Source organism: Suttonella indologenes (assembly GCF_900460215.1).
GTDB lineage: Bacteria > Pseudomonadota > Gammaproteobacteria > Cardiobacteriales > Cardiobacteriaceae > Suttonella > Suttonella indologenes.
The window spans coordinates 1-56,754 of sequence record NZ_UHIA01000002.1 but is presented as its reverse complement, the minus strand read 5'-3'; the positions used below and the strand labels follow the sequence as shown (position 1 = coordinate 56,754).

Sequence of the window (56,754 nt, the reverse complement as noted above, 5' to 3'; positions counted from 1 at the left end):
ACAGATCTTGCAAGAACTGCACAACCGCGTCGGCCATACCTTGGTGTTGGGCACAACCCGGGTCGGAAAAACACGCCTGGCCGAACTGATTATCTCGCAAGACATTGCCCGTGGCGATGTGGTGATTGTCATAGACCCCAAAGGGGATGCCGATCTGATGCTGCGCTGTTACTCGGAGGCACTGCGTGCCGGTCGTGAAGACAAGTTCTATCTGTTCCACCTCGGCTATCCTTCTATTTCGGCGCAATACAACCCAGTCGGTTCGTTTATGCGTATCACCGAAGTGGCGACACGGATTGCCGCACAGATGCCGGGCGAAGGCCAGTCGGCCGCCTTCCGCGAATTTGTCTGGGGCTATGTCAACCAGATCGCCAAGGGCCTTGTAGCCGTGGGCAAGACTCCTACCTATCCGTTGATCAAGCAGTACAGCCAAAGCTTGGAGCCCCTGTATATTGAGTTTATGGACCAACTTTTGAGCTCGCGCATGACCGGCTATGAAAATACCCTCAAAGAATACCAACGTATACTCGCATTGCCGAAAGCCGAAGACCGGCGTGCCGCCGGCCTGATGGACGACATCAGCAAAATCAGCCGCGACCGCGATGCTTTGGCTCGCTATCTGATTTACAAACACAATCAGGGCAAGCTGCTGTTCACGGCAAATGAGCTCGATACCGCCCAATCTCTAACGAAAGCCTTTGTCACTGACCAACAATATTTAAGTAAGTTAGTGGCTTCTCTTGATCCGTTTTTAGAAAAAATGACGACCGGTGCAGTAGCTGATCTCATTTCCCCGGCCAACCTCGATCCGCAAAAGCCGGTGTTTGAATGGGGGAGCATTATCCAGTCCGGAGGAATTGTCTATGTAGGCCTCGATGCCCTCTCCGATCAGGAGGTCGCTCGCACTGTCGGTGCTTCCATGCTCTCTGATCTAACCTCGCAGTACGGACGCATTTACAAAGAGGGTCGCGACCAAGGTCTGCCCGATATTGGCAAAGCGCGGCGCATCCGACCGATTCGGGTCCATATCGACGAAGCTAATGAGCCGGCTGATAAAACCTTAATTCCCTCGCTGAACAAAGCCGGGGGGGCCGGCGTATCTGTAACTGCCTATACACAGACCTCCTCGGATTTCGAGGCACGCCTGGGAAGCAAAGCCTATGCCAACCAAATGTTCGGTAACTTTAATACTGTCATCATGTTTCGCGTACAGGATGAGGACACCAGCAACATGTTTGTACGCAAGCAGCGTCAAATAAAGGTCAATGATTTACTGGTCTTCTCCGGCACATCTGATTCCTCCGACCCTAATTCTTCGGTAGATTTCACGTCCTCAACACAATCTCGTATGCAGGAAGTCCAAGTACCGTTGTTGGCGGCTACCGACCTGCTGCAGTTACCCAAAGGGCAGTTCTTTATGCTTATGGACGGAAACAAATTATTTAAAGGACGCGTACCTTGGCTCTTGCCGGATCGCAATGACAAAGTTCCTGACGACATTCGTCTTGCTGCGGAAAAAATGCGCGAGCAATATCAAAGCCAGGTACCTCAATGGTATGGTTATGAAGAAGTTTTAAGTCCTGTGGATATATTCCCGGGCGATGACGACCCCCAAGCTAGCAACAACAAACTGACCGATAACATCCGTGAGGTCTGGGTCGATGATATGGATATGGATTTTACCCTAGGCAGCCGTCATGAAGATTTGTTGCATGATGAGGATCTTTGATGTCTAAGCAAAATACACAAAATAACCAACATACCAAACAGAACATCGGGATTTTCGGACTAATGTTCCTTCCCCTGACCCTAGGGCTAAAAATGCTGTTTTACCTCGTTTCTGCCGTATTAATCTCGGTATTGATCGAGTGGGGAGGAATGATTACCGGTATTTTTGACCATCAACATGCCGAAAGCGTCTTGATCATCGAGCTAGGATATTTGGGCGATAATTTGCCCACAACTATCACAGGACTCTCTGCCGAAGAATTAGGTACTCGAGTAGTGGATTTTTTCAAAGTATCTCTAGTCCCCACGAGTAGCAAACCTTTGGCTGCCGGTGGAGAATATTTCTTTGTAAGATGGGTCAATGACATCTTTGCCAATTGGCCTTATTACCGTAATGCCTTTGTATTTGTGCTGATGGTTATCGGTATCCGCTTCGTCATTATAGTCTTATCTAGCCTGTTATTCGTATTAGTTGGTGTTGCCGCAGCCGTGGATGGTCTTCATTTGCGCGAGCTGCGCAAATTAGGGGGAGGAATAGAGCATGCCGGCATCTACCACCGTGCTAAAGCTCTCTTACCCTATACCATTTGGTTTGCTCCCGTACTTTATTTGGCCTGGCCTGGGGCAATTAATCCTAATTTCATCCTGCTGCCCGGCATGACTCTGTTTTTCATGAGCGTGCTGATCAGCTTTGCGACGTTCAAAAAATATCTCTAGGAGGAAACATGCGAATACTATTGAAAAATTTGCTATTAATTGCTTGCTGCCTGAGTCAGACACAAGCTTTTGCTGACGAGCGTAGTGATATTGCCGCTTTACTTCGAGAATTGGAGTATCTACGCGAGCGAGTGGAAGCAATGGCACAGAAAAATAGTGAAAATACGGCAAAGATCCGCTTCAATTACCGCGCACTTTTAGAACAAATGCAGGTGACCGAAAATGGTATCCGCGCTTACCTCAATGCTCAGATCGATACTATTCATCTAACCCCACCTAAACCTGTTGACTCAAGCCTTTACGGTGTTAGGAGAAATTAATGGCAGAAAAGACTATTGCAGAAGTACGAGCATCTTTTGATGCTGCCGGAACCGGTGGTAATAGTGATGCTAAAGCCGGCGCCTATTCTGTCTTGTTTATTGCTGTCCTTATTGGCGTATTTTTGATCTTTCTAATATTTGCCAGTCTATCTAGCCTACGCATGGGAGAAAGAGACGAAGAACGCGGCATAAATTTCATGCGCGTAGCCGGCATCGGTCTGATGACACTATTTATTCTGTTGCTATTTATAGGTGTAGTAACAGTTACTACTTGATTTTTTAACTCAACAATGGAGATTACTATGTTGAAAACTACCCTGCTCCGTCAATATGACAGTCAGTACCTTGGTCGCCTATTCGTTATGGTTTGTCTAATAGGCTTTTTGCTTACATCCCCCGATGCCTATGCACAATTTGCATTACCCGCCGGAGATCTAAAAATCCCTGGTGTAGATACTTCTGATGGCAACTTCCTTAAAGCCTTTGCCACGATTATTTCTGCAATTATTGTCCTAATGGCTTTAGCTGGAGTGGGTATTGGTATGGCGGAAACCATATTCACTATGTTTTCTGCAGCCAATCAAGCTAGACGTGACGGCGAATGGGGTCCAACATTTAAAATTATCGGTATTATCATTATGGTATTAGTGTTTGCCCTAATGCTGTTTTACGTGATTAACACCTTTGTGTTAACTCCACTATCAAAAATTTTTGCTTAAGCGGCAAAAATAATATGACTTATAAACCAGATAAAACTCTGACACGGCTTGAAGAAGAACCTGAAAGTGGGTTCTTCGGCTGTACCTTTTCCGAGCTCAAGGTGGCTATGCGTAGCGGACTTATTGTTTTTATCATGGCAATGTTATGCTTGATATTACTTATTCACTGGACGCTAGCAACGGCCTTAGCAATTCTTCCGGGGGTATGGTGGTTTTTCCGCAAGGTAAAACAATTTACTCGGCTACGTGCCGACAAGCCGCTTTATTATCACCGACATGCTATGACATCTAAAAGCGCCCGTTTTATTCATCCGGCAAGGCGCTATCAACGAGAGAGAACCTCAGATGGCCATTAAAAACAAATTTTCAGAGACAAATCGTTACATTCGTTTTTTGCATCGTTGCATCATAGGATTAATTATTTTACTTGGACTTTTTTCATTTGCATTTGTTCGAATTCCTAAGTTTATTACCGTATATACGCCTCCTGATACCAGCAAGGCTTTCATGCACAAAGTAGCGGAAATTCCTTCTCATGCAGTCTACAGTTTTGCTCGTACCTTTTGGGAATCACTAAATTATTGTGAGAAAGATTGTGCAGATGAATATCCTCAGCGCCTTAGCAGCTACAGTCACTATTTAACTCGTCGCTGTCTGACAGATTTACAGCGACATTTCGATAACAATCGTGGTCTATATAGTTACCGTAACCGAGTTTTGCTACCTACTGAAAATGCTTTATTTAACGAGAGTAGTGTTAAAGCCTTATCTGCTGATAGTTGGTTAGTTAAACTGGAATACAACCTAAAAGATGAAGTCAGTGGCTCGTTAACTCGGTATAACCGGATTCTTTATCCTTTGATGGTAGTCAGATCTAATCGCCCTTTGGATCTAAATCCCTTAGGTCTTGAGGTGGACTGCTATTACGGTAATGGTCCTACTATTCTCGAACAATATGATATTTCGGAGAAAGCACGATGAAAAAATTACAGTTATTTCTACTTGCTGCTTTGTTGCCATTACAAAGCCTAGCGAGAGAAGTCGTTTTTGATGAGAAACCCTTGCCATTACGCTTACCAATAGGTAAGGAAACCATCATTAAATTTCCCCAGGCAGTAGCACATATCTCAGTTTTAAGTGAAGCAGCTGACCAATCCCTAAATTCATTCCTTACACCTGAAGGAGTAATTTATTTAACGCCTGATAACCCTTTTGAGAAAGCTAGAGTGGTAGTTGAACAGATAAACGGAAAATTGATTATGCTCGATATTACCGCTTCTGATCGTGGACCATTCGATGGCGATACCACTATTATCGAAAAAGTAGCTGAAGTCACTAAGCCAGCACCAAAAGCTATGGCAGCACCTGAGAAACCCAAAGAAAATCCTTATAAACCAGATTTTCTCAAAGATGGGGAACCTAAAACACTAACAGCATCACCTACGCCTTCTACTCCAGGCTATCATCAGATGGTTCAATTTGGTTTTCGCCATTTCGTAGGTCCTTCGCGGCTCATCGGTCCTGATTTGGGTTCCCTTGTTACCGTTAGTAAAGGGGAATTTAACAGTATCATACGGATTGATGGAGCAAGATTATCTCTTAAACCACTTAAGCAATGGGAAATACAAGGCCACTATCTCACAGTAATTCTTGTCAATAACCGTTCTCATAAACCTTATGAATTTGATCCTCGTGCTATCCGTGGCCGCTGGGTCTTTGCAGCCGCCTTGCATCCAAGATTAGATTCCTCTGGTAGTCAACGCGATCAGACCCTGTGGGCTTTAATCAGCATGCTCCCTTTTGAACAAGCTATCCACCGTTAGGAGGACATATGAAACTTGCCAAGTTCCTCTTATTTGCAATTGTTGTTGCTGCCGGATTCATTATTTACTTAGTTTTAAGACCAAGTAAAACTTATAACATACCAGAAAATAGAACCATTAATGGGCAGCAGCAAAATTTTTGGCGTGGAGATGATCCTACTTATGCAGAAGAAGTTCGTAAGAGTTCGGCTCTTACCTTAGAAACTCAGCGTCAACAACAAGTTATTCGTCAAGAATTGGAAGATGCTAAAAGCCGTCTCGAGAGTGAGAATGCCCGTTTGCACCAACAACTTGAAAACCTTCTTGGCCAGATGAGTCAATTGCGTAATGAAATTACTGGTAGTAGCCGTCAGAATGTAGAGCAGGCAAGCCAAGCTCTTGAAGAAAAAATCAGTGAACTGAACAATCTTACCGTCGAACTTCAAGAGCAAATTAAAGTAGGCGAAGCACATTATCAAGAATTACTGGATCGTTTTGAAAAAAATAGAAGTTCAACTGCAACAGAAAATAATGTTGCTCTTCAGACGACAATATCCCCATCTGTATCAGTGCCTCTACAAGAACCCACACCCACTACTAAAGAAGAACCTGTTGAAAAAAATTTTTATGCTGTAAAGGGCTCTATTACACCTTATGTCAGCCAAACCAATGGATCATCAAACACGGCACTTAACAACCGACAAGCAAGCAACTCCATTGAACAATGGATGAATAAAATAGTAGGGGGTAATGAAACAACCATTAGTGATGCTAACTCAAACCCTCGGTTGCTTCCACAAGCCCAAGTAAATCAGAAAAAAGAAGAATGGCCGACTGTTTTTCCAGTCTATACATTGCCGCCTAATACCGTACTACAAGCTAAACTTATCACACCAGTAATCGGGAGAGTACCGATCGGTGATAACACCATCGAAGACCCATTCTTTTTCAGATTACAGATCGGCTCGGAAAATTTGGCTGCCAATGGTCATCATATCCCCGGTATCAGCGGCATGATCGCCAGTGGCTATGCAACAGGTATACGAGAACAACAATGTGCTCGTGGTTATATTGATAGCCTCACTTTCATTTTTGTTGATGGTCGTATAGCAAATTTCGGCAAAAACGCTGAAGAAGGTAGTAGTCACAGTGAGTCATTAGGCTATCTTTCAGACGCATGGGGGAAACCTTGCATTCAAGGACAATACATCGACAATGCTTCCGGTTATCTTAAATCTCGTGGTGCTGCAGCTTTCCTAGAAGCTGCAGCTGAGGGATTATCCCAAGGACAAGTTAGCTATAGACAAAATAGCGATGGTAACTATACCGCGATGCTTGATGGAAATGTATGGCGTTTTGTGTTTGGTCGCGGCATTTCTGGAACGGCTACGGAATTTGCTGATTATGTACGAGAACGGACCGCAAATGCCTTCGATGTGGTATATGTAGAACAAGGACAGAATGTTCAAATTATGCTCAATGATATGGTACCTATCGACTACGATGCCAATGCCCGCAAGGTTAACTATTACAGTGAACCCAATCGTGCTTCCTACTATGACTAAACAAAGGAATATATATGAAACCATTTGCTAAACAGTCGTATTTTCTAATCACTCTCATAACTGCTGCTGCACTCAACGGCTGTACTTTAAAATCAGCAGATAAGGACAAGCTACTCCCAGATAGCGGACCAACAACTGCAGAATTAATAAAGGGGCATAGTGAAACCTTATCAAAAGTCTACTATGGAAATGATGAATACCACCATGGCCAAGCCATTTTAGCTGCATATTCTCCCAATAGCAGCCATAGTAGTAGGCACGTAAATGAACTTCAGCGCGATTTTCAACAGATACCTAATCCACAAATAGTGGCATATGTTTATCCGCACCTCAATGATGGAGAATTACCAATTCCCGGCTATTACACAATCTTCAATCTCTATGAGCGTAATCATTATGCGTTATCTAACGAGGGATATTATGAAATCCGCTAAAAGGAAAGCCAGTAACGTTGGTCAAGTAGGGACCTCCCCTATCAAAAAGGAAAAACCGACAGTCCATCCTTTGATAAATTTCTGGATGAGGCTTACTGGCGAATGGCCACTCTCCGGTCCACCCGAGCTTACCGAAGAACAATACAGGCATCTTTTTGACAGCGCACCGGCATTTGCTGACTATTTCCCAGTAGTCGATTATAGCGATGAAGATGAGTCATATCTCTTAGACGACGGTGTAAACGTGGCCAAAATCTGGCGTGTCAACACTCGTTACATGTATGCTGGTAGTAGTGAAAGTTTAGAGCGGTTTAATATAGCGATTACACAGGCGCTGGATGCTCTACCTGCTGAAGAAGAATTTCCCTATATTGCCCAATTTTTTGCTCTAAAAGAAGATAAAAACTCTATTATGGATGATTTAAGCCGAGCAGTGGCAGAACGCGGTTTATCTGAAGATCCTTATAGTCGTGCGATATTAGAAGCTAACCGAGTACATAGCGAATTAATCAGCCATCCAAAAGGAATTTTCCCCGATAGCAGGTTAGCTGGTAACGTGCAAGGCTGGCGTGTTGGCGAACAATCTGTTTATTTATGTATTTACCGTAAAGCTCCGCAAAAATTTTGGAAAAAGAACAATAAACGCAGTCCTGCCGATCAATTAGCTTACGACTTAGCAGCCTTCTACAGTGCACTTAGTAATGCAGGGTTATCACTGACACCTCTCCTGCCCCATGAGCTGGTCAATTGGCTTTCTCCATACTTTGGGGGAGAAGGAATTGATGCTAATACTCTGGAACAAATGCAAAAAACAGCTTCCTACGACCTGGGGCAGTTAGTGTTTAATCAACAACCGCAATATCATCGTAGTAATGATGAACGCGAACGTGGTATTTGGCGTTTTGGTGATCAATGGTTACGTTATTTAACCATAGGAGGTATTGATCAACCTCCACGAGATGGACTATTAACATTGGGTGTTCAGCATATCGAAGGCAATAACCCAACAATAGATGCTTCAATTTTCGAGGAGTTGCCAGTAGGAACAATGATGACCTGGACAGTAATACCACGCTCCGACTATCTGATGCAAAATGAGATTAAAGAAGTTTTATATATGTCTGAAGACGGCGCATCCAGAGAAGCTGTCTTTGCTACCGAGCAGGCTACAGAAGCCCTCGAAGAAATGATGCGTAATGGTCAACGGGTATTTTACGTACAAATGGGGCTTTACCTGCGGGCAGATTCGTTACAAGAATTAATTGATGTTGGTGAAACAGCAATTGCTAAAATTAAATCCGGTGGCTGCTTCCAGGTAATCAACCCTCGTTTTGATCTCATCAGTCAAGACAGCTTCATACGGGCACTACCAGGAGTCTACGATTTTGCACATGACCGTAATGCTGCTTTACGGGCTCGGAAGTGCTATACCTCTCACCTAGCATCTTTACTCCCATTTTACGGAAATAAAAGTGGTAGTAAGAATCCTTGTTACATCATGTACAGTCGTACAGGAGAACCATTTTACCTTAACCCTTTCCATTCATCCGATCGAGAAAAAGTCTCTCATGAGCTTTTTTTTGGTCCTTCAGGATCGGGAAAATCAGCTTCGATTTGTTATATGGCAATGCAGTCCATGGCTGTAAACAACCCACGAATGTTCTTATTTGACTACGGAAATTCCTTCAAATTATTAGGCGATTACATGGAACGTCATGGAAAAAAAGTTAAGCGCTTCGTCTTAAACGGCAATTCCAATGATGTTTTGGCACCATTTTTTGAAACTCAGAAAGCTCTAGCAGAAGTGAATAAAGCACGGGCTATCAATGAAGGCACTTGGATGAAAAATTCTGATTCAGATGCTGATGGTGATGAAGAAAGGGATTACTTAGCAGAAATGGAATATATTCTCCGTATTATGGTCACTGGTGGCAAAAATGATGTCAACTTATCACAATCGCAAATTGCCTGGATACGTGAGGCGCTCATCAGGGGTTTGAATAAATCGGTCGAACAAGGCGAACCTCATGCTCGTCCCGTCCATATGGAACAAGCAATGCGAGACATGGCTGATGAAGAAGCTAAACGAGAAGGAAGGCTCGAAAAAATCGCATTGGAACTACGAGAAATGGCTGATGCGATTAGTCTATGGACTGGTGGGCTTCACGGTATGTTGTTTAACCGCCATGCAAGCGGTTTCGGTGAAGAATATGATTTGACTATCGTAGAACTTGGGGCCTTAGGTAAGGAAGGCAAGCAAGACATGTTGGCTGTAGCCGGTTTATCCGCTATTTATACCATCACTGCCATGGCTGAAAAATTACAGGGTAGCGGCCGCGATATCGAAATTAAGATCGATGAGGCGCACCTGTGGGCTAAAATCCCGCTGTTAATGTCAGGACTGGTTGTCGCAGTCAAAGTCTTTCGCAAACTAGGCTGTTGGCTGATGGTCATCACTCAAGATATCAGCGATTTTGGTGGCGATGGGCAGAAAATATTGGGTAATGCAGAATTTTGGTGGTTGATGAAAATGAACGAAAAGGAGATCAATCAAGCCGAAAGTATTCTAAATCTCAGTTCTGAGACCAAGTACCTCATCAAGTTTCCTCGCAAGGAAGAACGCCGATTTGTGGAAGGTATCTCACTCTCTGCTCGTTTCCCCGATACCTTAATTCGCTATATCCCTCCCTCTCTTATGTTAGCCCTTGGGCAGACAGATTCAAAAGAAAAGCAGCAACGATATCAACTGATGAAAGAAAAAAATATTAGCGAACTGGATGCCGCTTTGTTGATTGCTGAAGAGATTGAGCTTTCCAGACGCCGCTTTCAAAAGGAAAAAATCTAATTCATTGAAAAATATGGAGAAATATCTGTGTATATAAATTTTAAGCAATATTTACTTATGGCCTGTGCAATCAGCCTTCTTAGCCCGTCAATAGCAGCTCCGAAAATTGATTTTGGAAAAATCGGCAATAGTGATAAAGGTTTCCGCCAATATTGGGAACTTGATGAGACAGAACACCAACGATATCAGAATTACATGGAAATTGCTGGTAAATACCGCCATCAACAATTGAGTCCTTTGCTAGTATTGTCAATGTTAGCTGAGACACCTGAAGACAAAGAATACTATGCCCGTCGTGCAGCAGAATACGAACAAGATATGGTAAAACGCGAAATCGAGGCAGCCCTAATGGTGTCTCAAGCCATGTCTGCAAATGATTTATCGAGCGAAATGCAGCAGTTTACCGACCGTCTAGCTGGTATAGACACACTCAATTATCTTCCACAGGCTTTGAAAGATAATCCCGATAATTGGGAATCTGGCGACCTTTTGCAACTGTACTTAGATAAAAAGTGTCTTAATGAAGATTGCCTGAAGCAGTTTTCTTCCACTTTGAAACAATTTGCCGACAAGTCTCCCGTAGAAATCATACTCAAATATGCACAATTGAATGAACTGGAAGGGATATCTTTTTTTGAGGAACTCGCTATTAATCCCTCACCATTAAAATTTAAGCGATTTGATCCAATAGAGCATCATTATCTACAAGATGAACATCATCTCAACCGTGCCTTACATGTACGCGAAAACCGGGTCATCGCCATTTTATCTGCCAACACCTCTGACCGATAAACACAGGAGAATTTTATGATCATCCGTAAACCTCTTTATATCGCTATTGTATCTGTTTGCTTTACCTTGCCCTTAAACCTCTCAGCTCAACAAGCCTCATCATCTGCACCAAACTATCGCGCTGTTGATGTTCCTGGAGGTGATGCTGGACGATATTATCAAAGTGGAGCGGCGGGAGATTTGGACAATATCGCTCCTAGTTCTTTCTCACAGCGATTCAGTGTTGGGATCCGTCCCCGTGTTGGCATATCGAATAGTTGCGGGAATTTAAATTTTTATCAGAACATCGAAGCAGAGCTTAAAAATCTCCAGTATAAACTGAAAAATACAATCAAAAATGCACAAGCAGCTCTTATGACTTCGGTATCGGGTGCAATCAGTTCATTTATGCAATACCAGCTAATGAAAATTAACCCTACCCTAGGTCAATTAACCACGAAGCAACTGGATGAATATATTGAACTGTTCAACATAAATGTGCGCAGTTGTCGAGATTATGAAAAAGATGTGGCCAACGGCAAAAACCCCTTAGGAGAGATCATCCAAATTGCGGTAGGCGAACAGTGGAAGCTAGGTATCGGCATGCACATGGAAGGCAAAGCCTCATTAGAAGAAATCGAAGATGAGATTATGGAAGAAGCAAGGAAAAATGGGGTTATCATGCCAGATGGAAAGTCCTACGGTGGTAATGGTCAAGAAGCAATAAACATGGTCAAAAGCCTAGTAGTCGCTGGTATGAATCTCAATTTAGCTCGTACCGATAAAGATGCTTGGAACAAAGATTTCACCATCAATGATAATACATTGCGCCAACACCCTATTCTTACAGAGTTTCCTAATGCCGATAGTCTTTACCGCTTTGCTGAGGATATTTATGGTGCCCTAGAAACTCGTATTGGCAGCGATCTAGCGAATCAAGAAGAAGTTATTAAAAGCGTTCCTGGACGTGGCTACGAAGTTAAATATACGGAATACCGCGATGAATTCCTAAAGGATCTCAAAAGCTATGAAAGTCGTACTTTGACGCGAGAAGAATTCGAGCGTAAAACTCGGCATATCATTCCTCCAGTAGAGATGGATGAACTACGCCGTCTGCCCCCCTATCAGAAAGCCGTCGAACTGGAATCACGTGCGCAACAGTATGCCATTAACCGTATGCGAAACAATCTCATCTATCTCAAGCAAGCCATCAAAACAGGGATGTATGCACCCGACTTGCAGCTTTCAGGTATGAAGGGACCTATGGAAGAATCATACAAAGTGCTCTATTACCGCATACTTGACGATATCAGAGAAATCGGCCAGCGTGCCTATCAGTTCTAAATTAAGGGGGACAAGGGCATGGACTCAAGAGAATCTGACAATCATTTCCCCAAAAAAAATTCTGAGGGAAACTTAACGGAAGTTGCCGATGAACGACTTGCATGGCGCTTGCATTCCTTGCCAGTAGAACCATCTGCATCCTCTTCCACTGATAGAGGCTCACAATTACCACAACAGCCACTTACGCTGGGTAAATGGAGAAGGCGATTTAAAGGGATTGGGTTGTCATTGATCTTACCTATCTGTCTCGGGATATTAGGATTCTTCATGCTTTTAATTTGGGGCGATGAAGGAGTCCAAGCCAGTCGTCAGTGGATTACTATGATTTGGTGGCCAGCGACCTTTATACGCCTCTTTATTTACCTTTTACTTTCGTGGCTTGTATTGCCTAAGTTGCTACAGTTTGCTAGAGCAGAAGCTCAATCCAGAATACGTCGGCATAGAGAGCAACTGTTTGCCTTAGGTTATGCCGATCTCCACCAGATTAACGAACTGGATGTCCAAGAACAGCGTATCAATCAGCTATCAATCCCAGCTTGGGCTGCATTTTGTTTTTTATTGCTGGTCGAGCTGACGTTTGCCCAAATACCTTATCTTTTGTTCTGAAGGGATGATTTCATGAATATTTCCAGTTATTTGGAAGCCTTTTTAACCGTCTACGGATGGTCAGTATTCCAAGTTATCTATTTTCTGATTGCCGTAACTGGCTTTTTCCTCTACCCACTACTCAAAGGTTTTCTCGCCCTATTGATTGAATTTCTCAGCTCAACGAGCAATCCATATGGTTTCGTCAAACAGGTGCTGATTACTCTAGTCCTAGTGATGATAGTTTTCTTAATTACCGTAGTACCAGTGATCCCCTTATCATTTGATCGGATGACCGTGGGTACCACCTGTGATAAGGCAACGCAGTCGGTTAATGACGCTAACAAATCAGGTAATGGAACCTATTTTGCCGTCACATCTGCCAGAGCTCCTATCATGCCTTGGATGGCTATGCGACTAGGACAAGGATTTAACAAAGTAATTTACAGCAGATTACCCTGTGCATTGGATATTAGCGACACCAACAATAAGGTACTTAATGCCAACGTTAGTGGCAGCGAAAATGGTGTACAGCTGATGCAGGAATATCGACAATTCCGCCAACAATGCATGGCTGCTGTTGAGCGTACTGTTAATAATATTCGTAATGGGTATTACGATAACGGTATGCAAAATGGTAAAGTCAAAACTTGGTTTGAGGATAAATTCAACGACGCTGTCGATGCCAAATTTAGAAGCGGAATAGCCAGAAATACTAGAGGTTTATTAGGCAAAGAGGCTAGTCAGAATGAGCAGTACAAACTGCTTTACTTCGATGACTCATCGTTCGTCTATGATATGTTCTTTTCGCCAAACTCTCCAATGATTACCGACAGTACTGTATCCACAGAATTAGGGGGGATTCCTGGAAGTTTCAGGGCAACTAGCGCTGTCATTGGTTTTAATGATGAGGCTCTACCAGACTGTGGCACTTGGTGGCGAGCTGGCAATGGGAGTACATTGCCGCTGAGGGAACGGTTAACACAGGCGCTCAGCGATGATGTCCTCCTCAGAGTTGCTTCGCATAGCGGGCCACAATCCTGTCGTCCACAGATGGTGGGAGGTTCCATGGGGAGTAGTGCTGGGGGACCCAATATCAGCCGTATGCCTGATCGCAATGCCTGCTTAGCCGAAATCAAAAACACCTTGGGTGCTTCAGACGACCAATTTACCACAGCTTTATTGGAATCCTTACAGGGAAATACAGTCACTGATAGTCCTATTTCTGCCGGAGAAAGTGTCGTAATGGGTCTTGCAGCTGCCGGAACAGGTGCTCTAACCGTCATTCAAAGCATATTTGGAATAGACCTTGGCGCCGGACAAATTATTGGTAGCGTAGTTGGATTTTATGCATCCATTTGGATTATGAAGATTATACTGACTTATCTCATACCAATGGTGATGATGACCATCTATATGTTCTGGGGCATATATATGGTCATCGGTGAATTACGCGGCACTACCATGATTAAAGGCTTGCTGCTCATTTTTTCCTTGACCAGTATTCCTGGTATTTGGCATATCATTGACCATTTAGATGATCGCTTACTAGAAGCTATGTATGGCGGCATAATAAACAGCAATCCTTTCAATGCCATTTTGCTTGATGTGAGCAGTGGTATGTTCTATCTGCTCTCTGTTTTTGTAGTCTTCTATCTTTACAGCATGGCTGGCATGGGAGATGCGAGTGGAGCTATTAAAGGTACATATGGCGAAAGCCGAAGTACTTCACACACCGCCAGTGGTAATGTAGCTCGAACAACGGGTGTCATGGGACAATTCGGAGGAAAAGGTATAGGTAATTGGTGGAGAAACAAAAGAGGAAACTCTAAATAATATTAGATAATTAGGGGGCTACCTAAGCCCCCCTAATTGTTATAAATATTTGCAACATGATTAACAAATCACTAGAGGTTAATCGCCATTTAAACCGTAATTATTGTAAGTATTATTAAATGTTTCACCACCACTTATATTCCCCCCTGAGAAACTACGGAGGATACGTTCATCTTCTAAAGCGGACTGTTTTAGTTCGGAAAAATTTTTATAAGAATCGATAGATTTAAACGTTTTTTCTTCATTTTCGAACTTAGCTATGCATTTAATTAAAGGCATAACTAGAACACCAAAACCTACCAACAATACCCCTGCACTTATTAGGTAAAGCATACACACCTCCAATTTCCCTAGCAGGATTATTACAATTTTCACTTTACGCCTTAAGCACTTATCTGTCAAGCACCCAAGTTTCCTAAATTATGGGGCAAACAGTTCCTTCAATATATCCAGCAAAGCTGACAACACATCAGCTGGACACTCGCCTAACTTCTGCACTAGACGGCTTTGATCGATGCAACGGATCTGCTCTGGTAGAATCAATCCTGATTTATCCTGAAATGTGATCGCTTGCCGAAAGGGTGTAGGCTTACTACCAGTCGTCATCGGCGCTATCAACACAGTTCGCAGATAATGTAGTTCGTCTGGCGATACAATCACGCAAGGGCGAGTTTTGCGGATTTCGTGTCCCTCAACAGGATCGAGGTTGACCAACCAGATTTCACCCCGTTTCACCATACCCATTCCTGTTCATCAAATTGATTTTCCACATATATAGCTAATAATGCATCATCATTTTCGGCAGCTACCACTTTAGCGGCATCTGCCCAACTCTCACGAACTTTATCAGGCAAGGAGAGTACAATTTTATTCTCGACAAGCCGAATTTCTAGCATGTCTTGCGCCCCAATCTGGCGTAAAAACTGTTTAGGCAAGATAATTGCCTGCGAACCACCAATTTTTTGCAAACTGCTAAGCATAACCACCCTTCTTTTATTTAAACAAAATTATAATATCATAAATTCTAGTACAGGTAACAATAACTTTGATAAATATTAGCGGGACTTGTCCTACTATCCAGCATTGTCTATACTCAAAAATGATAGTCGGCGGACTTTAAGCGCGAAAAGTCGGGTCTTGCAGGCATTGTGCATGCAATGGTCAGTCGTCTGAGACAACGGCGAAGCCTTAGGCTTGACGGCATCGTACCGCTTTGCGGTTTTACCAGGAAACTGGCTATACAGGGCATTAGCCCTATCCTCCCAAGGAGAATTTCTCCTTGGGAGGGATGCTCCTTGGTTTTTTAACTATTATTCAAGGAGTATTTATGACACAATTGTCAACGATAGTGGCGCTCGTCGGGAAATTGCCTGAAGAGCAGAGAGAGGCCATATCCGGTCTCATTGACCTCAAAACGGAGGGAGATATGCAGAAAGTCTTAGATAGACTCGATCTTATGGAACAAAAGTTCGAGACAAGATTCGATGCCATGGACCAAAAGTTCGAGGCTAAATTTGATGCGCTCAACAACAAAATAAACATTACCCAGTGGTTCATTGGGGGAATGATTGCGTTACTGGCTATCGTTAGCCGGATTGTTTAATCTCTCACCCATAACAAGCCTCCCCCATGGGAGGCTTCTTTTATTTGAATAGTATGAAAGTCCCCTATCTATTTAGTTTCTAGCACCCGATAAATCGTACCTCGCGAAACACCGTAACGTTTAGCCAGGGTATTGACTGAAATTTCCGGGTCTTTATGCAATATACGAATCTCTCGAATTTGCTGAATATTAAGTTTCGTAGGTCTACCTCCCTGACGTCCGCGAGCTCGCGCAGCTCTTAATCCCGCCAAGGTACGTTCAGAAATAAGGTTACGCTCAAATTCAGCTAAGGCTCCGAATACATGATAAATCAATTTTCCAGTCGCACTGGAAGTATCAAGTTGCTCGTGCAAACTGCGCAGGGCAATACCGCGAGCTTCTATACTCTGTACCAGTTCGATAAGGTCTTTAAGCGATCTTCCTAGTCGGTCAAGACGCCAAATTATCAAGGTATCTCCTTCCCGGGCATAATCAAGTGCCTGTTCCAAACCATCACGGCTGAAGTTGGCTCCCGAAAGAGTGTCAGTAAAAATTTTACTGCAACCAGCGTGCTCAAGAGCGTCGATTTGCAAATGCAGGTTTTGTTCGTTGGTTGATACCCTAGCATATCCTATCAGCATGATGTTTTGCCTCCGCCATAATAATCTGTTCCAAAACTCATCTTCCTCTCTAGGTTTTGAGATTTTGATTATTGTACGAGTTTTTGAACAGTTTTGCTGGCAGTTTTAATAGAGAGCTTGGGGTGAATAATTGTGTTCCAAAAACCTTCGTTTTTGAGACAGAAAAATTTTGGTTGTTTAGCTGTTAAATGTATCGTACGATACATAAATATCGTTACTAAGAATATCAACAAAATGGGAAAACCAACTTTAGACATGTACGCTTTTGTACAGGCAGCTTTCGATCATTTCAACAATGAACTATTCAACAGCCAATTACCGCAGCTGATGCTCAGTTTTCAACGAGAAAAAAGAGTTTTTGGCTATTTTGCTGAAAGTCGTTGGCTGGACGGAAGTGGGGGCAAGGTACATGAAATTGCTCTGAATCCGATGTATTTCATTACGCACAAACCTTTGGAGCTAATGCAAACCATCGTTCATGAAATGTGTCATCTCTGGCAACACGAATTTGGCACCCCTAGTAGAACAGGTTATCATAATAAGGAATGGGCCGACAAAATGGAGGCGATTGGTCTAATGCCAAGTAGTACAGGGCAACCAGGCGGAAAACGCGTCGGTCAACAAATGTCTGATTATCCCCTTCCCGGTGGTCGTTTCTATCAGGCATGTGTCTCATTCGCTGCTGCTGGGCATCAACTTCCCTTTGTTGATGCCTATTATGCTAAAGCAGTCAATAATGCTCAAATTCGTCAAATATCCGAAACTTTATCACTGGAACTTAACCAGGCTTTTAGTGAAAACAGCTCTACTAATGAATTGAACGAAGTAGCTTCTTTAATACAGCAAGCGCTTGCTACTCCATTTACCGAGCTGTTTGATTTATCAGCCAATGAAGAACTCAATCAAGCACAGCAACAAATGGCAGCAAAAAAAACTAAGGTCTGCTATCAATGTCCGGAGTGTGGTATTAAATTATGGGGTAAACCCAATTTATCAATTATTTGCGGAGAATGTCAGCTTGAGCTTATCAATGATTGATTTAGCGACATTCAGGTAAATCTTTCCAGCGAGTGGTGTATGCCGGGCTAAGATTACTATGTCGCATACGCCATGGTTGTTTGAGACCCTGGGCAGCCAAATAAATAGAGTGGCGTTGTTTATGGTTAATACTGTCAATAGTGCGCATTAGATTCATATCATTACGAATATGGCTACTGTTGAATAAGGATGCTTGACGTTGTCCGCAGGAAAAATCCTGCAAAATCACGCCAGCTTTGGCAAATGCCATGCCTTCTTGATAGATCTGCGGAAGCAACGATAAAGCAGCGGCAACAAGATCCCGTGTATCGGCGGTATAATCGTACAGATCGATACTGCGGTGAGCCGAGTATGGTTGATCAATATAACGGCTAGATTGGGCAAATACTGTAAGCAAGCGGCAGTATTGCCGCTCGTGACGCAGCTTTTCTGCGGCTCGAGCTGTATACTCGGCCACCGCTTCTGAAAGATCCTGAATGGAGGTTATTTTTTGACCAAAAGAACGGCTACAAATAATCTGTTGTTTCGGAGGTGCAACTTCTTCAATTCCTAAGCAACTGCGTCCATTTAGCTCCCATACCGTACGTTGTAAAACAACTGAAAATTTCTTTCTGATCAAATCAGAATCAGCATCTGCTAAATCTAGTGCCCGATGAATCCCCATATCCCGAAGACGCTTAGCTAATCGATGCCCTACCCCCCAAACCTCTTCTATCGGCACTAAAGACATCAATCGCCGCTGCCGCGCCGGATCAGAAAGATCAACCACTCCTCCGGTAGCTGGATACTCTTTAGCTGCATGATTGGCTAATTTAGCTAAAGTCTTGGTCGGCCCAAACCCGATCCCGCAGGTTAATCCAGTCCATTGACGAATAGTCGCGCGCCACGTTTTACCCAGATTCTCTAAATTCTTAGTATCCATCCCGCCTAAATAGGCAAAACACTCATCGATACTGTACACTTCTATCATTGGAGCAAACTGTTTAATGGTGCGCATCATTCGATTGGATAAATCTGCATAAAGGGCATAATTGTTAGAAAATATCTGCACCTGATGATGAGTCAGATAATCCCGGCATTTAAAATAAGGCTCTCCCATCCTAATACCAAGTTTTTTAGCTTCCGCATTGCGAGCAATAATGCATCCATCATTATTAGAAAGCACCACTACCGCACGGCCGCGCAAATCCGGCCGAAAAATTTGCTCGCAACTGGCGTAAAAACTGTTTGCATCAATAAGAGCGTACATAGTTCACCGACGTTGGAGTTTACGAATGACGCTTGATACCACACCGAATATCTCTAACTCATCTCCCTCTTCAATAAGAATATCAATATATCCTTTCTCTTGATTATGCGGTCGTAACAAAGGATATGGATCTAGCAACAATTCTTTGACTGTAAAATCCCCGTTGATGGCTGCAATGACAATATCACCACTGCGCGGACTCAGAGAGCGATCAACACAAAGCAAATCGCCAGGCAAAATACCGAGATCTACCATCGAGTCTCCGTCGGCACTAACGCGGAGGAAAAATGTCGCCGGTGCATTACGAATGCAATATTCATTAAGATCGAGTGTTTGTTCGACGTAGTCATCTGCTGGTGAAGGAAATCCTGCCTTTATACGACTCACATATAAAGGCAAAGCCAAACGCGGCGGATTTACTACTGCGTCACCTATATGATTAAGTTCCTCTGGCAATGCGTTGGAATGATGGCAAGGAGTTTTCATGTACATATCATACCGAAGTACAGGCGACGCTAATATAGTTATCCACGAAAGAAGTAGATAAGACTTAGGATAATCAATCTAAGTGACTAGTACAGCGAAATATTAGGCTGCTGCTTATTTATTGATCATCTGGCGTATTATCAGTCGGCCAATCTGCCCGAGGGTGATATTTTCGATGCAATCCTTCAAGGTACGAAGGACAACATTGAAGGTAGACTTGGGTAGAATTGATAGATTCATGACCTAGCAACTGTTTTAGAGCTAGGATATTAGCGCCATTTTCCAGCATATGACTTGCAAAACAGTGTCTTAAGGTGTGTACGGTAAATTCCGAATTAATTCCGGCTAAAGATGAATATTTTTTAATAATATGATTTAATATTGCTTTTGACATGCAGCCTTCGCTATTACGGGATGAGACAAATAAATAAGGGTTGTGGTCGCTTAGTATTTCATGCCGCCGTTGTAGCCAACGTTTGAGCCAGTAAGTTAATGGTTGAGTCAAAGGCAATAATCTCTCTTTATTGCCTTTACCTATGACACGTAAATAATCTTGGGCAAAATCGAGATTACTGATCTGTAGTTTGCGTAACTCTGTATTGCGGATGCCTGTATCGTATAAAGTTTGCAAAATAGCCCGATCCCGCAAACCTAAAATGCTATTAACATCAGGCACAGCCAACAAAGTTTCAATTTGTTGTTGGGAGTAATAAGGATAGGGTCGCTGTACCGGTTTATCTCTTGACATATATTCGAATAGATCAAGCTCACCACCCGTCAACTCCATCATTTTCAAAAACCGATAGTAATATCTAAGAGAAATTATCACATTATTTTGTTGATGAATACCATGCAAATCCAGATAAACATCGGCTTGGCTGCTGTTAATTTTTGCAACATCCAAGGCATTTTCTTCCAGCCAACGCAAATAGCGCCTCACAACCATAAAGTGAGCACGAATGGTTGTCGGGGATAAACCCATAATATTTTCCAAATATATTGAGCAAAATGCCTCAAGTCTCTCCTCATCCATATACTTCATATTACCTCTTTGATAGTGTTATCACTTTACATTTTTAGGAATATTATGATGCCAAAAGAATATATTGAACAGTATAAAGAATATTTAGCTCAGAGAAATATTAAACAGCAAACTATAAATAATTACTTGCGCATTGCACGGCGCTACACAAATTTTCTAAACACAAAAGGAATTAATATACTATCAGCAGAAAAAACAGACATATATATTTATCTCAGTACTCGATCCAAACAGAAATCCAGTACCTATAATAAAGAGCTTAAACAATTAAAACTTTATCTGCATTGGCTGTCAGAAACTGAAAATTTTAACCTAGATATCAATCAGTTAAGAAATAAATCTGAACCTCGTAAATTACCAAAAAATATATCAGTAAGAGATCTGCATATATTATGCACCCCTACTAAGGAGGAAAGACGATGCAGTAATCATTTAAGTTTCATAAGAGAACAGGCCATTATCGAATTCATGGTTAGCACGGGAGTACGTCAGATTGAACTAAGGGAAGCCAAAATCGGGCAATTATCCAGAAATTTAAATGCTTGTCTGATACCGGGTTATAAGGGAGGAAGACAACGCATGGTGTATTTGGGAAAACCTGCTCGCGAAGCATTGATTGCTTGGCTGTTAAGACGTGATATCCCTCTTAATCTCGCTGGCTGTGCCAACCAATATCTCTTTATTAGCAATCATGGCAGTCCAATGCATCCAACATCCATCATCAGATTAGTACGCAAGCTCGCTCTGCGACGGTTGGGATATGTGGTCACTCCTCATATGTTGCGGCATACGTTCGCTACCGAAATGCTTCGAGCAACTGGTTCACTACGAATGGTACAAGAAATGTTAGGACATGTTTTTATCAAAACTACTGAAATCTATTGTGGTTTAGATCTCAACGATCATCGCCACGCTATCCATACTTTTCATCCTCACGGCGGAGAAATTGGAGAGTTTTCAGAGACTGAATAAGCAATAAAAAACTCTGCCGCGAACTTGCAGAACCAGGTGTTGACAAAATACATAATAACTGATAAGTTGAATTTAACAGTCGGCGGACTTTAAGCGCACCTTGGCGAAGGCTAAACGCAAGCAGGAAGCTATAAGCACGATTTGTCGTGTGAAAGTCGCCGAAATCCTGCACATACGCAAGTATGGCGATCTGTTTCGGGCAATATGCCCACATCATTCGGTCCATGACCGAAGTCTTACCCTCGGGGTGCACTAAAACCCCGTTAGGGTGTTCATGTGCATCCCTTTTTTATTTTCTTTAAAGGAGAAAAGCCATGAACGCAACTTCAACACCATCATATTTTGATACCGTTTTATACGTACGAGTTTTTATTAACGAAATAAAAATCGTACAACCTAAAAAGGGAGCTCAATATGGAGCAATTAACGCCAGCATTTTAGACAAGGATGCTGACGGCAAAACCATCTACCGTACGGTAGACCTAATTATCAGCGGCCAAGAAGCTAAACGGATACTGTGGATACAGCGTGATCGCTGGCCTGCCGACCGTATGCAGCGTTCCCCAGAACGCTGGGTAGCCGATATCAATATCGGTAGCCTGCGGACCGAAGCATATACGAAAAAGGATGGTACCGTTGGTGCTGTCCTCAAAGGTCGGCTCATCAAAATCCGCGGTCTGCGGATTGGAGATGAGATCGTGTTTGGTGAAGTCTTGGAAGACATCCCTCCGGCCACCTTGGTAGCGCCTACATATATCAACCTGATCGATCCAGAGAAGGGCCGGATACAGGCAGCCTTGCTGGACGGCAATGTGGAGGCTCCGGAATACCGGAACATCAACCTTGATTTGCAGGAAGAAATTCCGGCAATCAATGAGCTGATTGTCCGGGATCTCTGCCCGCGCGGCTATACCCATCGGGAAACCAACGCGAAAATTTTCGGCATTTTAGAAATTGCCGGAGTGTATTGCGAAGGTTTCCAAGCAAAAGATGGAAATGCGCGTGCCGCTATGAAAGGTGTACTGTCAAAAGTACGCTATCTCAAAGCCAACGATGAGGTTATCGTCGCCAGTAAAGAAAAGGCGGATTCTGCGGTTGCGCAAGCCACCCAAACCAAAGCTGAACCTGAGCCAAAAGCGAAAGCTCCGACCAAGACGAAAGTCAAGACCAAAGCTGAACCTGAGCCAAAAGCGAAAGCTCCGACCAAGACGAAAGTCAAGGCCAAAGCTGTCGCCTAATCATTCCACCGTCAATCTGACGGTGGCCCTTCCACTCCCGCAGGGAACTTCCCTCGGGAGTTCCCTGTTTTTCTTATTAAAGGAAAGAAACATGGGAAATAGAATTTGGGAAAAATTTCTCGAGTTGAACGAGAAACAACGCGAACAAGTCAGTAAGCTTTTTGACAAACTTTCTGTCGGTTCCTTACTGCCAGTGGTACTAAAGCTAATGAGTGATGGAAAATCAGGTGATTTTCTATACATATTCTTTTGGCTGTTTTGTGTTATTATTTTTGCAGTTCTCTCAGTTGCCGCTTTAGCGACAAAGGATGAATAATGATAGAAGTAAATGCAAATGCAGAACTCGCTCTCGCGATCTGCATGGTGATGATAATTATATTATCTTCCCCACTTTTGGTCGGTTTTTTCAAAAGCCGTAAACCTTAACCAAAACCTTCTGCGCTTCGCGCAGGAGGTTATATATCTAGATACCACAATTGTCGAACTTCTTTCTAACACGAAGTCTGATAATAACTGGCTTGCAGCAATTAGCGACAAAGGATGGAGAGTAATGAGTAGTGCGGAAATCGTCTATACCCTTTTCATGGTGGGGATCATAATTTTATCTTCTCCACTGCTTGTTGGATTTATTAACAGCAAGAAGAAATAAACAAACTCTCCGACAGTAATGTCGGAGAGCACTTTTCCAGATGACATATCTGAGTGCCTTTTGTATTATTTTTAGGGCATTCATCGTGTCATCTGAATGGAACCGTCGCGCTTTAAGCAGCGCAGAGAGAGGGCGGCAATACTCTCACCTTTGGGCAAAGCCCGCAGTAGTCTCCCCTGTTTTCAGGGGATTCCCCCAAGCAGGTCTTGAGGCAAGTTTGGGGGAGTCTGAAAGACAACTGGTATAGTTGGCGAACTCAAAACGCACCCCTGATGCCTACTTAGGCATCAAGATGGAAGTTTATAAGCACGGTTCGCCGTGCGAAAGCCGCCGGAATCCATCAATACTGCCTTTGCGGTATGCGGTATCCAACGGTCGGTAACCCATGCACATGCGCCTTCGGGAATGCAGCGTGCCGCCGGTACCGATTTCGAATACAGTCGCGACGAATTTTTTCGTCGCGGCATCTTTCTTTTTACCCGCAGGGGACACATCCCCTGATTGGGCTGTTCTCCTGCTTTTTCATTTCTTGTAGGAGAACGATATGTTAATCACTTTAACTTTAATAAAAGGCATTTTGTGTATGTTTGCCTTTGTATATTTTTCACATGAACTCTGGGTTGATTTTAAAAAACTCAGAGATCGTAGGAAAAATTAATCAATTTTTTCATCCCGAGGGGAATACTTCCTCTGGGGGTGTTCCTTTTTTTATTTTTGAAGGAGAACACCATGAATCCATTTGTAACCATTATCGCCGGCGATTCTGCCGCTGAAAGTGCTTTTGCGAAAGCATTAGATGCAAAGCTAAGAAATGATTTCGGCAATATAGCCGAAATTGTCGATACAAGCAGCAAGCCAGTCAAGAGGATGGCAAAATTTACAAAATGCTTAATCCCAAAAGATTTAATTGCAATAATGCAGGCTAATCATCTCAAATCTGATGAGAAATATGATCTAAGGCCAGTTGTACATCTTTATTTACCCGGCACCCGCTGCCAGTGGCTTCTTACCGAAATCGATACTGATCTCGATATGGCTTTCGGTCTCTGTGATCTCGGTATAGGATCCCCTAAACTCGGATATATGAGTTTACACGAGGTGCTGAAGAGTACTTCGTGGCTCATGATTAATCCCGATTTTGTCGGGGTCGCTCCTTTATCCGAGTATGCATGCCGTGCCATGGATGCCGATCAAATCGTCATTAACTGGGAAGGAATGCCTAACGCAACTTAGGCATATCATCGGTTTCAAATATAGTCGCGACGGAGTTATCCGTCGCGGCACTTTCTTTTACCTATTCTTTAATTAAGGATGTAATACTAAAATGAGTTATACTTTAGTAAAACCCATAACAGGAGATTATCCTATGACTGAAGTTGTCATCCGTAAAAGCGGTAATGCTAATATCATTTCCCTACCAAAAACCCTGCTGGAACAGTTAGGCGCCGGCGTCGGCGACAAATTAAATGTTCTGTTTGAGGACGGAAAATTAGTTTTGCAGCCTCAAAAAGTACGACGCAAAACACTTGAAGAGTTGTTGGAAGGTGTTAATCCCGAAATGTTCAATACCGAAGAAGACCGGGATTGGATGAGTATGCGGCCGGTCGGGGAGGAGATCCTATGAGTTATATTCCTGACCAGGGAGACATTATTTACATTGATTTTGATCCATCAGTCGGTCGTGAGATCCAAAAACGACGTCCCGCCTTAGTGATGAGCAAGCAGATCTTAGCTAAACAGACCGGATATATACTGGTTTGCCCTATTACCTCGACCAAACGTGGTATCGCTCTAGAAGTGGATATTGATACCCCTACGATTAAAGGTCAGGCCTTATCTATGCAACTCAAGTCGCTAGATTATCGCCAACGTCATGCTGAGTTTGTCGATAAGGCAGATTGGGCTTCAATATCTGAGATGAGCGATATTCTGCAAGAATTAGTCTCTGTATGACATAGGCTGTTAAGCCTATAAATTTATCTCGTGCCTCTCACGGCATATTTTACCCACCACGGGGAATCTTCCTGTGGGTGGTTCTCCGTTTTTTCACTGGAGAACCTATATGGAAAACTTTGATCCCGTTACACTACAAGGCCGCCTGAAAGTGGCTTATCTAAACGGCCGGTTCGGCCAATTCCCGGTAGGCACCTTAGAAACCGCCATCGGTACTTTTACTGTCCGAGACAGCAAGGAAGACGCCTGGCTGGAAAATCTCAGTGCCGGCGAATATACCGGGCAGTTTGAGATCAGCGAGCTCTCCCTCTACACATACCGTGCATTTGGGGAGGCACGTACCTGCATCAGGGCTGAAATCTCTGCCTATCAGCTAGACGACTTTGACGATGAGGTCGAAGAAGTTGCCCATTACCCGGATCCGATTGAAGAAGAAGGCGAAGTACCGGATAGCTTCAGTCGTGATAGCGGAGACGAAGAGGATAGTGAAGATGCCTACGATGAGCAGGTATCGCTGCTGCTGTCGTTCCTTGAATCCGGCAGCAACTGGTCTGTAGGTGATGATTACCGCATCGATACTACTATCGGACGCAGCAATATCGTCGAGTGCCGTAAGGCTTTACTGGGATTAGGCTATGTCTTTGATCCTCTGACGCAGATCTGGCATTTGCAGGGAGAACGTTCATGAGCTTGATACATCCTAGTGTAGCTTACAATGCTGCTGCGATGGGATATTACCCAACTGATGATGCCACCATGCGTGGCATCTCGCATTTATTGGCGCCCAGTACCGAGACTGTTAAATTTCTTGATCCTTGCTGCGGCTGTGCTACCGCTATTACAACACTTGCTGATCGACGTCGTTATCCCAGTAGTGAACGTTACGGCATCGAATTGGATGTTGAAAGATCTGGTCTGGCCAAGGGAAAATTGACGGCATTGCTCACAGGCAGCGCGCTGGACAGTCATGTAACGCCTCAATCGGTAGATGTGCTGTTTCTCAATCCACCTTACGGCGACGCGCCGCGTGACCGAGAATCAGGCGATAAATCGCAGCGTTTGGAACATCAGTTCTTAAGCCGCTTCTTTCCGGCATTGCGCGCCGGAGGATTGCTGATTTATATCATCCCAAAATCGCAATTAACGGAAAAAATCCAAAAATGGCTGCTCAGTCATTTCACTGATCTTAGATTATTTGAAGCAGCTACTAATCGCTTCAATCAATGTGTAGTGATTGGTCGTAAGACTGGGGCTTTGGTGGCATTGGATAAAACTATGCTGGCCGAATGGCAAAACTGTCTATCCGGCAAACAGCTATGGTCAACATTGCCGCAGCGTGTAACGGACTATTACAGCATTGAAGGCAATCCCAAACAGCTAAGGATGACATCATTGGAGATGGATGCCGAAGGGATAGCAGAACTCATCAGCGAACATAAGGGTTTATGGAGAGATTTTTCAGCTCAATTTACCCAAAATTCGGATGAACGCTATATCCGCCCTCTGCACGATCTGACCGACTGGCATACCGTTCTGCTGATCAGCTCCGGTATTGTATCGGGCTTGGTTGACAACGGGCGGCAAACACTGCTGGTGCGCGGCCGTACTGTCAAACGCAAAACGGTAAAAGTGCGCGAAAACGATGACGGCGATGTCATCGGCGAAGAGCATCGCGACCGATTTGAAACAGTCATCAAAGCCATTGATCTGACGGAATCCTCACCGGCATACGGCCAAATTATCGTCATTAAATAGAAGCGCCTTAAGAGCCATTTCCCGCAGGGAGTACCCTGCGGGTACTCCTTTGTAATTACATTAAAAGGAGTAGTTCATATGAACAATTCACATCTTACAGCGACAGTTTTACCTGTTACTAATTTTGACGGCATCTTTTGCGATGCCTGGGTCATACAAGCGGATCGTATAGTCTTTGCCTCTTTATGGGGGAGAGCTAGCCGTATGATGGCATTCTACGGCGCCGTTACTACCGGCAGCTTGAGTATGCTCACTATCGGCGATACGCATATGCGCATTGAACGTGATTTGGACAAACGACAGACCCGTATGCCTAAGCATAGCCGTTATGGCAGCGACTGCCTACATGTTATCGTTTTTGCAGATATTATCATCCGAGAAGCCGCAGCAAAACGCATATTGCTCGATCTCAATAAGGTATGTAATGAACGTCTATGGGCTGAAGTGAAAAATCTCTCGAGTCTAGCGTTATTACCGCATTGGAAACAAATATTACTACCGGTAATGCGTGAAGCCGGAATGATCGCCACTCTAGCTTCTCATGGCTTAGCAGCCGAATTAGTCGATCTGTCCAACGAAGAGGATTATGAGAGCTTATTGCGTTCAATGATTCGCAACGGACGATTAGGTAAAACGGAGGGAGCGGTATGAAATCATTTACCACCCTATTCTGCATATCTATTTGGGTAGAGATGCTTGCTGAAACCATTACTGACACGCTGAGTATGAAAACTATTGTCTGCCTCAGCATAGTTTTGTTCTTGTTTATGTGGCATCGACGCCGCCGTCGCCCTTGGTGGGAAGACGAACATTGGCATTAAGCAAACTCTATCAATCTCAATTTAGGCCTGTACAGGCTTATCACCCTGCGGGGAAACGCCGCAGGGGCGTTTCCCTTATTTATAAAAAAGGAGACATTATGCAATATATTTTTTACAGCAATCCTTCTCATGGCTGGTTGGAAGTGAGTATGGAAGAGTTATTCCGTCTGGGAATCGCCGGAAATATTACACCCTTTTCCTATCGTTATGAAAATACTGCTTGGCTGGAAGAAGATGACGATATGTCTCGCTTCCTCGCTGCTAAAGCGGCATTAAATGAGCCTGTTCAACTTATCAACTGTAATGGTAAACCGCAGGTACCGCCATATACGCTCACTGATGAAGAACAGATTATTCTCAACGCTGCAAAGCTTTAAACAATTTTGCCAACGTTTGTTTCGAGTTTTAGAAGAGGAAACCTCTTCTAAATATAATCTGCCATCACCAGATCTGCTAAATATTTAGATCTATCAATATACTTAGCCAATATCGACCCAAATGATGCGCTTTCCGGCCCAACTGTTGCCACTATGTCGGCTAATGGTCCATTTCGGAAGTTTCCATCGTATGCATAAGCCTTTGGGCTTTGATGTTAATGCCTAGCTATATTTCTGAAGCCATCTCTGTCCCGATAGGGGCAGTTTTTCCCACCCACCACGGGGAATCTCCCCGTGGAGGTTCTCCGTTATTTTTTATTGGAGAATCTCATGAATAACACCCTTTGTTTACAAAAACTGACAGACCTATTTTCGGGTCAAGTAATCTGCTTACAAGAGTATTCGCAACTTTCCGCAATGTTTGAATCAGTCGGGTTTACCTTGGTGGACTGCTTAAGTAGCGATTCGCTATACAGTACATACTTCACCGTGGGCATTGACAATCAGCCTGGTATGGTAAGATTTCTGTATAACGACAATACGCATGAACTCATCCCGCAGGAAGTCATTACGATCCCTGAATATGACGATTTAGACGATCCGGATGATTTTCACCGACATTTCATCGCACAGTCCTTTGTATGGGGAATACGCCCTTTACAGGACAATCGGTCGGGGCATATGCTTGCGGATGGGAAAGTTGTTCTCATCGGTAGCACCAGTGATGATTGTTTGAATTGGTATTGTGCAAACGTCAACGATACCAGCGTAGATCGCGTGATAACTTTGCCTCATTCGTTGTTACTGCATTATCCGCAACATATCTTTGATATTGCGATAGCTGTAACTCTTCGGTAAATACTGAGGATTATCCTAGATAACTCTGTAAGCCTCAATTTTCACAGCAGGAGTTCCCAAGATGACTTTTGCATGTTTCGTTTCAAGATTAATATGGAGGCTTCAAATATCATCCCAAAACATAATAAAACCGGCTTATCGCCGGTTTTATTATGTTTTATTGACTGTTATTTCAGGTATGGATATATTTATATTGATAGTCGGCGGACTCAAAACGTAGCCATGATGTCGGCTTAGACATCAAGATGGAAGCTGATAAACACGATTTATCGTGTGAAAGCCGCCGGAATCCATCAATATCGCTATGGCGGTATGCGGTTTTACGGTCAGTATCGCGATGGAAATGTACTAGCGATATTTCTCACTTACCCGCAGAGGATCATCCCTGCTTGGGCTGTTCTCCTGCATAACACAGGAGAAGTTATGATTCATGAACAACCACCCGATCGGGTCATACACTTACTAGGAGGCTCCATGGCCACCAAATATGAGCAGGATTTCCTGCTATGGACGGAAGAGCAGGCCAAACACCTGCAAAACCGCAATTTTGACATGCTCGACATCGAGCATCTTGTTGATGAGGTAATCAGCATGGGAAAGAGTGAAGTCCGTGAGCTGGAAAGCCGAATGGCGGTATTGTTGGCACATCTCATCAAATGGGCATGGCAGCCGGCCATGCGCGGCAACAGTCGCAGTTGGGAGGCAACAATTATCAATCAGCGCAATAAAATTGCTCGATTGTTTAGACAAATGCCTAGTCTGAAAAAGAAAATGGAGGATCCTGAACTAGAGTTTTGGATTTCCGTATGGGCAGATGCCAAAGTCGATGCTGCTTCTGAAACCGGTATCAATTACTCAGTTTTTCCGGAAGAAATGCCGTGGAGCAAGGAACAAATCCTTGATCAGGACTGGTATCCCGATTCCATGGTTTAAGAAAAAGCACGCAAATCTTCACAAGATGCCATATGGTATCTTTATAGCTACTGCTTATCGACAGCATTCCAAACCTGCAGAGGATATCCTCCCCTGCAGGTTTTCTACAGCAAGTACTAGCTCCTAGCATCTCTTTGCAACAATATATTTTTTTGCTAGAATTTTTTGGATAGTCGGCGGACTTTAAGCGCGCCTTGGCGAAGGTTAAACGCAAGCAGGACATATAAGCATCTTAATGATGCGAAAGCCGCAGTATTCCTGCACGGTTTCGACCGGCGGTGCATTCAATCACTCGGCAAAAGCGCCGTATCTACCCATAGGGGACTCCTCCCCTGTGGCGGTGTTCCCCTTATTTTTTTGTTTGATTAGGAGAACACCATGCAAACTGTTACTCTCAATGAATATGCCATGATGGTCAAAGCCATCATACCCCCACCTCTGCTACAAACCTTGCAGGACAACTACCGTCATGCAACTCGCAATGACGGTAATCAAGAACCTGTAGTTCATCTCTATTTGCCTAACACGGATTGCCAATGGATCCTTACCGAAATAGATGACGATTTAGATATCGCCTTCGGGCTTTGTGATCTCGGAATGGGATTTCCTGAAATGGGCTATGTCAGCTTGCACGAAATCTTGGAATCCACCGGCATGTTATGCCGGACATTAGATTTCAAAGCCCGTGCCGGCTTGATGGAATATGCCCATCAAGCACATCTTGCTAGAGAAATCGTACTCGATTGGCCTGATGATCCCAATGACCGCTCTACTCTAAACGGAAATGCTCAACAAAACGTTCAGGCCGACGCAGTCACCGTACCTCCGGCAACTGCGAATACAAGCGGTGCAATGACGCTTAGTGATTTTCTGGACGCATTCCGGCAACCGCTGCTCGAACAGATCGAGCAGCAAACACCGGTAGTGTACAACGGCAGTCATGCTAGCTGGCAGGACAAAGTCCTGGCCGGTCTTAAGCGTCAGCCATTCCCAGCTCAGGCAGAACGTATTCACGCAGTGTATGCTGGCTTAGTGGAAAAAGATTTGCCAGCCGTCATTCTCAATGGAGAGATGGGTACTGGTAAAACAATGATGGGCATCTGTGTTTCGGCATTGATATTCAAAGGTTATTCGCAAAAACCCGTGCTAGTCATCTCGCCTCCACATTTGGTTTACAAATGGCGACGCGAAATCCTCGATACCGTACCCGATGCTATTGTACATGTGGTCAACGGCAGCAATGCCATCCACCAATTGATAGCTTTTCGTGAAGGGCTGCAAAACGGTAGTTTTAAGGATGGCAGACCGCGTTACCTAGTCATCGGTCGAGTACGGATGCGGCTAGGTTTTTACTGGCGTCCAGCATTCTGGAAACGCGAATACCGATTTGTCTCTATCGACCCACACAGCGGACGACGCCAGCTCGGCAGATATGCTGCTGTCGCTTGTCCGCACTGCGGTGGCTGGCAGAACGACAGCAAGGAAATGCCTATAGCAGCTGAGCTCTGGTCGACAGATCGGCGCGAACATTGTCAACATTGCCAAAGTCCGCTTTGGACCATGCGGCATAAAGACAATGAGGACGAACAGGCGGAATCCAGACTTCGCAAGTTTTTGTTGCAGCTGCCCGGAATAGGCAAAGTAACCTGCGACCGCCTGATCGGCACTTTCGGAGTGGATAATCTCAGCCGACTGGTGGATGGTAATGTCTATGACTTCGTCAATCTGCAGCGTGCAGACGGTGAATTTGTATTCAATGACAAACAGGCAACTCGACTGGAAAAAGCACTCGGCCGCTTGGAGTTTGCACTCAAAATGGTAAGTTACCAGCCTAGCGAATATGTTAAGCGCTATTTTCCGCGCAAGGCATTCAGTCTGGTACTGGTGGATGAGGCGCATGAATACAAAAATGCCGGTTCGGCCCAAGGTCAGGCCATGGCAGTCTTATGCAATGAGGCTGAAAAGGTTTTACCGTTGACCGGGACTCTGATGGGCGGCTATGCCTCCGACTTGTTTTACCTGCTGTTTCGGGCTATGCCCGGCATAATGGCCTCATTAGGTTATGCCGCCAACCGGCATAATTCATTTGCTGCCAGTGAAGAACGCTTCATGCGTAACTACGGTTGTCTGATTGATGTTTTTTCGATCAATGATGAAGGCTCGCATCTGACGGCAAAAGGCAAAAAAATGAGCGTACGTAGTAAAAAAGCCCCGGGCTTTTCACCCGAAGGGATCGCACGCTTTGTGCTGCCTTATACGGTGTTTATGCGTCTATCGGACTTAGGCGAAGGAATTTTGCCTGATTTTAAGGAAGAAACGCGCAGCATTGCCATGGATGGACACCAGTTACAGGAATATTTGCGCCTTAGCAACACCCTGAGAAGACATTTGGATGCTGCCTTGGCCAAGCGGGACAATTCGCTGACTTCTGTGGTCATTAATGCTCTGCTCCGCTGGCCGGAAACCTGTGCTAAAGCCGAAGACATCCGTCATCCCCGCGATCGGGAACAAGTGTTAGTGAGTATGGAATCGCTCTATGATGCTGATAGCCCGACGCCTAAAGAGGCGGACTTAATTCAAGTCTGTCGGGAGGAACGCGAAGCCGGACGCCGGGTGATGGTATTCACCACTTACACCGGCGGTCACGATACAGCAACAAGATTGGCTAATTTGCTTAAACATGCAGGTCTGAAAGCGTCGGTATTACGCAGCAATGTAGGCAGTGATGCTCGTGAAGACTGGATTGCCGAACGGGTAGAACAAGGCATTGACGTGCTGATCTGCAATCCCGAGTTGGTCAAAACCGGTTTGGACTTACTGGCATTTCCAACTCTGTATTTCATGCAGACCGGTTATAACGTTTATACCGTGGCGCAGGCCTCGCGCCGCAGTTGGCGTATCGGGCAGAAGGAGACCGTCAAGGTTTACTATGCCTGCTATGCGCAGAGTAGTCAGGTAGAGTGTTTCGATTTGATGAACCGCAAAATCAAGGCAGCGCTCTCCACCATGGGAGTAATGCCGGAAACCGGTCTGGATTCCTTCTCGGAGGATGAGGACAGCGAAGCATCGATCACCGAGGCCCTGGCCAAGCAATTATTGGGGCGTCCTTCCCTGTTTGCCGCTTAGGCAGCCTTTCCCGGCGGGAGCAATCCCGTCGGGATTGCTTTTTTTGGGGCATAGGGCGACAATCACGCCAATATTGACAGCGCTTGTGCCGCGGACTATATTGTCGGTTAAGTGTCGGCGGACCTTAAACGCACAAAGCCGGAAGTATATAAGCACGATCCGTACAGACGTGTGAAAGCCATCGCAATCCGGCGCAGCCTTATGGCTGATGGTATCTGTTATTTTGCTGCGCAAGCAGCTTTCATCCACCCGCAGGGGAGCTATCCCCGTGGGATTGTTCTCCTGTTTTGGGACATACCTTCAACTTGTACAACTGAAACCGCCGCACCGGCGGTATGTCTTTTATTTCTTAACAGGAGAGTATTATGTCTAAATTCTCATTAGTCAGAACCCCTCAAGGGACTTTTGTTCAGTCCGAAAACGAACATGACGGCCATCCGGTAATAAAGCGTGAAAGCGCGTTCATGGAGGAAGACCATGCCCTCATGTATTTGCAGTGCTTACACAGCGGCACCGTAACGCCGCTACAGGTGATGCAAAGCAACGCCGGTTTTTATATCGGCAGAGTTTATACCGGAGACGGTTTCCCCGCCCCATTTTCCCGCGAAAGCGTGGAGTATTTCGCCTCCCATGAGGAGGCTGAGAACGCATTGCGTACAGATAATTGGACGCAACGCGATCACTACTGAACAAGGAGGTCTGCATGAATCTATTCAGCAGAAAACCGCTGGATAATTACCGGCGCTTCGTCACCGATATCCACGGTGAGGAAGGCTTGGTCGTGAACGGACTGGTACTCAGTCCCGAACAAATGGCCGTCATTTTGCAGCTGTACGACTACGGGATGAGCGGTATCTCCGAAGAGGAGGTAGCCGTATTCAATCAGGTGGTGGATCAGTTGAAAACGCTGATCTGGTCGTAAAACCAAGCTAATTTCTCACTCCCTTGGGGAACATTCCCCTTGGGGCAGTGTTCCCTTTTTAGTTTATATTTTAAGGAGAACACTATGAATCCCTTTGTCACCATTATCACCGGCGATTCTGCCGCTGAACAAGCCTTTGCGGCAGCGCTGAAGGCAAAATTGGCCAAGGATTTCGGGGACGTTGTAACCGAAACTGTCGAGCCGGCCGGCAAACCGGTCAAAAAGATGACCAAGTTTACGGCAAGTATCATTCCCAGAGCTCTCATTGCACAGATGCAGGCTAATCGGCTCAGCTCGGAGCGTGATGAGCATGATCCAAAGCCGGTTGTACACCTGTATGTACCCGGCAGCAACTCTCAATGGCTGCTGACCGAGATCGATGAGGATCTCGACATCGCTTTCGGGCTATGTGATTTGGGTGTCGGCTTGCCCGAAATGGGCTATGTGAGTTTGCACCGGGTGCTGGAGCGTACGCCGTGGGCAATGATCAATCCGGGCTTTGTCGGGATTGCCCCCTTATCGGAGTATGCGGAGCGGGCCAGGGATGGTAATCGCATCGTCATCAGTTGGGAAGGAATGCCCGACGCATAACACGGCTGCCCAAGCAGCTTTTCCCAACGGGAGCAATCCCGTCGGGATTGCTCCTTTTCATTCAAAACAAAGGAGTTTGCTATGCCCAATTGGGTTATCAACGAATTGACCTGCGATCAACCGCAGGTGCTTTCCCAACTGCGGGATTTCAACCGCATTATTCCCATGCCCTTGATACTGGAAAAAACCGTCAGTGGTTCTCACAGTCATCATTTCGAGCAATTAGTCGATGAGAAGATGACTTATTGCGAAATGCTGCAGCGTCCGCCTGCTTATCTCAGAAAGGATGAAAACGGCAATAAGGTGTATGTCACCGGCGAAGCAGACAAAGCCGCCTGGCCGTCCCTGCTGCGCCGCTATTACCTGGGGCTTAAGCTCTACGGTCATCCCACATGGTATGACTGGTGCTTATACCATTGGGGCTGTAAGTGGAATGCCAAGGATTTTGAGATCAACGAATCCGGTACCCGGTGCCGCTTCGAAACGCCCTGGTCGCATCCGATGCCCTTGGTTGAAGCGCTGTCGCGGACTTACCCGCAAGCCCTCATCGAGGTGCAGTTTGCCGATGAAACCATTGGCTACAATGCCGGCAGATATACCATCAAAGATGGGGAATATCTGGTCCCCGACGATATCGTCTGCGGCAGCCGCGAGGCTTATGAGATCGCTTTCGATCTCTGGGGCGGCAGAGAGGAATACCGCTACGACGAGGAGGAAGGCAGCTACGTCTATATCGACGAAGATTGAACCCTCTCAATCTGCGTTATGTCAGCCGGTAGTGCCTTAATCAGGAAGGCCGGCATATATCGGGCATATGCCCATTCACCCCCGGGGGAAACTGCCCCCCGGGACAGTTCCCTCTTAATTTTTTGGAGGAACTTATGAAACCGTTTATCGACAACGATACCGCCCCATAAAGTGTGTCTGATGAGAGGCAAAAGAAAAGGTCTCTCAAATTTTTGTAAGAATGTTTTAGCAAACGCAATCCAAAAAAGAGAGAGACCCTATGAACAGTTTACAACTAAGCCCAAAGCAGCTACAAGAAATTTGTCATGATTTTACCAACAAGCCCAATGGCATCAATACGTTGCTATCGATTATGTTGAACAGCTTGATGAAAGCCGAGCGCAAGGACTTTTTAGTCTCAAATCATTGCCATGGTAATAAAGCTAATGGCTACCGAAGTCTACGCGGACTGGGTATTGGTGAGCAGATTGAGTTAGCGATTCCTAGAGATCGTTTAGGACAATTTAAGCCTCTTCTGCTAGAGGTCATGCGTGAGCAGCAGGATATGCTGAATGAGCTGTGTTTTGAGTTATATGCCAACGGCTTAACTACCCGTCAGATCGAAGGCATTACTGAAAACATCTATGGTAAAAAGCTTTCCAAAAGCGCGGTATCACGCATCACCGAAAGCCTGTATGAGGACATGAAAGCCTTTCGAGAACGACCGCTAGAGCCCCATTATCCCATCATCTATTTGGATGCCACCTACGTCAAAACCAAACGCGAGACCGTCTCTAGCGAAGCGTACTATGTTGTGCTTGGCGTGAAGCTGGACAAAACCCGCGAGGTGCTCGGTATCTACAACGCCCCCACAGAATCTGCCGGCACTTGGGACAGCATCTGCCAAGACCTGAAAGAAAGAGGGATACAGCGCATTGAGTTAGCTATCATCGATGACTTGAAAGGGCTGGATCAGAGGATTGAAAAACACTTTGCCTGCCGCATACAAAAGTGCGTACTGCACCTGAAAAGACGCCTACTCAGTCAAAGCAAAACCAGCCATAGAGCGGAGCTGGCACAAGATTTAAAAGACGTCTTCTGTGTGGGCAAACATGACAGTTTATCGGCATCTGCTGAACGTGCTAAAGCCTGTTATCAGAAATGGAAGAAATACTACCCGCAAGCTCTTGCCATATTGGCTGATAAGGATAAGCTAAGCTACTATTTAACCTATCTGCATTATGAAAACGAGGTACAAAATATGATTTACACCACGAATCAAATTGAGCGGTTGAACAAATCCTTTAAACGCACTTTAAAGATACGCAACAGCATGCCCAATGTAGATTCTGTGTTAACGCTGATGAGTAAAACTGCTATTGATATGGGTGAAACAACTTACCGTTACCCATTGAGCCGTTTTGCAGATTCATTACTTTTTAGCTAAACTGCCTATGCTGACTTTCTTGCAAAAAGACACACTTTTTGGGACGGTATCTGGCACTGGCTCGCAAAGTCAAACACGCCACAGGCAAACCTGTGATTGCTGTGGGCATGCTAGATGACCCTGCTGTAGCTGACCATGTGCTTGGCGTGGGCGATGCCGACCTTGTGGCGATAGGTCGTGGGCTGCTTCGAGACCCATATTGGGTGCTAAATGCCCAGTATCAGCAAAACCGCTCAGATGGCAAAGAGGTGCAGTTTGTGCCCAGACAATATGAGCGTGGGTTTGCTTAAAAAGCTGTTTGAAAACATTTGAATAAAAAATTACACCTTGATAAAAAGTTATATAAGTATTTGTTTTTTAGTTGTAATTTTGTTTTAGTTTGTTGTCAGAAACAAAATTCAAACACCATTCATCATCTGAAAATAAATTTTCTGTTTCTATGTTTCGTTCTGCATTATTGCTATAATACAGAGCGTTCTTAATACGAAAAATTATCCTAAATTATCCGTTACGAATATAAATATGAAAAATAACACATTAAAAACGGTTGATTTAAAAGCAGTTGATTTTTTCTGCGGCGGCGGCGGAATGAGTTACGGCTTACAACAAGCCGGTATCCGAATCCTTGCAGGAATCGACTATGAAATCAATTGTAAAGAAACTTACGAAACGAATATCGAGAATGCGAAGTTTATTCATGCAAATGTTTTTGAATTAGGCGAAAAAGAATTGGAAAGTAAACTTAAGCTTTCCCAAAGCGACGATGACTTGATTTTAGTCGGTTGCAGCCCATGCCAATATTGGAGCGTGATTCGAACCAGTAAAGAGAAATCTGAAAAATCCAAAAGTCTCTTATCTGAGTTTCAACGTTTCGTCGAATATTTTGTTCCCGGTTATGTCGTCGTAGAAAACGTGCCGGGAATTTTTAGCCGTCAAAAAGAAAGCGGGTTGGACGTTTTCGTCGATAAATTGGAATCTTTGGGTTATACCGTTCATTTCGGCATACATAATACGCAACATTACAACGTTCCGCAAAGCCGCAAGCGTTTCACTTTAATCGCTAACCGAGTAAGCGAAGATAAGCTGGAGCCCTTGGAATCCCAAGATAAAATCTTAACCGTCAGAGACGTATTGGGCGAAAACAACGACTTTCCGAAAATTACGGCGGGACATCAGGACGATACCGATTATATGCATAGTTGCGCGGGGCTTTCCGAAATCAATTTGCAACGGTTGAAGCTGATACCGAAAGACGGCGGTGATCGTTTTGCCTTCGCCGATCATCCTGATTTGCAACTGAAATGTTTCGTTGGTAAAGATGATTGTTTCAGAGACACTTTCGGTCGATTATGGTGGGATAAGCCTTCACCGACCATTACGACCAAGTTTTTTAGCGTTTCCAATGGGCGTTTCGTCCATCCGGAAGAAGATCGTGCCTTATCGCTACGAGAAGGGGCAACATTGCAATCGTTCCCGAAAACTTATATTTTTAAGGCAAGTAGTCGAGATAAAATTGCTCGCTTAATCGGTAATGCCGTACCACCTAAATATGCCGAACAAATTGGGAAAGCGATTATTAATAACAGCTTAGAAAAACAATAAAACGGAGATTAAAATGTCTGATTCAGAATTGAAGCAGATCGGCTTCCAGGCGGATACGGATACTTTTGGCTTGTGCGGTCTTTTTCATTTGCATCTCCGTTGTGGATGGTTTTCAGGCAAACTGCGGTTTGCCGTTTTTGTCCTGCTCGGTATGCTTGCAGTCAGGATAATTGCTGCATCCCCAAAACACGCCTTTGCTTCCACGTCGCTGCCTGAGCTGCCCGCCGCAGGCACCGCAGGTATAGGTTTGCTCTACTCCGCCGGATTCCGCTTGGCTTTGCACCTTTCCTTCTGCTTTTTTCTCTCCCCATACGCCCGGCAGCCCATTATTGTCCGGTGCAGTATAGCTGCATTGAGGATAGCAGTTGCAACCCCACCAATAACTACCTTTTTTACGACCCGGACGACGTTGCAAAAAACCGCTATCGCATGAAGGACAAGGATAATCGCTGCTTTGCGGCGCAGCGGCCTTTTTCTCTCCGGGTTTTCCCTTATTGTCAGGTAAGGTTGTCAGACAGGGTTCAGATTCGCGTTTGTAGTTGCTACATCCCCAAAAATAGCCGTTTTTGCCTTTGATGCGGCGCAGACGGCCATCCCCGCAGTTCGGGCAGGGATGGGTTTCTTCATCGGCACCGGCGAAGGCAGAGATGCTGTTGTCGCCGGCAAAGGTGGCCAATTGTCCGTCCAGTTCGCCGTCGTAGTGGCCGACCACGGTTTTGTAATCCGCCTTTCCTTCAGCAATGCGGTCGAGTTGGTCTTCCATTTCTTTGGTGTAGGCAACTTCTAGGAAGTGAAACCGTCCGCGCAATCCGCCGACAATAGCTTCGCCCAATGGCGTCGGCTCAAAAAAGCGTTTGACCATCTGCACATACTCGCGCTTTTGCAGGATGGTGATGATGGCGGCATAAGTCGAGGGCCGGCCGATGCCTTCGCGCTCTAGCGCCTTGACCAGTCCGGGTTCCGAGTAGCGCGCCGGCGGTTTGGTTTCCTGCTCCAGAACCTTGGCCTGCTCAGGCACATGCGTTGTGCCGGGCGACAGTACCGGCAGCGGATTGTTCTCTTCCTCATCTCCTTCATCGGTAAAATCGCCTTGAGCGGCCTTCAACCAGCCGTCAAAGATCAAGCGTTTGCCGGAGGCACTAAACAGCGCCGTCTGATGATTAAGCTCTGCCAGCGGATTGAGGGTTTGCAACTGTGCGCTGCGCACAATATAGCGTGCCAGGCGCATCTGGGAGGCCACCGCACGTCTCCAAATCATTTTGTAGAGGGCATCATGGGCAGTATTGCCGGTATGCGGTGCGAAACAATCAATATCGGTCGGACGGATCGCTTCATGCGCTTCCTGGGCATCACCTTTGGCTTTCCAGGTATTGGCTTTCTCAGGGATATAGTCATCCATGCCTTTGCTGCGCAAATAATCCCAAATCGCCGCTATGCCGTCTTCTGAGAGATTGGGGCTGTCAGTACGGTGGTAAGTAATCAATCCGGCCTCAAACAAAGCCTGAGCAGCTTTCATGGTGGCATCCACGCTCATCTTGAGTTTATTGGAGGCTGCCTGCTGCAAGGTTGAGGTGGTAAAAGGTGGAGGTGCTTTGCGTGCCTGCTCTTTTTCACCGTAATCTTTAACTACAATGCCGTTCGCCGCGACAGCACAGACGGCTTCGGCAATCGATCGGTCAGTAATGTAGGGCTGCTCCTCGCTGACCAGGGGCGAGCTATCCCAGCGGGCATGCCAATCGCAGAGTTCGCTGTGAGCGGAGGCAAAATCCAGCCGCACCCCATAATGCAGGGTTTTTGTGAAGCGGCGGATCGCTTCTTCACGCTCAACAATCAGTCGCAATGCCACCGATTGTACCCGTCCGGCTGAGAGTCCGCGCCGGCCCAATTTGTTGCCCAATGCCGGGGAGACTTTGTAGCCGTAGAGGCGGTCCAATACCCGCCGTCCCTGCTGGGCCAGGAACAGGCGCTTGTCCACGCTGCGCGGTGCGGCCAATGCCTTGCGGATGGCCGACTGGGTGATCTCGTTGAAGGTGACGCGCTTGCAGGGCTTGCCTTTGCCGATCACCTGCTCCAGATGCCAGGCAATCGCCTCACCTTCGCGGTCGGGGTCGGTGGCCAAATAAATCTCGGACGCGCCTGCTGCCAAGGATTTGAGTCTGGCTATAGTCTTGCCGCTGCGATCGCCGGTCACGTATTTCGGCCAATAATCCGGACCTTCGACTCCGATCTCATCGACGGGCATATCGCGGATATGCCCGGAAGAAGCTGCTACCGTCCAGCCCTCGCCAAGATAGGATTGAATCTTGGCACATTTGTTGGGAGATTCAACGATGAGCAATTTCCTATTCATGCCGATTCTCCTTGTGTTTAATCGGAAATCGAAGGTGTAACGCGGATAGGTCCTAGCGGAACAAAGGCCACCACTTTACCGGCGCGATAAAGATCACAGCGATGGTTAGTCCACATGGTCCAGGCATAACGGTCGCGCTCCTCTTCTTCAATACCGGTATGCGCAATATTTAGGCGGCACTCCGAGCTTGTCGGATGTACCTTAGACCAGGCAAAACGCGCCATTTTATAGCGAGGCTCACGATACAGGCGTCCGACGCCGCCTTCGGCTAAAATATCGGCTGCCCGTACTGCTGCCACGGCAGCCACTTTGGCGCTTTCCTGCTGATTAACTGCGCCTTCGCGAGGATATAGGTATCCCCAAATCTCGCCCTCAGTACCGATAGTACCGGCCAAGGGGTTTAAGACCTCCATCGTCCGGTCGGGATCCGTGACGGGATAACCCATCCGCCAGGCATAGGCATCGATACCGGACAAGTAAAAAGGTTGAAAAGCCTGTTGATTGACCGGGCAAAAAGGTGAATGACCAACTCTGCCGTTTAATGAGGCGGCTAATTTATCAATTTCTCTTATCAACCGTTTAATCTGCTTAATTACAGGCGATTTGGCCAGGGACTTCATCACTTGATTATACGAAAATGCCCCGTTCAACTCTGCTGTCCACTGTTCTTTGCCTTCGACAAAATCCTCCAAATATTGTTCGGATTTGCCTTCAGCCAACTGCTGAGCCGATGTTTGAATTTCTCTCGGGATACTCAATCCGTCCCAGGTGAAAGCATCAATTACCATAGCGGATGGATTGCCGATAACCGACGCTTCGGTAAATTGTACAGACTGATGCTGTCCCCATGCCTCATGCCGGTAACGGCCGCCGCCGATTTCAGCATCAAGACCGATCATACTGCCGCCAAGTTTAGCGAATCCAACATTAGAGACCGACTTTAGAGCTGTGCCGAAAACGCGGTTGTAATCGCTGTAGGGAATATCATTAAGTTCAGCATGAGTAATAGCGAGCATATCCGGCGAGTTATGAGACACATTAGGCGTCCAAAACCAGTAATACCCCCATCCGTAGTAGATCACCCGCAATGTCAAACCATGAAAGGTATATTCCAAGCAGTCAGTCAACTGCTGAAGATTCGTTTGACCCAAGTCCAAGGAGGAAAAATCTGCCCGGGCCGGCTGTATAAAAGCTAAAGCTATAGCCGTTGCCATCACGGTTTTCTTTCCGACTGCTTTCATCTTTGCGATTCGCATAATATACCTCCTTAGAAAATCTCCTAGAAAGGGAGATCGTCATCTCTATCGTCAAAATCCTGCGACGGAAATTCTGATCTGTTCTGAGCCCCTGCCTGTCCTGCCCCATCGGAAGATTTTCCTTTGCCTATATTGGGTCGCGGCGTGGGTGCGCTGCTAAACTCTTTGGATTGATAAGTCACACTTTCAAGACCGATAAAATCGAGAGAAACTTCATCGGCCACCACCTTGAAACCGCTCTGCAACTCGCCGGTTTCTTTGCTTTCCCACTGCTCGGCACGCAAATCGCCGCTAACCACTACAGCCGCGCCTTTCTTTAAGATTTCGGCCGCTTTCTCCGCCTTGCGACTGAACCAAACGACTTGCATCCAAAATCCGCCGTTATCAACATATTCGTCCCTTCCGTCCGCAAGTTTTTTTCCTGATCGCACCATATGGTCCTGGCGCAAGCTGAAAGAAATCCACGGCTTTCCCTCTCTGGTCTCACCGTAGGTAGGTTCTCCGCCGAGACGGCCTTTCAATGTGATTTTTGCACCCATCATAATCTCCTTACTTTCGGGTTAGGCGGCACTTTTGCCGCAAATCTGCGACTCAAGAGCCGCTACATCTCCTATCAGCCTTAAGCCGATCTTGCCGCCGCTGTTGCCGGCAGCTGAAATCATTGTTTCTGTCCTTCTGCCTCTGGCGATTCAGCCGGTATGAATGGATTGACCTGCCAGGCAATGCCACGTTCGATTACCACCGGATAATAGACAATACCCATCTGCTCCAGAAATGCTGCAATCAAACCGGGCGGATTAGCCGGCTCGGGACCAATGATCAATCCGCCTTGCGGCAGCGGCTGCTCCATCCCGGACAAAGGAGCTCTAAAATCGCTCTCTAGCTGCTCCAGGGAAGATAAATCCTTATCAACTGGTCTATCACTCGAGATAAGGGCAAACTCCTGCCATAATGGCAGCATAGATCGCATATCGGCATTCAAGACGATTACCGGTATCTGTGCCTGCTCTAAATACTCTCGATTAAGCCGCAGCCATTCCAAGGACGTCTGAGAAGTATCGATCACTGCCAGACTGCCAAGCTGAGCATCCGGTACGGCTTGAATCGATTGCTGGGTAAAACTGCCCGGCTGCAAAGCCCATGCTGCAATGTGAAACAAAACTGAAAAACTTAATAAAATCCGTGAAACATTATTTTTATTCATAATTTCAAATCCTAATCTTTACTGCTTGACCTGCTGCATCCCGGGTCATAGACCACCGACCCGATTGCAAAATGGGCTTTCGTTAACCGCCCTATTTCTGCCGAAAATGAATGCAGAGATGGTAAAACGGCAGTATTCTTCTGTCTCGATTTACGGGATATTTTTTCAATGATTGCCATCCGATAAATTTCGATACACATTGCATGTTCCCAAATACTCATGAATGCAAAATCTGCGTTTCGAGCTCCATGTCCCCCACCAAACGCTCGGCATTGCGCAGCGCGAGACGACACTCCAAAATGCGATTATTGATTTCGATCCGCTGATGCTCTACTGCGAATACCTGACTTACCCTCTCCTTTCCCAGAGCTTTTAATTCAAGCAAAAAATCCCTGACCATCGGATGTTGCGGATGCGAGGGTGATTCCATCACCTCAAAGAATGATTGCGCCAAAAACACTTCCTTCTTTTGGCGTCTGCGAATACCCTTATGAAAAAATCCCCAGCGCCAGCGTAAAGCCGTTGACTCTCCGTTAGCGCGTCGACTGATCCAATAGTTGAGGGATAGCATAGCTTCCCCGTCACGGTAGCGAATATGGCCGAAATCGTCTTTGAGCAATACCGCCGTCTTGCGATACTGCTCCAGAGATTTTTCCAAATCCTCAATTTGCGCATACAGCACCCCCCTTACCCTTACCTTTAAAGGAAGCGAATTTTTTGAAACACGGGGGCTGTGTAAGGATTCCCCCGCAGATGAAACACGGGGGGTGGCTAAGGAAAGCGCCGCATCAATTGATCCGTTTTTACTGTCTCTCATGGACTATTTCCTATACCATCGTCGGTTTTCGCGTACCGTCCAGCACGTCTTCCGGTAGATACCCCATACGATGCTCCGCAGCTAAAGCTTGCGCCGTCTGCTGCAAAACAGCATCTTTACCCACAAAATACCATAGCCCCGGCATACCGAAGACATTGCGTAACAATCTTCCGATACGACTCTCAATATCGCGATATTCCTTATAGCTCATGAAACCCATCATGTAATAAGGCTTAACCTTACGAATCAGATTATCGTAAGCCGTCAACATATCGGCAAATTGATAACCGTATGGCACCCTGAAGGTCAACTTAATATTGGAAGGAATTCGAGCCGTCAAAGGCGCCACCTGCAAAGTACTGAGACTGGCCAAACGCGCATCGACTTCCTGATTCACCTGGTGCAACTGCTCCCGATATTTCGCTATTTCTTCCTCAATCCTAATCAAATACCAGGCAGCATAGGGGCATCCGGCTACATAACCTTGTACCACCGAGCGCAAATTTCGGCTTGCCTCAAATAAACCCGCGATATGCGCACGCACCTTCGTGCGGCTTTTTTGCCCATCATCTTCACCAAATTCCCCGGGATTAAGGCTGCCATCCTCTGCCGGTATCTCCTGAACCGAACGCGAACGCCCGATCAGAAAAGCGAAACTCTCTCGAGTGTGGTAGTCGATAGAAGCGGTAAAAGTGGCAAACGAGGGTCGGTTGCTCAACTGGCGCACAGGTACAGCCTCATTTACCGCAGCCTTAGCCTGACGCAATGATTCCTGCCTACGCTTCTCTGCCAAAACCTCCTCACGCCACTCGGCAGCATCTGCCTCAGATTCTGCTGACTCGTCAATCTCACGTTCCTCTGCCGGACTTAATGACACTGTTCGCATTGCAGCTTCTTCTGCTGCAATCAACTCGGATGCCTTCTGTGCATCTTTTCCGCGACGGCTGCTAACTGCACCGGAAACAGCATCTGCTCTATCTTCATCAGCTGATGCATTCCCATCACCTGCGCCAGGCAGATGATCTGCCAACACCTGCACCATGCCGGGCACTTTTTTTCCACCTGCACCGGACTGGGATTTACTATCAACTGCACCAGCTCCATCGGCCGGCAACACCGCTTCTGTCTTATCTTGCTCTGTCATAATTCCTCCGCATGTCTGCTGATAAAAATTCCTGTGTCGAACTGACCCAGGATGAAATAAACCGTTTCTCTGTGACCCGGGTTCGCACGCATTTTCGTGATACCGGGGGTATCACCTTTGACGCCGTCATCGCCAAGCATTTGCGTGATACCGGGGGTATCACCTTTGACGCCGTCATCGCCAAGCATTTGCGTGATACCGGGGGTATCACCTTTGACGCCGTCATCGCCAAGCATTTGCGTGATACCGGGGGTATCACCTTTGACGCCGTCATCGCCAAGCATTTTCGTGATACCGGGGGTATCACCTTTGACGCCGTCATCGCCGAGCATTTGCGTGATACCGGGGGTATCACCTTTGACGCCGTCATCGCCGAGCATTTGCGTGATACCGGGGGTATCACCTTTGACGCCGTCATCGCCAAGCATTTTCGTGATACCGGGGGTATCACCTTTGACGCCGTCATCGCCAAGCATTTGCGTGATACCGGGGGTATCACCTTTGACGCCGTCATCGCCAAGCATTTGCGTGATACCGGGGGTATCACCTTTGACGCCGTCATCGCCAAGCATTTCGTGATACTTCACTTTGACGCCGTCATCGCCAAGCATTTTCGTGATACCGGGGGTATCACCTTTGACGCCGTCATCGCCAAGCATTTGCGTGATACCGGGGGTATCACCTTTGACGCCGTCATCGCCAAGCATTTGCGTGATACCGGGGGTATCACCTTTGACGCCGTCATCGCCAAGCATTTTCGTGATACCGGGGGTATCACCTTTGACGCCGTCATCGCCAAGCATTTGCGTGATACCGGGGGTATCACCTTTGACGCCGTCATCGCCAAGCATTTGCGTGATACCGGGGGTATCACCTTTGACGCCGTCATCGCCAAGCATTTTCGTGATACCGGGGGTATCACCTTTGACGCCGTCATCGCCAAGCATTTTCGTGATACCGGGGGTATCACCTTTGACGCCGTCATCGCCAAGCATTTGCGTGATACCGGGGGTATCACCTTTGACGCCGTCATCGCCAAGCATTTGCGTGATACCGGGGGTATCACCTTTGACGCCGTCATCGCCAAGCATTTTCGTGATACCGGGGGTATCACCTTTGACGCCGTCATCGCCAAGCATTTTCGTGATACCGGGGGTATCACCTAAGAAACTGGTGCAAACCTTATCAACATCTCTGGTGAAATACATCGTCATCACTCCTGCCCTCTGTCTATCACCCTCAGTTTGCCGGCGACAAGCAAGTGCATGCAGTCTCGGATGAGGTTGATGCCGACGGTATTAAGACCATCGCGCTTATCGGCACTTTCGGGAATGGGTTCGCCGCGAGCGGCAGCACCGTTTTGTAGGGCTTCCCAAGCGGCAACGCTCCAAATTGTGCCGTCTTCGATGCAGTAGCGGGTGCCGGAGATACCTTCAAGCCAGGTGCCATCAGGCAATATTCCCGTTTGCTCGGTCGGTTTATTTTTTTCGCCGGTCAAACGTCGCCAATGGAGCAGTTGCCCCTCTTGCCAAATGAGCTCGCCTTGAGCGGCTCGCCACAGCAAGCCATCGATGAAGGCCAGTGGGGATTTCACATCACGATCCAAGAGTGAGACCAGGATGACGGCGGCATCATCGGGATCTGCACGGTAACGGAAAGGTTGATCACGAAAGCGGTACTCTCCCAGCTTGATACGATTGAACAGGGCATGGGTACCCTTACGTCCAAATTTTTCTTCCAAGGCTGGTATTAGGCGGCTGAATGGAGCTTCGTGCAGCCAGGCAAAGGGAGATTCGGAAGTTGGCGGAGATGGATTACCGTCTGTTCCTTCCAGGCCTTCCCTTCCCCCATACCCCCTACCCTGTATGGATGGATGTGTATTAATAAAATCTTTGATTTTATTAATTCCTATTTGCGTGGGCGCGCCCGCGCGTAATGGATCCGCCTGCGCGTCACGCGCGCGTTTATATATATCCCCTGTTTCAAGCAGGGAATCATCCCGTTGTTGAATAAATTCAACAGCGGGGCTTTCAGCTTGTTGAATAAAATCAACAGCGGGACTTTCAGCTTGTTGAATAAATTCAACAGCGGAACTTTCGGCTTGTTGAATAAATTCAACAGCGGGACTTTCCGCTTGTTGAGTAAATTCAACAGCGGGTCTTTCCGCTTGTTGAATAAATTCAACAGCGGGTCTTTCGGCTTGTTGAATAAATTCAACAGCGGGGCTTTCAGCTTGTTGAATAAAATCAACAGCGGGACTTTCAGCTTGTTGAATAAATTCAACAGCGGCAGCAGTGTTTTCAATATCCGGCTGTTGAATAAATTCAACAGCCGGAACTATATTGTCTATATGAGGTAGAGAGACAATACTGCTGTCTTTAATACCAAGCTGCTTGACGATACGTTGACAATACTGGCTCAATCGCGGGGCATTTTTCTCGCGTATAGCTTCTTTTTGGATAAAGTCTTTATATTCGCTGTCGATAAGCAGGACCTCTTCAAGGTCTATGGGGTGTTCGTGGATGGCGTAACTGTAGCGGGTGGGGATGTTGTTTTGACGAAGGGCTTCTACTTGGGTGATCCATCGAGTGGCACGGAGCATTTTGTTGTAAACAATGATCATATAGCGGGTTTTACCGAGACGTTCGGCTAACTCGTTCTGATCAGGCATAATATTGACGCTGTTGCTGCCTTCCTGACACATGAGGCGCAAAGCGCACCAATAAATGCGATCCGAATCATTAAGGTTGGGATCGAAGAGTAATTCCGCCGGAGTAATCACGACGGATCGGCCGGTAAAGCCTATCAATCCACGATTACGCTCGCTGTTAATACCGCTTGCATCAGGTTCGCGCTGTTGTGCCAACTGTTGCAGGTCTTGAGTACGTTGTCCGGTAATGCTTGACAGAGCACCGAAGTGGAAACCAAGAGATGTCATTTTCTGTGCTCCGTTTTCCCAAACAGCTCTTTAGTGTGCTGCTCGTTATCTCGCCAAAAATGCTGATAAATACGGTTAATATCGATAGCACTTTGTTCAGCTAGGTAAACCAGACAACGCAGCTGATCGATTTTAGAATCAAGACTGTTGTCCTGTCCGTAACGACTATGCAAGGCACTTAAGCGATAGTAGTCATCGCTCTTAATTTTGCTCGGCCGTCTGCGCGGTGCTTCCGACAATCCCAATTTATGACGTTGACGGTTAAACTGATTATGCGAAATGCCGGCAAAATCCTGCATAATTTCGCGACTGGCACCAAGTCTGATGGCATCATTGATGAGTTTGTGGCGTGCACGTCCCTGCAACACGCGTTGAATACCTTGATTGAGCAGGTTATCGTTAATATGCAGTTGCAGGATGGGCGTAGCCGTAACTTGTACCATCTCGCCGTTATTGAGCTCTTTGAGCAATTCAAAAGTTTGATCGCTGACGCCAAAATCCCGATAGACCGGCTTACCGCGCATCGACGTAGACAGCAGGTCAATCAGCAGGCTGACCGATAATTGGGCATTGATGTCATGTGCGTTCATGACCTCCCGCCCTTCCGTCTTGTGACGGATGCTTATAGAGATAGTATTCACTTGCGTAGCAAATGCCGAGATGGTACTGAATCCGCTGATCGGCATAGATTAAACGGGCAGCTTGCTCATCCGGAATGGCGGTATAGACAAATAGTCTGCCGCTTAAACAGAGCATTGAATACTTGTCCCATAGTGAACCGAACTCATCCCAGATCCGGATCATCTGCTGTTCAAGGAGCGGCATCGGTGGTTCCATAGCGCTGTAGGGGTAAATATAGCTGAAGTAGAAGCGTTGCAGATAAACGGCATACAGCAAGGCATACTGGACTGCCGCTTCGTCTTCTAATAAGGCTTTACGCAGCCGCTGGTAGGTTTCGTCTGTGGTCAGATTGACAAAGAGATAGGGCGCTGTTCGGGTAACCGGCACTTCAGGATAGCCTTCACCATAAATAAGCAGTTCGCGCAGCGCAGGATCTGTAATCAAAGGAGGATATAGCTCGTTGAGCACCGCCGTACTGTGTTTGATCAATTCAGCATAATATCTTTCCGGCGGCAGCCGATTATCGGGCAATTCATACGGCGGATGCCGCTGCATCCAATAATCGTTGACGTATTTTGCCTTACGCGCTTCTTCGACCAAATCATTAAAGTTTTTGCCGACGGTTTTAGAAGGCGAGAGTTGTGATTTAGCAATTTGTTCAGCTGCTGCAGATTCTTGCGTTTCGAACTGAATAAACTCATCTTTATCTATGCCGCTAGGTTCATCTGTGTCAGATAATTCCATCTCCCCATCTCCTTTTGGTTTAGGAGTGCGGGGTTTGCGCGGATTAGGAAAGACGGTTTCCGGAACGGTTGAAGTTTCACGCAATTGACGGTATAGCTCTTCGGTCGGTACCGGTTCCGGTATGGCGCCATATTCGTCGATTTGAGACAGGGCAAAGTTGATACGCATCGAAGTCATGTCCGGATCATGCACACGCAGTTCTTCGGCCAAGGCGTATTCGTAATCCTCAAAAAAGTCCGGGACATCAAGCGGGTTAATATCGCTATCGCGTTCAGCTAAAGTGGCAAAATAGAGCTCACGGGCACGGCTTTGCGGATAGCTACAACCTTCTTTCTCATTCAGATGTGCAATGTATGATTCCACCAGAGATAGCTGCTTGCGCAATTGCTGGACTTTTGCCTTTCCCATACCTGCATCAAGCGATAAGGGTAATACGGATTCAAGTTCATTAAATGCGAAAGCAAACTCGGTCATCGAAGGTTGATTGATACTGGTCCAACCCAAATTGTGGATGTATTTAACCAATTCCCGGTTAGAAACCTCCTCCACTTGGTGCTGGGCGAGATAGATTTCGCGGATTTGGAAAATGGCGCGTGCCTTATCGATAAAGGTCATCGGTGAGCGCTCTTCATTTTCTGCCATTTGTTTGACCAGACTGTCGAGATCGTCAGTCCAGGGCACATAGCGGCAATCTTGGTAACGCAGCGCCTCGGCTTTGTCATCCTCACCCTCTGAACGATACTCCTCATAGAGTTCTTTTAAAATACTCAGACGGGTATTACCACCATTGTAGAGGCTGTAGCGATCATTGCCGGGTATTCGTGTGATGGTTAATACGGTCTGCAAACCGATATTTTTAATTGATGCCTTAGTCGATTCGTAATTCTCACCTACCGTCTTACGGGGGTTGACATGCGATGTGTCGATCTCGTGAATATCGACAGTTATCATACGCGGCATATCACGCGCTTCATCTGATGTTTGTTCGCCACCCCAGGCATTGTTTTTGCGAAAATTATCCATGATGCTCATAACTTCACCTCCTGTTCCAAGTCAGGAAATAATTCGTGACAGAGATCGGCGATTACTTTATTGATGTGATGAGTAACATTCGGATCCTGATAATCGTGAGCAAAGATGCGTTCCTTAAATGCACTCTCGAAGAATTTACGCTTAACCGGAACTACTGTCCGCATTGCCTGAACATCCGTGCCGCGCATCTTGATTTCTTCAGCAATCAAGCTGTGTATGTTCTCTAGCTCACCCTGCGAGCTAGCCAGATTGTAGTCATGTTCGTTGACGATAAAACGTAGCGGGGCATGAAAATCAGCCTGACCGATATTGGCATAAGCTTTGAGTGCAAAGCGATAGACGTCTATGGTACGCAGGATTTCAGACGTAAACAGATTTTTGGTCTTTGTAACCGACAGCACTAGATCCGGGTAGGAAAACAGTACGGCATGTTGCACAGAATTACCGTTGTGGTCACGTCCGTCGGTACCCTCGGTATCGAGAAAAATATAATCGTATTGCTGGCGCAGGGGCTTAAGAAGGTGCCCGAGCTTGAATACTGCGCCGGGATTATTGCGCAGAAAATTTGGTATTCCGAGTTTGTCGGGGTCATCATTAATGATGACATCAATGTTGTCATGATTGGCAGTATTGCGAATGACGCCTTCAGTAGCAGCATCACCTGTTAACCAACGTCCGAAACCGTCAACAACAAATACTCCCGGTTCAAGTTTATAGTCGAAAAAGCGTCCCAAAGATTGTTGCGAATCGGCATCAATGAGTAGGATTTTTTTGCCGCGCGAAGCTAAATATCCTGCGATATGGATAACAAGACTGGTCTTTCCGACACTCCCTTTGGTAGATACCACAGGGATGATTTTTCCGTTTTTTCCGTTCATAATTGATTGCTCCATATGTCTATTTAGAGCATCATATGTACTTGTTTCAGGAGAACTAGCTGCATTATTTCGCTAATTTCTGATGAAAAACATTCATGAAAATGCGCCCTGCATCCTGCAAACCCGCTGGGCAATGAGCTATCTGGCAGGACCGCTCGGCGCCGAACATATCCGCCGACTCAGCCAAAGCACCGACGGCGCCGACAATACTTCAAAAGACAAACATCTTCATTCGGCGCATCAGCATCCCGCCCTGCTGCCCAATGGCATTGCCACCTATTATGCGCCCGGTGGCAAAAACGGCGCGCCGGCGCATTATTTTCCGACCCTGCTTGCCGCCGCTACCTTGTTCTATCAAGACGCCAAAGCCGATATCCGCACTGAAAATAAAATCTTACTCAATGTCGCCCTAGAGGAAAATGGCGATATCGATTGGACGCAAGCCGCTCCTCTGGCGCTTAATCTCGAGCAATTGCAAAGCAGCCCGACACAGCCGGCGCATTTCCACCCTGCACCGCCGAGCCTAGGCGACAACAAATGCTGGACGGCATGGGAACGCAGCCTCAAAACCGCTTTGCGCCAATTCAAGAGCCTAGAGATTTTCTATGCGCCGGACTTTAAAATTTACAGCGAAGCAGGCGAAAGCGAACAGACCTTCCGCAACCGTCTCAGCACCGCCGCGCACGAACAACGCGACCAAGCCGTGCAGAAACTGCGCCAAAGCTATAACAGCAAGCAAATGCGATTAGCGCGCCGGCAAATCAGCGCCGAACAAGCCCTTGAAAGAGAAAACGCGCAAGCCTCAAATAGCCTGCTCAGCACAGGCATTGCCATCGGCGGCGCCTTGCTGGGCGCATTCACAGGGCGCAAGGTGCTGTCGCAAAGCAATATTAACCGCGCCGCCGGCGCCATACGCAAAGCCGGCAATATCGGCAAAGAACGCCAAGATCTTGCCGCGGCAAAAGAAAAAGCTGCTTTGATTGAGCAGGAAATTGCCGCCGTAGAGCAGGAATTGGCGCAAGCCCTTGCCGATATCGAATACCACTATCGCGTGGAAAATCTCAATATTGAACGCAAAAACATTCATGCCAAAGCCGCCGATATTCGGATTGATTTCTTAGCGCTTTTATACCAACCTTTGGTTTAAACACAGTCAATTCATGACAAATACGAACATTATATTTTTAACCTTAGCTTAGGCGTTTATGCCAGAAAGCACTCGCATGACAAATTGTGATGGATATAAATATCTAAGCTACTAATTTATAGGGAAGTAGGTCGGATTCTTGAATCCGAAAAATTGATATTTCAAGCAATGTCGGATACAAGTAGCCGATCTAACCATCAAAAAGTGATTGATTTTGCTATGTTTCAACACACAGAGCGACACATAAAGCGTCGCTCTACGTGTTGCCCTGAATTGGAAGAGGTTACACCTCTCCCACAAGACTTATCCTCCCTAAAGGGAGGGGTTTCACCAGTAAGGAAATTTTGATGAATTTACTATAGTACCTTAACTTCAAAATGAGACTTAGAGATACACATTTTGTCAGGAGAAGCGCTTAGAATAATCTCATTTTGAAGTTAAGAGACTATATAATTTGTCATGCTTGTGTGAGTTCAAATACGCTTAGGCGCCCGACAAACGCTGCCTTCTCGCTTCAAACAGCATCACGCCGCAGGCAACCGATACATTCAGACTTTCCATGCCCTCCGCCATCGGAATGGCGGCGAGATAATCGCAGCACTCCCGCAATCCGAAGCGGATGCCCTCGCCTTCATTGCCGACAATCATCACCAGTCCGCCGCGCAAATCAAGACTGTAGAGGGAAACGCTTTCTTCGCCGGCGCCGCCGACAACCCACAGCCCTTTTTCCTTCATCGCCTCGACTTCGCGCTTGAGATTGGCAACGCGGGAAATCGGCAGCACTTCCGATGCACCGCAGGAAACTTTATGCACGACCGGCGTAATATCCGCCGAACGACTGTTGGGCAGCAATACGGCATCCACGCCCGCTGCCAAAGCGCTGCGCAGACAAGCGCCGAGATTATGCGGATCTTGAATACCGTCCAAGACCAATATCAGCGGCTGCTCAATGCCGGCGATTGCTGCCTGCCAATTCGCCGCCTGCTCCGCCACAAGGCATTCCGCGGCAATGCCTTGATGGCGCACGTCGGGCAGACGCATATCAATGCCGTAAAGCGGCACGCGTTCAATCGCAATACCCTGCGCCAGCATATCTTCCAGCAATAAAGCCAAATTCTTGCTTTTTTTGCCTTCGACGATTTCCGCCCGCAGAATGCGTTTATCCGTCAAGGCTTGGCGGACGGCATGTATGCCGCCAATCCATTGTGTTTTCATTTGATTTTCCTTTTTTTCTTCGTCGCTTTTTTCTCGACGGCAGGTTTTTTAGTTTCTACGCGCTGATGCTTGCTGCTTTTGACTTTCTTTTTCGCACGCTTCTCCGCTTTGGTCGCCTCATGATTGGGCGCGGAAGCGGCGGTTTTATGGCGTTTGCCGGCATGATTGAGCAAAGCGAAATCGATTTTGCGGTCGTCGATATCGACTTTTGCCACGCGCACCCGCACTTGGTCAAGCATGCGGAATACATGTCCGCTGCGCTCGCCCGTCAGCGAAACCGTGTCCGCATCATAATGGTAATAGTCGTTAGTCAGGCTGGAGACATGCACAAGCCCGTCAATGAAATAATCGTCCAAAGTAATGAATAAACCGAAGCTGGTAATATTGGAAATCTGGCCGCCGAATTCTTCGCCGATGCGATGGCTCATAAATTCGCATTTCAGGAAATCCATCGCCTCACGCGTAGCATCGTCGGCACGGCGTTCGGTCATGGAAGTATGTATCGCCAGTTCCGTCATTTGCTCGCCGTTGTAGGCATAATTTTCCGCTGTGCCGCCGCGCAAAATATGGCGAATGGCGCGATGGACGAGCAAATCGGGATAGCGGCGGATAGGAGAGGTAAAATGGGCGTAGTTTTCCAAAGCCAAGCCGAAATGTCCGCGGTTTTTAGGCGAATATACCGCCTGCTCCATCGTGCGCAACAGCATTTTCTCAATCAAGGCATAATCGGGCCGCCCTTGCGCCAAAGCCAAAACTTGCGCCAATTGCTGCGGACTGACGCTGTCGCCGATGCGGATTTTGCCGCCCAGACCAATCCGCGACAGATATTGCTTGAGCTTGCCTAAGCGGTCAATCCCCGGCGTGTCATGCACGCGATAAAGCGCGGGAATCTTATGTTTGCTTAAAAATTTTGCCGCCGCAATATTCGCCACAATCATACATTCTTCAATCAATTTATGCGCTTCCAAACGTTCGCGTGCCTTAATGCTTTCGATTTTGCCTTCGCTGTCGTATTCAAACTCCGCTTCCGCAAACTCGAAATTAATCGTATGCCGCGCTTCGCGCGCCGCTTTTAAAATCTCATACACCGCCGCCAGCGTGTCCAAGGGGCGCAGCAATTGGGCAAAACTTTCGCGCAATAAAGCATCGCGGTCAAAAATGATTTTCTGCGCGTTTCATAAGTCAGGCGCGCATGCCGAATGCATCACCGCCTCATGAAATTTGCTCCGCTTAATGCTGCCGTCGGGCGCCAGCGTGATTTGGCAGACCATACATAATCTGTCCACATGCGGATTAAGCGAACACAATCCATTGGGATATTTTTCCCGGCAACATCGGAATCACACGGTCAGGGAAATAGACGGAAGTGCCGGCGCAAATGCGCCTCTTCGTCCAAAGGACGCCCCAGCTTCACATAATGCGACACATCGGCAATCGCCACATACAGGCAATAATTCGCGCCGCGCTTCTCTGCAAACACCGCATCGTCAAAATCGCGCGCACTAATGCCGTCAATAGTAACAAAAGGCAAATGGCGCAAATCCCACCTATTTTCATAATCTTGCGCACGCAAAGCCTCCGGCACAGCCGCCGTTTCCTGCTGCACCGCCTTCAGGAAACTCCCGCGGAATATTATGATTTTCCAAGGCGATTTCCACTTCCATGCCGGCAGCGCGCTCTTCGCCCAAAAACGTGCAAAATTTTCGCCATCGCCTGGCTGTGGCGCGTGGGATATTCCACAATTTCAGCCACCACGATTTCGCCGTTTTTCGCTCCCGTTGCGCTTATCGTCAGGAATGAAAAACTGCCGATTTAAAACGGCGGTTCTCAGGCAAAACAAACCACAAACCCTGCAAATGGCTTAATTTGCCCACAATCCGCGCCTGACCGCGCTCCAAAATCTCCACAGGCGCATAATCCTTGCGCCCCTGCCGATCGATATCGCTGACACGTGCTAGGATTTTTGTCATCATGCATCAACTCATTCATATACTTAGGCGGAATAAAGCCATCAGGCTCATCGCCTTCAAAATGCAGAAAACCCATAACCTTCAGGATGCGCCAATCACACGCCCCGCCACCAAATCCATCTTGCGCGACAAACCGATTTGTCCCTGCCGATTCGACATCAACTGCCCCGCACGAATCATGGCTTTTAAAACGATGGCCGAATAATTCCGCCCGCGCCTCATCAAGCTGGAAAATATTGATAATCTCGGCGAAACTTAATAAACGCCCCTCTTTTTCCAAGCACTGCATAATGAACTCGCGACTCGGCAAAGGATTCTCACCGTATTTTCAATTTCACCGCTGATAATACGGATTCCTGCCGTTGCCAATGATGCAAGGATTGAATTTTTTTTCTTTGCCATCTCTAGTTCTCCAAATATTATGAGAAAAAATATTAGAACAGCATCTCAACTTGAAATGAAAATATTTTATGCCGAATAATTGCGCACATCTTGACTACGCTTATAACCGTCAACATAATATTCTAACTGTTCCAATACCCATTCTAAATCATTTTCCGATTCTTCTAATACTGCCATGCGTTCAATCACAGTAACAATTTCATCATAAGGAAAAAGCTTCTCTCTTGCTAAAAAAATAGAATCATGTAGGGTTTTTTGGGCATTTTCTTTATCAATGAGTAATTCCTCATATAATTTTTCGCCTGCACGCAATCCTGAATATTGGATTTCAATATCGCCTTCTTGATTAGCTTGCTCTTTAA

63 protein-coding genes and 2 pseudogenes (1 of these 65 only partly in view) are annotated in these 56,754 nt (G+C 46.3%); 41 read left to right on the top strand and 24 right to left on the bottom strand.

What is annotated here, in order from left to right:
• The 15 genes in view from traD to DYC63_RS00265 are tightly spaced (at most 27 nt apart) and all read left to right on the top strand, a layout consistent with a single transcriptional unit that may run on beyond the window.
• On the top strand, positions 1-1,729 hold the 3' portion of the coding sequence (gene traD, locus DYC63_RS00335) for a type IV conjugative transfer system coupling protein TraD (protein WP_115217408.1). 554 nt of this gene lie to the left of the window's left edge; the window shows 1,729 of its 2,283 coding nt (coding positions 555-2,283); its start codon lies off the left edge, out of view; its stop codon occupies positions 1,727-1,729.
• The gene (locus DYC63_RS00330) at positions 1,729-2,445 is read left to right on the top strand and encodes an IncC plasmid conjugative DNA transfer DtrJ family protein (protein WP_115217407.1); all 717 of its coding nucleotides are present in this window, start codon (positions 1,729-1,731) and stop codon (positions 2,443-2,445) included. Before traD ends, DYC63_RS00330 begins: the two co-directional genes overlap by 1 nt.
• Before the next feature lie 8 nt (positions 2,446-2,453).
• Positions 2,454-2,765 (top strand): RAQPRD family integrative conjugative element protein, encoded by a 312-nt coding sequence (locus DYC63_RS00325; protein ID WP_115217406.1) that lies wholly within the window; start codon positions 2,454-2,456, stop codon positions 2,763-2,765.
• Positions 2,765-3,040, top strand: coding sequence for a hypothetical protein (locus tag DYC63_RS00320; protein ID WP_115217405.1), 276 nt, complete (start codon positions 2,765-2,767; stop codon positions 3,038-3,040). Before DYC63_RS00325 ends, DYC63_RS00320 begins: the two co-directional genes overlap by 1 nt.
• Positions 3,041-3,067: 27 nt before the next feature.
• Entirely contained in the window at positions 3,068-3,484 is a 417-nt protein-coding gene (locus tag DYC63_RS00315; RefSeq protein WP_115217404.1) for a hypothetical protein, read from the top strand.
• Positions 3,485-3,498: 14 nt separating this feature from the next.
• The gene (locus DYC63_RS00310; RefSeq protein ID WP_115217403.1) at positions 3,499-3,840 is read left to right on the top strand and encodes a DUF3487 family protein; all 342 of its coding nucleotides are present in this window, start codon (positions 3,499-3,501) and stop codon (positions 3,838-3,840) included.
• Complete coding sequence (locus DYC63_RS00305) at positions 3,830-4,465, top strand: DUF2895 family protein (protein ID WP_115217402.1); 636 nt, start codon at positions 3,830-3,832, stop codon at positions 4,463-4,465. The genes DYC63_RS00310 and DYC63_RS00305 overlap by 11 nt, the downstream gene beginning before the upstream one ends.
• Positions 4,462-5,307, top strand: coding sequence for a DUF3438 family protein (locus DYC63_RS00300; protein WP_115217401.1), 846 nt, complete (start codon positions 4,462-4,464; stop codon positions 5,305-5,307). The genes DYC63_RS00305 and DYC63_RS00300 overlap by 4 nt, the downstream gene beginning before the upstream one ends.
• Positions 5,308-5,315: 8 nt before the next feature.
• The gene (locus tag DYC63_RS00295; protein WP_115217400.1) at positions 5,316-6,851 is read left to right on the top strand and encodes a TIGR03752 family integrating conjugative element protein; all 1,536 of its coding nucleotides are present in this window, start codon (positions 5,316-5,318) and stop codon (positions 6,849-6,851) included.
• 14 nt (positions 6,852-6,865) lie between these two features.
• Positions 6,866-7,285: a TIGR03751 family conjugal transfer lipoprotein gene (locus DYC63_RS00290; RefSeq protein WP_115217399.1), complete on the top strand. Its 420-nt coding sequence runs from the start codon at positions 6,866-6,868 to the stop codon at positions 7,283-7,285.
• Positions 7,233-10,130 carry a conjugative transfer ATPase gene (locus DYC63_RS00285; RefSeq protein WP_172459342.1) on the top strand — a complete coding sequence of 966 codons (2,898 nt, stop codon included), beginning with the start codon at positions 7,233-7,235 and terminating at the stop codon, positions 10,128-10,130. The genes DYC63_RS00290 and DYC63_RS00285 overlap by 53 nt, the downstream gene beginning before the upstream one ends.
• 27 nt (positions 10,131-10,157) lie before the next feature.
• The gene (locus DYC63_RS00280; RefSeq protein WP_147284898.1) at positions 10,158-10,922 is read left to right on the top strand and encodes a hypothetical protein; all 765 of its coding nucleotides are present in this window, start codon (positions 10,158-10,160) and stop codon (positions 10,920-10,922) included.
• Between the two features lie 15 nt (positions 10,923-10,937).
• Positions 10,938-12,245, top strand: coding sequence for a hypothetical protein (locus DYC63_RS00275; protein WP_115217396.1), 1,308 nt, complete (start codon positions 10,938-10,940; stop codon positions 12,243-12,245).
• Positions 12,246-12,263: 18 nt separating this feature from the next.
• Positions 12,264-12,851 (top strand): hypothetical protein, encoded by a 588-nt coding sequence (locus DYC63_RS12325; protein ID WP_147284897.1) that lies wholly within the window; start codon positions 12,264-12,266, stop codon positions 12,849-12,851.
• A gap of 12 nt (positions 12,852-12,863) precedes the next feature.
• Entirely contained in the window at positions 12,864-14,666 is a 1,803-nt protein-coding gene (locus DYC63_RS00265) for a hypothetical protein (protein WP_115217394.1), read from the top strand.
• 78 nt (positions 14,667-14,744) lie between these two features.
• Here the strand turns inward: DYC63_RS00265 and DYC63_RS00260 are convergent, their stop codons facing one another.
• The 3 genes from DYC63_RS00260 to DYC63_RS00250 form a co-directional block, all read right to left on the bottom strand.
• Positions 14,745-14,999 (bottom strand): hypothetical protein, encoded by a 255-nt coding sequence (locus DYC63_RS00260; RefSeq protein WP_147284896.1) that lies wholly within the window; start codon positions 14,997-14,999, stop codon positions 14,745-14,747.
• A gap of 87 nt (positions 15,000-15,086) precedes the next feature.
• The gene (locus DYC63_RS00255; RefSeq protein WP_115217392.1) at positions 15,087-15,404 is read right to left on the bottom strand and encodes a type II toxin-antitoxin system PemK/MazF family toxin; all 318 of its coding nucleotides are present in this window, start codon (positions 15,402-15,404) and stop codon (positions 15,087-15,089) included.
• On the bottom strand, positions 15,398-15,646 hold the full coding sequence (locus DYC63_RS00250) for an AbrB/MazE/SpoVT family DNA-binding domain-containing protein (protein ID WP_115217391.1): 249 nt from the start codon (positions 15,644-15,646) through the stop codon (positions 15,398-15,400). Before DYC63_RS00250 ends, DYC63_RS00255 begins: the two co-directional genes overlap by 7 nt.
• Before the next feature lie 347 nt (positions 15,647-15,993).
• On the opposite strand from DYC63_RS00250, the gene DYC63_RS00245 reads away from it, so the two are divergent.
• Positions 15,994-16,269 carry a hypothetical protein gene (locus DYC63_RS00245; protein WP_115217390.1) on the top strand — a complete coding sequence of 92 codons (276 nt, stop codon included), beginning with the start codon at positions 15,994-15,996 and terminating at the stop codon, positions 16,267-16,269.
• 68 nt (positions 16,270-16,337) lie between these two features.
• Here DYC63_RS00245 and DYC63_RS00240 read toward each other — a convergent pair whose 3' ends face one another.
• Positions 16,338-16,889 carry a recombinase family protein gene (locus tag DYC63_RS00240; protein WP_115217389.1) on the bottom strand — a complete coding sequence of 184 codons (552 nt, stop codon included), beginning with the start codon at positions 16,887-16,889 and terminating at the stop codon, positions 16,338-16,340.
• Positions 16,890-17,021: 132 nt separating this feature from the next.
• Between DYC63_RS00240 and DYC63_RS00235 the strand changes: the two genes are divergently transcribed.
• A complete protein-coding gene (locus tag DYC63_RS00235) occupies positions 17,022-17,927 on the top strand; it encodes a SprT-like domain-containing protein (RefSeq protein WP_172459341.1) in 906 nt (301 codons plus the stop codon).
• Between the two features lies 1 nt (position 17,928).
• Here the strand turns inward: DYC63_RS00235 and umuC are convergent, their stop codons facing one another.
• From umuC to DYC63_RS00220, 3 genes are all read right to left on the bottom strand, one after another.
• Complete coding sequence (gene umuC / locus DYC63_RS00230) at positions 17,929-19,176, bottom strand: translesion error-prone DNA polymerase V subunit UmuC (RefSeq protein ID WP_115217387.1); 1,248 nt, start codon at positions 19,174-19,176, stop codon at positions 17,929-17,931.
• 3 nt (positions 19,177-19,179) lie between these two features.
• The gene (locus DYC63_RS00225; RefSeq protein ID WP_115217386.1) at positions 19,180-19,662 is read right to left on the bottom strand and encodes a LexA family protein; all 483 of its coding nucleotides are present in this window, start codon (positions 19,660-19,662) and stop codon (positions 19,180-19,182) included.
• Positions 19,663-19,780: 118 nt separating this feature from the next.
• Positions 19,781-20,704, bottom strand: coding sequence for a tyrosine-type recombinase/integrase (locus DYC63_RS00220; RefSeq protein WP_115217385.1), 924 nt, complete (start codon positions 20,702-20,704; stop codon positions 19,781-19,783).
• Positions 20,705-20,749: 45 nt separating this feature from the next.
• On the opposite strand from DYC63_RS00220, the gene DYC63_RS00215 reads away from it, so the two are divergent.
• From DYC63_RS00215 to DYC63_RS00115, 22 genes and pseudogenes are all read left to right on the top strand, one after another.
• Positions 20,750-21,676: a tyrosine-type recombinase/integrase gene (locus DYC63_RS00215; protein ID WP_115217384.1), complete on the top strand. Its 927-nt coding sequence runs from the start codon at positions 20,750-20,752 to the stop codon at positions 21,674-21,676.
• 314 nt (positions 21,677-21,990) lie between these two features.
• Entirely contained in the window at positions 21,991-22,914 is a 924-nt protein-coding gene (locus tag DYC63_RS00210) for a DUF3577 domain-containing protein (protein WP_115217383.1), read from the top strand.
• A gap of 91 nt (positions 22,915-23,005) precedes the next feature.
• Positions 23,006-23,230, top strand: a complete 225-nt coding sequence (locus tag DYC63_RS00205; protein WP_115217382.1) for a hypothetical protein — start codon at positions 23,006-23,008, stop codon at positions 23,228-23,230.
• 651 nt (positions 23,231-23,881) lie between these two features.
• A complete protein-coding gene (locus DYC63_RS00200) occupies positions 23,882-24,064 on the top strand; it encodes a hypothetical protein (RefSeq protein WP_115217381.1) in 183 nt (60 codons plus the stop codon).
• Between the two features lie 228 nt (positions 24,065-24,292).
• The gene (locus DYC63_RS00195) at positions 24,293-24,796 is read left to right on the top strand and encodes a DUF2958 domain-containing protein (RefSeq protein ID WP_245887944.1); all 504 of its coding nucleotides are present in this window, start codon (positions 24,293-24,295) and stop codon (positions 24,794-24,796) included.
• A gap of 133 nt (positions 24,797-24,929) precedes the next feature.
• A complete protein-coding gene (locus DYC63_RS00190; RefSeq protein ID WP_172459340.1) occupies positions 24,930-25,187 on the top strand; it encodes an AbrB/MazE/SpoVT family DNA-binding domain-containing protein in 258 nt (85 codons plus the stop codon).
• Entirely contained in the window at positions 25,184-25,516 is a 333-nt protein-coding gene (locus tag DYC63_RS00185) for a type II toxin-antitoxin system PemK/MazF family toxin (RefSeq protein ID WP_115217379.1), read from the top strand. The genes DYC63_RS00190 and DYC63_RS00185 overlap by 4 nt, the downstream gene beginning before the upstream one ends.
• 109 nt (positions 25,517-25,625) lie before the next feature.
• A complete protein-coding gene (locus DYC63_RS00180) occupies positions 25,626-26,204 on the top strand; it encodes a DUF3275 family protein (RefSeq protein WP_115217378.1) in 579 nt (192 codons plus the stop codon).
• Positions 26,201-27,271 carry a DUF6094 domain-containing protein gene (locus DYC63_RS00175; protein WP_115217377.1) on the top strand — a complete coding sequence of 357 codons (1,071 nt, stop codon included), beginning with the start codon at positions 26,201-26,203 and terminating at the stop codon, positions 27,269-27,271. The genes DYC63_RS00180 and DYC63_RS00175 overlap by 4 nt, the downstream gene beginning before the upstream one ends.
• Before the next feature lie 78 nt (positions 27,272-27,349).
• The gene (locus DYC63_RS00170; protein WP_115217376.1) at positions 27,350-27,922 is read left to right on the top strand and encodes a hypothetical protein; all 573 of its coding nucleotides are present in this window, start codon (positions 27,350-27,352) and stop codon (positions 27,920-27,922) included.
• Entirely contained in the window at positions 27,919-28,092 is a 174-nt protein-coding gene (locus DYC63_RS12450; RefSeq protein ID WP_172459339.1) for a hypothetical protein, read from the top strand. Before DYC63_RS00170 ends, DYC63_RS12450 begins: the two co-directional genes overlap by 4 nt.
• Positions 28,083-28,469 carry a hypothetical protein gene (locus DYC63_RS00165; RefSeq protein ID WP_147284895.1) on the top strand — a complete coding sequence of 129 codons (387 nt, stop codon included), beginning with the start codon at positions 28,083-28,085 and terminating at the stop codon, positions 28,467-28,469. Before DYC63_RS12450 ends, DYC63_RS00165 begins: the two co-directional genes overlap by 10 nt.
• Before the next feature lie 330 nt (positions 28,470-28,799).
• Positions 28,800-29,327 (top strand): hypothetical protein, encoded by a 528-nt coding sequence (locus DYC63_RS00160; protein ID WP_115217374.1) that lies wholly within the window; start codon positions 28,800-28,802, stop codon positions 29,325-29,327.
• A gap of 423 nt (positions 29,328-29,750) precedes the next feature.
• Positions 29,751-30,260 (top strand): DUF29 domain-containing protein, encoded by a 510-nt coding sequence (locus DYC63_RS00155; protein ID WP_218564498.1) that lies wholly within the window; start codon positions 29,751-29,753, stop codon positions 30,258-30,260.
• Between the two features lie 378 nt (positions 30,261-30,638).
• Positions 30,639-33,386 carry a DUF2958 domain-containing protein gene (locus DYC63_RS13055; protein ID WP_115217372.1) on the top strand — a complete coding sequence of 916 codons (2,748 nt, stop codon included), beginning with the start codon at positions 30,639-30,641 and terminating at the stop codon, positions 33,384-33,386.
• Between the two features lie 365 nt (positions 33,387-33,751).
• Entirely contained in the window at positions 33,752-34,075 is a 324-nt protein-coding gene (locus DYC63_RS00145; protein ID WP_342769710.1) for a hypothetical protein, read from the top strand.
• Between the two features lie 14 nt (positions 34,076-34,089).
• Positions 34,090-34,308 (top strand): hypothetical protein, encoded by a 219-nt coding sequence (locus tag DYC63_RS00140; RefSeq protein WP_115217371.1) that lies wholly within the window; start codon positions 34,090-34,092, stop codon positions 34,306-34,308.
• Positions 34,309-34,392: 84 nt separating this feature from the next.
• Entirely contained in the window at positions 34,393-34,899 is a 507-nt protein-coding gene (locus tag DYC63_RS00135) for a DUF2958 domain-containing protein (RefSeq protein WP_245887942.1), read from the top strand.
• An 81-nt stretch (positions 34,900-34,980) separates the two neighbouring features.
• Positions 34,981-35,646, top strand: a complete 666-nt coding sequence (locus DYC63_RS00130; protein ID WP_115217370.1) for a DUF1281 family ferredoxin-like fold protein — start codon at positions 34,981-34,983, stop codon at positions 35,644-35,646.
• A 259-nt stretch (positions 35,647-35,905) separates the two neighbouring features.
• A complete protein-coding gene (locus DYC63_RS00125) occupies positions 35,906-37,072 on the top strand; it encodes an IS256 family transposase (RefSeq protein WP_115217369.1) in 1,167 nt (388 codons plus the stop codon).
• A gap of 50 nt (positions 37,073-37,122) precedes the next feature.
• Positions 37,123-37,362: pseudogene (locus tag DYC63_RS00120) on the top strand (oxidoreductase); the annotation flags it as partial.
• Positions 37,363-37,594: 232 nt separating this feature from the next.
• Complete coding sequence (locus tag DYC63_RS00115) at positions 37,595-38,674, top strand: DNA cytosine methyltransferase (RefSeq protein ID WP_115217368.1); 1,080 nt, start codon at positions 37,595-37,597, stop codon at positions 38,672-38,674.
• A 112-nt stretch (positions 38,675-38,786) separates the two neighbouring features.
• Here DYC63_RS00115 and topA read toward each other — a convergent pair whose 3' ends face one another.
• From topA to DYC63_RS00085, 6 genes are all read right to left on the bottom strand, one after another.
• Positions 38,787-41,024 carry a type I DNA topoisomerase gene (gene topA, locus DYC63_RS00110; protein WP_115217367.1) on the bottom strand — a complete coding sequence of 746 codons (2,238 nt, stop codon included), beginning with the start codon at positions 41,022-41,024 and terminating at the stop codon, positions 38,787-38,789.
• Between the two features lie 17 nt (positions 41,025-41,041).
• Positions 41,042-42,280 carry a TraU family protein gene (locus DYC63_RS00105; protein WP_115217366.1) on the bottom strand — a complete coding sequence of 413 codons (1,239 nt, stop codon included), beginning with the start codon at positions 42,278-42,280 and terminating at the stop codon, positions 41,042-41,044.
• Between the two features lie 23 nt (positions 42,281-42,303).
• Positions 42,304-42,819, bottom strand: a complete 516-nt coding sequence (locus DYC63_RS00100; RefSeq protein ID WP_218564496.1) for a single-stranded DNA-binding protein — start codon at positions 42,817-42,819, stop codon at positions 42,304-42,306.
• A gap of 119 nt (positions 42,820-42,938) precedes the next feature.
• A complete protein-coding gene (locus tag DYC63_RS00095; RefSeq protein WP_115217364.1) occupies positions 42,939-43,484 on the bottom strand; it encodes a hypothetical protein in 546 nt (181 codons plus the stop codon).
• Positions 43,485-43,701: 217 nt separating this feature from the next.
• Entirely contained in the window at positions 43,702-44,301 is a 600-nt protein-coding gene (locus tag DYC63_RS00090) for a hypothetical protein (RefSeq protein ID WP_115217363.1), read from the bottom strand.
• Positions 44,302-44,311: 10 nt separating this feature from the next.
• Positions 44,312-45,445, bottom strand: coding sequence for an AcaB family transcriptional regulator (locus DYC63_RS00085; protein ID WP_115217362.1), 1,134 nt, complete (start codon positions 45,443-45,445; stop codon positions 44,312-44,314).
• Positions 45,446-45,456: 11 nt separating this feature from the next.
• Here DYC63_RS00085 and DYC63_RS12320 point away from each other — a divergent pair, with 11 nt between their 5' ends.
• Positions 45,457-46,611 (top strand): hypothetical protein, encoded by a 1,155-nt coding sequence (locus DYC63_RS12320; protein ID WP_172459338.1) that lies wholly within the window; start codon positions 45,457-45,459, stop codon positions 46,609-46,611.
• Positions 46,612-46,658: 47 nt separating this feature from the next.
• Here DYC63_RS12320 and DYC63_RS00075 read toward each other — a convergent pair whose 3' ends face one another.
• The 4 genes from DYC63_RS00075 to DYC63_RS00060 are packed head-to-tail and all read right to left on the bottom strand — an operon-like array spanning position 46,659 to position 51,658.
• Positions 46,659-48,383, bottom strand: a complete 1,725-nt coding sequence (locus tag DYC63_RS00075) for a hypothetical protein (RefSeq protein WP_115217360.1) — start codon at positions 48,381-48,383, stop codon at positions 46,659-46,661.
• Positions 48,380-48,973: an STY4526/YPO1902 family pathogenicity island replication protein gene (locus DYC63_RS00070; RefSeq protein WP_172459337.1), complete on the bottom strand. Its 594-nt coding sequence runs from the start codon at positions 48,971-48,973 to the stop codon at positions 48,380-48,382. Before DYC63_RS00070 ends, DYC63_RS00075 begins: the two co-directional genes overlap by 4 nt.
• Entirely contained in the window at positions 48,960-50,780 is a 1,821-nt protein-coding gene (locus DYC63_RS00065) for a hypothetical protein (RefSeq protein WP_115217358.1), read from the bottom strand. The genes DYC63_RS00070 and DYC63_RS00065 overlap by 14 nt, the downstream gene beginning before the upstream one ends.
• A complete protein-coding gene (locus tag DYC63_RS00060; RefSeq protein WP_172459336.1) occupies positions 50,777-51,658 on the bottom strand; it encodes a ParA family protein in 882 nt (293 codons plus the stop codon). Before DYC63_RS00060 ends, DYC63_RS00065 begins: the two co-directional genes overlap by 4 nt.
• Before the next feature lie 82 nt (positions 51,659-51,740).
• Here DYC63_RS00060 and DYC63_RS00055 point away from each other — a divergent pair, with 82 nt between their 5' ends.
• Positions 51,741-52,805, top strand: coding sequence for a hypothetical protein (locus DYC63_RS00055; protein ID WP_115217356.1), 1,065 nt, complete (start codon positions 51,741-51,743; stop codon positions 52,803-52,805).
• Positions 52,806-53,288: 483 nt separating this feature from the next.
• Here DYC63_RS00055 and rlmB read toward each other — a convergent pair whose 3' ends face one another.
• The 7 genes and pseudogenes from rlmB to DYC63_RS13265 all read right to left on the bottom strand — a co-directional run.
• Positions 53,289-54,020, bottom strand: coding sequence for a 23S rRNA (guanosine(2251)-2'-O)-methyltransferase RlmB (gene rlmB / locus DYC63_RS00050; RefSeq protein WP_115217355.1), 732 nt, complete (start codon positions 54,018-54,020; stop codon positions 53,289-53,291).
• Positions 54,017-54,448, bottom strand: a complete 432-nt coding sequence (locus DYC63_RS13050; protein ID WP_245887950.1) for a S1 RNA-binding domain-containing protein — start codon at positions 54,446-54,448, stop codon at positions 54,017-54,019. The genes rlmB and DYC63_RS13050 overlap by 4 nt, the downstream gene beginning before the upstream one ends.
• 189 nt (positions 54,449-54,637) lie before the next feature.
• Positions 54,638-55,291, bottom strand: a pseudogene (locus tag DYC63_RS13045) (RNB domain-containing ribonuclease); the annotation flags it as partial.
• 77 nt (positions 55,292-55,368) lie between these two features.
• A complete protein-coding gene (locus DYC63_RS13270) occupies positions 55,369-55,626 on the bottom strand; it encodes an RNB domain-containing ribonuclease (protein ID WP_281267750.1) in 258 nt (85 codons plus the stop codon).
• Between the two features lie 26 nt (positions 55,627-55,652).
• Complete coding sequence (locus DYC63_RS13040) at positions 55,653-55,760, bottom strand: hypothetical protein (protein ID WP_245887946.1); 108 nt, start codon at positions 55,758-55,760, stop codon at positions 55,653-55,655.
• Between the two features lie 50 nt (positions 55,761-55,810).
• Entirely contained in the window at positions 55,811-55,990 is a 180-nt protein-coding gene (locus DYC63_RS13035) for a hypothetical protein (protein WP_245887953.1), read from the bottom strand.
• Between the two features lie 468 nt (positions 55,991-56,458).
• On the bottom strand, positions 56,459-56,754 hold a 296-nt coding region (locus DYC63_RS13265; protein ID WP_172459335.1), incomplete at its 5' end, for a polysaccharide biosynthesis protein.

Excerpts from the sequence above, each read along its gene's own strand:
- DYC63_RS00310 (WP_115217403.1), top strand. The coding sequence starts at position 3,499 with ATGACTTATAAACCAGATAAAACTCTGACACGGCTTGAAGAAGAACCT.
- DYC63_RS00060 (WP_172459336.1), bottom strand. The coding sequence starts at position 51,658 with ATGAACGGAAAAAACGGAAAAATCATCCCTGTGGTATCTACCAAAGGG.
- DYC63_RS00160 (WP_115217374.1), top strand. The coding sequence starts at position 28,800 with ATGAATAACACCCTTTGTTTACAAAAACTGACAGACCTATTTTCGGGT.
- DYC63_RS00305 (WP_115217402.1), top strand. The coding sequence starts at position 3,830 with ATGGCCATTAAAAACAAATTTTCAGAGACAAATCGTTACATTCGTTTT.
- umuC (WP_115217387.1), bottom strand. The coding sequence starts at position 19,176 with ATGTACGCTCTTATTGATGCAAACAGTTTTTACGCCAGTTGCGAGCAA.
- DYC63_RS00145 (WP_342769710.1), top strand. The coding sequence starts at position 33,752 with ATGTCTAAATTCTCATTAGTCAGAACCCCTCAAGGGACTTTTGTTCAG.
- DYC63_RS00075 (WP_115217360.1), bottom strand. The coding sequence starts at position 48,383 with ATGACATCTCTTGGTTTCCACTTCGGTGCTCTGTCAAGCATTACCGGA.
- DYC63_RS00125 (WP_115217369.1), top strand. The coding sequence starts at position 35,906 with ATGAACAGTTTACAACTAAGCCCAAAGCAGCTACAAGAAATTTGTCAT.
- DYC63_RS12320 (WP_172459338.1), top strand. The coding sequence starts at position 45,457 with ATGTCTGCTGATAAAAATTCCTGTGTCGAACTGACCCAGGATGAAATA.
- DYC63_RS12325 (WP_147284897.1), top strand. The coding sequence starts at position 12,264 with ATGGACTCAAGAGAATCTGACAATCATTTCCCCAAAAAAAATTCTGAG.
- DYC63_RS13050 (WP_245887950.1), bottom strand. The coding sequence starts at position 54,448 with ATGAGCCATCGCATCGGCGAAGAATTCGGCGGCCAGATTTCCAATATT.
- DYC63_RS00190 (WP_172459340.1), top strand. The coding sequence starts at position 24,930 with ATGACTGAAGTTGTCATCCGTAAAAGCGGTAATGCTAATATCATTTCC.
- DYC63_RS00135 (WP_245887942.1), top strand. The coding sequence starts at position 34,393 with ATGAATCCCTTTGTCACCATTATCACCGGCGATTCTGCCGCTGAACAA.
- DYC63_RS00325 (WP_115217406.1), top strand. The coding sequence starts at position 2,454 with ATGCGAATACTATTGAAAAATTTGCTATTAATTGCTTGCTGCCTGAGT.
- DYC63_RS00290 (WP_115217399.1), top strand. The coding sequence starts at position 6,866 with ATGAAACCATTTGCTAAACAGTCGTATTTTCTAATCACTCTCATAACT.
- DYC63_RS00220 (WP_115217385.1), bottom strand. The coding sequence starts at position 20,704 with ATGAAGTATATGGATGAGGAGAGACTTGAGGCATTTTGCTCAATATAT.
- rlmB (WP_115217355.1), bottom strand. The coding sequence starts at position 54,020 with ATGAAAACACAATGGATTGGCGGCATACATGCCGTCCGCCAAGCCTTG.
- DYC63_RS00330 (WP_115217407.1), top strand. The coding sequence starts at position 1,729 with ATGTCTAAGCAAAATACACAAAATAACCAACATACCAAACAGAACATC.
- DYC63_RS00070 (WP_172459337.1), bottom strand. The coding sequence starts at position 48,973 with ATGAACGCACATGACATCAATGCCCAATTATCGGTCAGCCTGCTGATT.
- DYC63_RS00065 (WP_115217358.1), bottom strand. The coding sequence starts at position 50,780 with ATGAGCATCATGGATAATTTTCGCAAAAACAATGCCTGGGGTGGCGAA.
- DYC63_RS00215 (WP_115217384.1), top strand. The coding sequence starts at position 20,750 with ATGATGCCAAAAGAATATATTGAACAGTATAAAGAATATTTAGCTCAG.
- DYC63_RS12450 (WP_172459339.1), top strand. The coding sequence starts at position 27,919 with ATGAAATCATTTACCACCCTATTCTGCATATCTATTTGGGTAGAGATG.
- DYC63_RS00130 (WP_115217370.1), top strand. The coding sequence starts at position 34,981 with ATGCCCAATTGGGTTATCAACGAATTGACCTGCGATCAACCGCAGGTG.
- DYC63_RS00155 (WP_218564498.1), top strand. The coding sequence starts at position 29,751 with ATGATTCATGAACAACCACCCGATCGGGTCATACACTTACTAGGAGGC.
- DYC63_RS00100 (WP_218564496.1), bottom strand. The coding sequence starts at position 42,819 with ATGGGTGCAAAAATCACATTGAAAGGCCGTCTCGGCGGAGAACCTACC.
- DYC63_RS00185 (WP_115217379.1), top strand. The coding sequence starts at position 25,184 with ATGAGTTATATTCCTGACCAGGGAGACATTATTTACATTGATTTTGAT.
- DYC63_RS00295 (WP_115217400.1), top strand. The coding sequence starts at position 5,316 with ATGAAACTTGCCAAGTTCCTCTTATTTGCAATTGTTGTTGCTGCCGGA.
- DYC63_RS00255 (WP_115217392.1), bottom strand. The coding sequence starts at position 15,404 with ATGGTGAAACGGGGTGAAATCTGGTTGGTCAACCTCGATCCTGTTGAG.
- DYC63_RS00315 (WP_115217404.1), top strand. The coding sequence starts at position 3,068 with ATGTTGAAAACTACCCTGCTCCGTCAATATGACAGTCAGTACCTTGGT.
- DYC63_RS00300 (WP_115217401.1), top strand. The coding sequence starts at position 4,462 with ATGAAAAAATTACAGTTATTTCTACTTGCTGCTTTGTTGCCATTACAA.
- DYC63_RS00085 (WP_115217362.1), bottom strand. The coding sequence starts at position 45,445 with ATGACAGAGCAAGATAAGACAGAAGCGGTGTTGCCGGCCGATGGAGCT.
- DYC63_RS00250 (WP_115217391.1), bottom strand. The coding sequence starts at position 15,646 with ATGCTTAGCAGTTTGCAAAAAATTGGTGGTTCGCAGGCAATTATCTTG.
- DYC63_RS00175 (WP_115217377.1), top strand. The coding sequence starts at position 26,201 with ATGAGCTTGATACATCCTAGTGTAGCTTACAATGCTGCTGCGATGGGA.
- DYC63_RS00285 (WP_172459342.1), top strand. The coding sequence starts at position 7,233 with ATGAGCGTAATCATTATGCGTTATCTAACGAGGGATATTATGAAATCC.
- DYC63_RS13055 (WP_115217372.1), top strand. The coding sequence starts at position 30,639 with ATGCAAACTGTTACTCTCAATGAATATGCCATGATGGTCAAAGCCATC.
- DYC63_RS00095 (WP_115217364.1), bottom strand. The coding sequence starts at position 43,484 with ATGAATAAAAATAATGTTTCACGGATTTTATTAAGTTTTTCAGTTTTG.
- DYC63_RS00055 (WP_115217356.1), top strand. The coding sequence starts at position 51,741 with ATGAAAAACATTCATGAAAATGCGCCCTGCATCCTGCAAACCCGCTGG.
- DYC63_RS00105 (WP_115217366.1), bottom strand. The coding sequence starts at position 42,280 with ATGCGAATCGCAAAGATGAAAGCAGTCGGAAAGAAAACCGTGATGGCA.
- DYC63_RS00210 (WP_115217383.1), top strand. The coding sequence starts at position 21,991 with ATGAACGCAACTTCAACACCATCATATTTTGATACCGTTTTATACGTA.
- DYC63_RS13035 (WP_245887953.1), bottom strand. The coding sequence starts at position 55,990 with ATGACAAAAATCCTAGCACGTGTCAGCGATATCGATCGGCAGGGGCGC.
- DYC63_RS00140 (WP_115217371.1), top strand. The coding sequence starts at position 34,090 with ATGAATCTATTCAGCAGAAAACCGCTGGATAATTACCGGCGCTTCGTC.
- DYC63_RS00275 (WP_115217396.1), top strand. The coding sequence starts at position 10,938 with ATGATCATCCGTAAACCTCTTTATATCGCTATTGTATCTGTTTGCTTT.
- DYC63_RS00205 (WP_115217382.1), top strand. The coding sequence starts at position 23,006 with ATGGGAAATAGAATTTGGGAAAAATTTCTCGAGTTGAACGAGAAACAA.
- DYC63_RS00320 (WP_115217405.1), top strand. The coding sequence starts at position 2,765 with ATGGCAGAAAAGACTATTGCAGAAGTACGAGCATCTTTTGATGCTGCC.
- DYC63_RS00195 (WP_245887944.1), top strand. The coding sequence starts at position 24,293 with ATGAATCCATTTGTAACCATTATCGCCGGCGATTCTGCCGCTGAAAGT.
- topA (WP_115217367.1), bottom strand. The coding sequence starts at position 41,024 with ATGAATAGGAAATTGCTCATCGTTGAATCTCCCAACAAATGTGCCAAG.
- DYC63_RS00240 (WP_115217389.1), bottom strand. The coding sequence starts at position 16,889 with ATGCTGATAGGATATGCTAGGGTATCAACCAACGAACAAAACCTGCAT.
- DYC63_RS00265 (WP_115217394.1), top strand. The coding sequence starts at position 12,864 with ATGAATATTTCCAGTTATTTGGAAGCCTTTTTAACCGTCTACGGATGG.
- DYC63_RS00260 (WP_147284896.1), bottom strand. The coding sequence starts at position 14,999 with ATGCTTTACCTAATAAGTGCAGGGGTATTGTTGGTAGGTTTTGGTGTT.
- DYC63_RS00115 (WP_115217368.1), top strand. The coding sequence starts at position 37,595 with ATGAAAAATAACACATTAAAAACGGTTGATTTAAAAGCAGTTGATTTT.
- DYC63_RS00225 (WP_115217386.1), bottom strand. The coding sequence starts at position 19,662 with ATGAAAACTCCTTGCCATCATTCCAACGCATTGCCAGAGGAACTTAAT.
- DYC63_RS00180 (WP_115217378.1), top strand. The coding sequence starts at position 25,626 with ATGGAAAACTTTGATCCCGTTACACTACAAGGCCGCCTGAAAGTGGCT.
- DYC63_RS00090 (WP_115217363.1), bottom strand. The coding sequence starts at position 44,301 with ATGAGAGACAGTAAAAACGGATCAATTGATGCGGCGCTTTCCTTAGCC.
- DYC63_RS00245 (WP_115217390.1), top strand. The coding sequence starts at position 15,994 with ATGACACAATTGTCAACGATAGTGGCGCTCGTCGGGAAATTGCCTGAA.
- DYC63_RS00170 (WP_115217376.1), top strand. The coding sequence starts at position 27,350 with ATGAACAATTCACATCTTACAGCGACAGTTTTACCTGTTACTAATTTT.